Here is a 56,087-nt window from a genome sequence, read left to right as displayed (position 1 = left end):
TAAAGAATTCGTTCTCCATATTTCCCTTGAACAGACCGATGGTACAACATATGCCAAGCTTCCGATTCAATCCTTCAACATCGAAGAGGGAAATGAATTTACGATCTACCGGTTTTATATGTACCCGTCTGAGTGATTTTCCTTGCTGTTCCATAGAATGTTATAATGGTACCGATGTTTTATGGAAAGGAAGAGCGTATGGGTATGTTATATCTCGGATTTGCTGGATTTTTTCTTATCTATTTGATTCTTGGATGGTTTACAGATGTCATTGAAATGTCTACATTCAGTGCGATTTTTTCGGTCGCGTTCCTATTTTTGAATGTGTATATGTTCTGGAAAGAAAAGAAAAAGGAAAAGAGTTCATAATAAAAGTTCCGCCAAGATTGCGTTGGCGGAACTTTTTTGTGTTCTATCTGTATTATCTCTCTAACAGCATTGGAGTAAGATTATCTTCACTCGACTATTCCCACTATTGAATCCAAGAAATAGATATGGCAAGGTGCGCTGGAAACTGGGAAACCCCTGTAGGATAGAGTGCCTGATGAACCCCCGTAGGACAAAGTCCGATGAGGTTCATCGCGCTCCCGCGGAAAACGACTCGTTCCCAACTGCACCTTCACCCCCACGTAATATTCCGGTATCGATTTCAATCTATGTGAGGATGTTGAGTGTTATCGGGATGGTCACGATGCTTAGGAGTGTCGTAATCAAAGTGATGCTGGAGACGAGTTCAGGTTTAGAATCGAATTGCACAGCATACATTGTCGTCGTTGCCGCGGATGGCATCGCTGCGGAGATGATCATGACATTCGCCATCATGTCACTCATCGGCAGAATTATGGTCAATGCCCAGGCGATTAGTGGTGATCCAATCAGGCGTAATGTAGCTGCGTAAGAGATTTTATCCCAACTGAGATTTTTCACCGTAATATTCGCAAGCTGCATACCAAGAGTAATCATAACGGTCGGAATTGTGGCGTCCCCGACAAGGGTGATACTCGACATTATATTTTCTGAAACCGGAATCGATGTGTATTTAAATACAAGCGCAACCCAGACGGCGTGGGTCGGCGGCATTTTCAGGACAGTTTTAATGGCCCTGGTGATCCCTGCCGTTCCTTTAGCTGCGTAATACACGCCAAAGAAGTTCATGACAATTTGCTGCAACACCATGAAGGAGACGGAATAGACAAACCCTTGTTCACCAAAAGCGAACAGTACGATCGGTGCGCCGTAATTCCCTGCATTCATAAAGGCAGTGGAAAGAATCAACCCACTTTCTGTTGATGAACCATAACGGAACAATTTAGCAGCTACCTTGTTAATGAGCAGGATACTGAATAATAAGAGCACGGAGAAAATCACCATCATTAAATAGTCCTGGTCGAAGGTCGCCTCGTAAAATGTTTTAAAAACGAGACAAGGTAACATGATATAAAGAACAACCGTTGAAATAGACTTAATTTCGAGACGCAATATTTTTTGTAGCACAAACCCTGAGCAAAACACGAGAATGACGGGAAGCACCACCTGGAAGAAAATCGACATTGGCTACTATCCTCCTGTTTCTATATTGATTGAATGATAACTTTATCAGTTTATCAGAAAAGTAAAATCCTGTCGTTTCAAATGTGTTGTATTAAATGGAAAAATATGTATGACCTGGTACGGTAATAATTGGGTGACCTGGTGAGACAAATTTTGGAAATCAAGCAGGAGTTTGGATGGTTTTGTCGAATAAAGTTTGGTGTAAAATAATTATAGAGAGGTTGATGTTATGCGTAAGCGCCGATGGTTTCCGAAAGCGTGGTATCATATCACGGCAAGAGGAAACAGAAAAGCAGAGATATTTTATGATGATCGAGACAGGTTCAAGTACTTACAGTTACTACGAGAAGCTAAGTTCTCCCACCCCTTCCACCTCCACTCATTTTGCCTCATGTCTAACCACGTTCACCTTCTCATCGAAACCATTGATCTTCCACCAGGTACATTCATGAAAGATATCCACTCTCAATACGCGATTTATTTCAACAAAAAGTATGGATATGTAGGCCATTTATTCGAGGGTCCTTATAAAGCCAAACTTCAGGATGATGCTTCCTCCATTCTTCAGGTGAGTCGGTATATCCACTTAAATCCTTGTCGTGCTCAGCTTACTTTTGAACCTGAGGAATATAAATGGAGCAGTTACAACCACTATCTATCTCCTTCTCCCTTTTACTCCGACTTGATTACCACCTCTTCCATTCTTTCTCACTTCAGGGACACCAAACATTATGAATTCTTTGTACAAATGGCAAATAAAGTAAGACCTGGTCATCCATTAAATGGATGACCAGGTCTTACAATAAATACCATTTATGGCTGGAGGAAGTTTTCGACTTCTTGAAGGGCTTGTTCGGCGTCCGAGCCGATACATGTCACTTCAATTTCATCTCCTTCATGCAGGCGGAGATTGATCAAACCGAGGAAGCTTTTCAGGTTTGCTTCGTGGATACTTCCTTGAACATTTTTCTTCAGGATGATTTCTGAATCATAGCGTTGAATGATTTGTGAGAGTTCCATAATCGTCTGTGTTTCTTTCATATGCACTTTCACTTTTCTTGTTACTTGTTCGCTCATTTTATTTCCTCCTTATTTAAACATGCTTAATAATACCTGAATCGTATGATTCTGAATAAAGTAGTCACTAATGTAATACTTTCGTTTCCAATGGAATGGAACAGGTAAATTATCGTTGTTGACACAGAAGGCATGGCTGTTGAGTTACTACTGCGTCCACCAAGGTAATGCTGGATTCGGACACTGAGTCCCCACGCCTTCCCTCTTCTTCCTGTCCAACCCTGGAATCTTGTTTTTTAACACCTATAACCCAAAAACCCCTTGCCTAAAAGCAAGGGATTTTTGGTCGATACGCACAAAGGAGGGTCAGTCCTTTTTCATCACTCAGCGAAACTGAGTAACCAAAGTGAGATTTCCGGAATGAACGTAATCATTAATAACGAGAAGATCATCGCGAAAAAGTATGGAATAATCGCGCGTGATAGTTGTTCTATCGATAGTCCAGATATTCCTGAGCCGACGAACAAGTTAACTCCAAGTGGCGGTGTGATGAACCCAATCGCCAAGTTTACGACCATGATAATACCGAAGTGGATTGGATCGTAGCCAAGATTTACCGCAATCGGCAATAAGATTGGAGTCAAAATGATGATCGCCGCAAGCGTATCCATGAAACATCCGACGATAAGTAATAGAACGGTGATCAATAGAATAATGATAATCTCATTTTCAGAAATGGATAGCAGGAAGTTTGCTACTTGGGTCGGGATCTGTTCAATCGTCAACAGACGACCAAAGGCAGTTGCAGATCCGACGATGATCAAGACGGTTGCAGTTGTCAGTGCAGAGTCAGCAAAAATCTTCGGCATATCTTTGAAGCTGAGTTCGCGGTAAAGGAACAAACCAGCGATGACACCATATACAACGGCAATTACGGCAGCTTCTGTCGGTGTGAAGATACCACCGTAAATTCCACCTAAGATAATGACCGGAATGACTAGTGCCCATTTTGCTTCCCAGAATGTTTTTCCGATATTCTTCATAGAAGTCTTTTCGGTCAAACCTTTGTATCCTTGTTTTTTCGAATAGATGTATGCCCAGATAAGAAGTGCACCACCAACAAGAAGTCCTGGAATGATACCCGCGATGAACATGTCACCAATAGATGCACCACCAACGACACCGTAGATGACCATCGGGATACTTGGCGGGATGATGACACCAATGGAACCAGCAGCTGCGACGGTCGCTGTTGCGAACTTTTTGTCATAACCCTGTCTCACCATAGCTGGAATCATAATTCCACCAATCGCAGCAACAGTAGCTGGACCTGAACCTGAAATTGCTGCAAAGAACATACATGTGACGATGGTCGCCATCGCGAAACCACCCGTCTTATTTCCGACAAGTGCGTTAGCGAAGTTGAATAGTCTCTCGGATATACCGCCTTTCCCCATTATTTCACCAGCTAGGATGAAAAAGGGAACAGCCATCAATGGGAATGAATCGACGGATGTGACGAGTTCCTTCATTAAGAATTGAACAGGAATGGCACCTGTATAGAAAATCGTCGCAAGTGTCGAAAGTCCGAGTGCGATTCCGATCGGTACACTAAGCAGTAAGAAGAGGGCGAATGTCCCGAATAATACGATTGTTGTCATGATTCATCCTCTCCTTCCTGTTTTTGCATACGGTCACGTTCATCAGCTACATCCAGTTCTTTTTTACCGATGAGCATTTTAATTTGTACAATCAAATTTTGGACAAGACGGATTGCTGTCAATGCAAATCCTACTGGTGTCGCCATGTAAACTAACCCCATCGGTATGTTTAAGGCCGGTGATTGCTGTCCAAACGATAGAAGTTGGGAAGCAATGTCGTAACCATTGACGACGACATACAAACTGAAAAATAAGAATAGTAGATTAGCAATGATGGCTAACGTTAATTTTGCTTTTCCTTTAAGTAAAAGAAGCATGACGTCCACTTTAATGTGACGCTGTTTTTTCACGCCGTAACTAATTCCGATATAAACTAACCAAATGAAACAATAACGCCCGAGTTCCTCAGACCAGGACAGAGAATTTCCTGAAACACGCATCGCAACTTGCAGGAAAATGACACTGACCATGATGGTCGAGAAAATGAAGAGCAATACTTCTTCAAACCTACGATCTATCGCTCGAATGATGTTCATTTTCTTCACCTCAACTGACCCTGAATGGGGAAGAATACGCTGCAGACCCCCTACAGCGTACTCTTCATCATTCTATTATTTTTGCGCGTCTTCAATCGCTTGATAAACTTTATCTACTGTTTCTTCACCGATCTTGCTCTTGTACTCTTCCACGACAGGAGCTACAGCGTCAACCATTTCCTGGCGAGCTTCATCTGTAATTTCAGTGTACTCCATGCCTTCTTCTTGAAGTTCTTTCAGATATTTCTCATTTGCTTCACGGTTCAATTTACGTTCGTGTTCTCCCGCTTCGACAGCTGCATCTTTGACAATCTTCTGTTGCTCTTCTGTTAAACCATCATAGAAAGACTTACTCATCAAGAATACGAACGGGCTGTAAATGTGGTGTGTGTTAGAAACGTGTTCTTGAACTTCATAGAACTTTTGCAAGTAGATAGTTGCATAAGGGTTTTCCTGACCATCAACTGTACCTTGTTGCATAGCTGTGAACAATTCTGTAAATGCCATTGGCGTCGGGTTAGCTCCTAGCGCTTTGAAAGCATCCAGGTGCAAGTCATTTTCCATTGTACGGATTTTCAGACCATCGAAATCGTCGACTGTCGCTACCGCACGCTCACTGTTTGTAAGATCACGGAAACCATTTTCCCAGTAAGACAAACCTACAAGATTCTGTTCCTCAAGTTTTCCTAGTAATTCTTGTCCAACTTCACCATCTAATACTTCATCCGCTACTTGTTCGTTAGGGAATAGGAACGGAATATCGAAAACGCTAAATTCTGGAACAAAGTTTGCTAATGGTGCTGTGGAAGGAATAACTACTTCCTGTGTACCAAGCTGAAGTGCTTCTGTCATCGTACGGTCATCACCAAGCTGACCACTGTGGTATGTTTCAACCTTGATTGCACCGTCTGTTTCTTCTTCAACAATCTCTTTAAACTTAAGTAAACCTTTATACTGTGGGTGATCACTGTTCAGACCAATACCAGCTTTGATCGTTTTTGTTTCCCCGCTATCACCTGAAGCGCTTTCATCTCCATCACCGCTAGTGGACTCTGCATTATCGCCTCCACATGCAGCAAGTACCGTAATCAAAAGAACCATAGACAATAAACCAAATAATTTCTTCATGTTCGACCTCTCCCCTTGTATTTAAATTTTTTCACCAACTTAGGTAGGAACCCTGTAATCAGTAACCGCTTTCAATAAGCGACCAAAAAACAGGAATCGATTCCATAGAAAACAATTTTCATCGCTATTCCATCAACCAGCCCCCTCTCATTACTAGAAGCGCTTTCATAAAACTTCTAAAAAAAAAGAGAATGACAAGTTTCTTTTTTGTTTGACAACTTTGAAAATTATTTTCTGTAATTTCGATTATACAATAAATCATTTTTTGTTCAATAGTTTTTTAGAAAAAAATTTCATCGATGCCGAACTTTTATTTAAAATAAGTTTCATATACAATAATAGATAAATAGAATATAGAGGAGGAGTACCTATGATAGAAGCCCCCGCTAAGCACGTCATAAGTCGGATTCGCTCTTCTTACACTCAATTTAGTGAAAAAGAAAAGCTGATTGCTGATTATATACTGGAAAATACAGAAGAAATCGTTCACTCTACCATTAATCAGGTAGCTGATAATCTTACGGTCGCTGATGCAACCGTTTTCAGATTTTGTAAGCGCTTAGGTTTCAAAGGGTATCAGGCAATGAAAATCGCTCTTGCAGCAGAAATAGTCAATCCTATTCAAGATATACATGAAACGATTTCTGAGAACGACACGGACTTAGAAATCACTGAAAAAGTTTTCCAAGCGAATATTCGCGCTTTGGAAACATCCCGTGACGTTCAAAATCCCCTTTCCTTACAAAAAGCAATGGAGTACTTAGTAGAAGCAGACCGTGTATTCTTTTTCGGGAGTGGCGGATCGAACATTCTGGCCCTGGATGCTCAACATAAATTCATCCGGACAGGAATGGAAGCGTATGCCTATCACGATACTCACTTGCAGTTGATGTCTGCGTCGCAAATGAGGCCAACAGATGTTGCTGTCGTTATTTCTCATACAGGGTCCAACCAGGATATTTTAGATATCGTGGATGTCGTAAAAGAGAACGATGTCAAAGTGATCGGGATTACCAACTTCGCGAAATCACCACTAACGAAGATGGTCGACCTTTCCTTATATACAGTGGCTGAAGAAACAGAATTCCGGTCGGAAGCACTCGCTTCAAGAATTGCCGGATTATCATTGATTGATTCGCTTTTCGTCAATTACAGTGTCAAAATGAAAGAACAATCACAGAAAGCCACACAAAAAATGCGTGATGCCATATCAAGGAAGCGTGTGTAGAAAGGAATTTATTATGAAGTATGTCATTGGTTTAGATATTGGAACGACCAGCGCTAAGTCGGTTGTTTTTTATGAAAATGGACGAGTTGCAGCGGAATATGAAGTTGCCTACTCTCTTTCCCACCCGGAGGTCGGGTACGCAGAACAGGACCCGCTTCACATCGAACAGGCAGCTCTCGAAGCGATGAACTTAAGCACCCAAACATTAGATCGAGAGGCCATTCTAGGTGTCGGTATTTCAGCAGCTATGCATTCGATGATTTGTATGGATAAAGAAGGGGCCCCTCTTTCTCCCTCGATTATTTGGGCGGATGCACGCAGCGCAAAAGAAGCCTCTCAGATGAAAGAAAAACACCCGGATGTTTATATGCGGACAGGTACACCGCTACACCCGATGTCTCCATTGTCAAAACTGTTATGGATGAAGAACAACCACTACGAGCCATGGAAACAAGCGGATTACTTTGTGTCTGTGAAAGAATTTTTGTTATACCGGTGGTTTGGGGAAAAAGTCGTGGACTACTCTATCGCTGCTGCGACAGGGCTATTCCATATTCATGACCATAACTGGGATGAGGAGACACTTCAACTTGCGGGGGTGAGCAAAAATCAACTTTTCACCCCGGTAGAGCCGACCTATGCAATGAAAGGTATGGATGCACTAACTGCTGAAAAAGCCGGCTTGAAGCGTTCCACACCATTTGTCATCGGTGGCAGTGATGGACCACTCGCCAACCTCGGTATCGGAGCAATCGAGCCAGGAGAAACAGCAATAACGATCGGAACGAGTGGTGCAATCCGCCAATTCTCTAATCAGCCATTGCTGGATGAAAAACAGGAAGTCTTCTCCTATAGTTTTACAAATGATCTATGGATTACGGGTGGTCCTTCCAATAATGGCGGGCTTGTGCTGAAATGGGTCCAGCAATTGTTGTTAGAGGAACGGGAAATCCCGATGGAAGAATTGACAGAAATGGCAGGTCGAGTAGAGGCAGGTGCGGGGAACTTATTGTTCCTTCCTTATTTGAATGGGGAACGCGCCCCATTTTGGAAAGCAGAAGCGAAAGGATCCTTCATCGGGCTCACTCCTTCTCATGGAAAAGGACAAATTACACGCGCGGCGATGGAAGGTGTGCTGTTTTCTATTCTGCATATAGCAAGTGCCCTCGAACGTCTTGGTAACAGTCATGACAAAATCTTTGCAAGCGGCGGGTTTGCCCGATCAGAAGTTTGGGTTCAAATGCTTGCCGACCTTTTCAACAAGCGGATCGATATACCGGTCAGTCACCAAAGTTCTGCCTGGGGAGCTGCCTGGGTAGCACTTTATAGCTTAGGAAAAGTGGAAGATTTGAAATCCATCAAGTCTTCGATTCCTATGAACCAACATTACGAACCGAATGTTGAAAATCATAAAAAATACCAATCCCTTTTCGAAGTGTATCAATCGGTATCTAATAAATTGCAACCAGACTTCGAAAAACTACATCACATGTAACTATAAACGTTTAAGCGGACCAGGTCATCCAATATTTGGGTGACCTGGTCCTTTTCTTCTTAGGTATAGTCCAGCTCCAGCGCCTACCCCCTCGAGGTCTTAGGCCTCACAGGAAGTGGGGTCGTTCGGAGGTGCAACAGGACGTTGCGAACTTAACCGAACTTCTTTCTTAATTTTTGTGACAAAGGACGTCACGACGAGTCTTGGCTTAAGCTTGTCGGGGGTGATCAAGGCGCTTCCGCTTTTAATATTACTTCACATCTTCTTTCAGCCAGTATTCTCCATTTTTGTATTCGATTTGTTCTGGGTAACGGAGGTCTGTAACTTCGTCCTGGGTCTGTTTAGAAGGTGGAGCGGTTAATAAGGAAACGATGACATTCGCCAATATGGCGGCAGTTGCCCCGAAAACGCCTGCTCCTGTGTCGATAATGCCCAGTATTGTGAAGCCACCGTATTTAGCGGCAAAAATGTAGCCGAGCGTAACCGATAAACCAACAAGCATACCAGCAATAACACCAGGCCCATTGGCACGTTTCCACCATACGCCGAGAAGAAGTGCCGGGAAGAACGATCCTGATGCTAATGCAAAGGCCCATGCGACGATTTGGGTGATCGCTCCTGGTGGGTTCAATGCAATCAAACCAGCAGCAACAGTAGCTAATACGATGGACCAACGCCCGACAGATAGTCGTTTTCTCTCACTGGCATTCGGATTCATGGAACGGAAATAGATGTCGTGCGACAAAGCAGCAGATATGGCGATCATTAAACCACCAGCTGTCGATAGTGCCGCAGCCATAGCCCCGGCAGCCATCAGACCGATGACGAAGACCCCGAGATTTGCGATTTCCGGTGTCGCCATAACAACGATATCATTACTGATGACGAGCTCTGACCATTGCAGTACCCCGTCACTGTTATTATCCGCTAAAGACAGACGCCCAGTGTCTACCCAGGGCTGTGTCCATGCAGGTAAGTTATTGAGAGAAGATCCAGCCACTTCGGTCATCAAAATAAAACGGGAAAAGGCTGCGTAGGCAGGAGCAGATAAATATAGCAAACCGATAAATAATAAGGCCCATGCTCCACTCCAACGAGCAGCTTTCATTGTAGCTACAGTATAAAAACGGACGATGACGTGCGGTAAACCGGCTGTTCCTGCCATCAAAGTAAACATGAGTGCAATGAATTGCCATTTCGTACCCTCTGTAAAAGGTACGATGTATTCTGAGATTCCAAGTTCCTGATCAAGGACACGCATTTCAGAAATAACATCCCCATAAGAAAGCCATGGCAACGGATTTTGTGTCAATTGCAACGACATGAAAATAACCGGTATCAAGTAGGCAGTGATCAGCACTAAGTATTGAGCAACCTGTGTCCAGGTAATCCCTTTCATGCCACCCATTGCAGAATAGAAAGCAATCAATGCCACACCAATCAAAGTACCAATCACTGTATTGACTTCAAACAAACGCCCAATAACGACTCCTGAACCAGATAGCTGTCCGACAGAATAAGTAAAACTAATGATGATCGTGGCTACGGCAGCAATCAATCTTGCCGTATTGCTACGATAGCGGTCGCCTATGAATTCAGGGACCGTGTATCGTCCATATTTTCTCAATTGAGGAGCCAGAAGGAAGGTGAGCAATAAATAACCGCCTGTCCAACCCATGATATAAGCGAGACCATCGTATCCAAGAACCATCACCGTTCCAGCCATCCCGATGAATGAGGCTGCACTCATCCAATCAGCACCGATAGCCATGCCATTAAAGACAGGTGGTACGCCTCGGCCTGCCACGTAAAAATCTGATGTAGCCTTTGCTTTATTGTAGATAGCAATACCTATGTACAATCCAAAAGTAGCGACAATTAAAGCAAAGGAGACTATAAACTGTGTGTCCATACTTCTCCCCCTATCCTATTGGTTAACTGCTTGGTCTTGGTCGGATTGTTCTTTAGGAATTAATCCGAACTTTTTGTCAACGACATCACTGATGATCGCGTTGAAAAAAAGAAGGGCAATGAACGTGATAACCGCTCCCTGGCTTCCCATATAATACGGAAGTGGTATCCCCATTACTGTAAAGGACGAAAGGCTTTCGGCAGCAATAACTACGCCAAAGGAAACGAGTACTCCGATGATGAGGTAAATACAAATAAGCATTGTGCGTAAACGGAAATATGCCTGTGCTCTCTTCGGATCCATCTTTTTCACAATTCTTCACCTCCTTTCAAGTTTAGCCTCTCAAGTTAAAAATGAACTGGACGGTTTCCCAGAAAGGCATCGGTACCATAATGATTTTCACTAAAGCTACCGTAAAAAGAGCTGCAAATGGTACGGCCAATAAGAGTGGCCGTTTTTTCTTCAATGCTAAAATGACGGATAATACCGTAATGATGGAAAGTATTATTGGAATGAGCAACCTGGTCTCCCCCCTTTTTGTAAGCGTTAACATAAGCGCTTAAAAATTTTTGAGAATATTTTGATTTAACTGAATATTGTATTTTTTATTATTCTAAAATTCTCATTATTTGTCAACAGATACAATAAGACTACATGTTTCCACACCCTAAAAGAATTAACTGCGAAGTTTGGGACTGGCATGCTATTTGACGGATCGACTTGGCCTATGGCGCGAGGTGCATCTGTGCACACGCCCTTTTAGCGTTACCTCACCTCCTATTCACCTTTTACTCAAAACAAAATCCAGGTATCTAGTCATAAAGATACCTGGCTACACATTCGAAGAAGTTATATGTTATTGAGAGTCTTGATTTCCGAAGAGGGCCCTCCATGTGACTGGTCCGACAACGCCATCGACTTGGAGGCTGTGTTGGTGTTGAAAAGAACACACGGCAGCTTCTGTTCTTTTACCATAAATCCCATCATCCTGCACCCCGATCACTCTTTGAATTCTTTTTACCATGGACCCTCTTGCGCCAAAGTGAATAGGTGTTCCTGGATAGGTAAGGGTGTCCAGTCTTTGTTGCGTAATTGGACCGACGATGCCATCGACCTGCAAGCCTTCGTTATATTGAAAAGCTTTAACCGCACTTTTTGTCCGCGGTCCAAAAATTCCATCAATCGGGCCTGGGGAATAACCGAGTCGGCTCAATTTCGTTTGAATATTTTTCGTTTCCTTCCGTTCCTTGTTCAGTGGCAATTCGAGGTGGGCATAGTCTCTGAAGTTCGTCCAATCTCCTCCCCACTGGAAACCTAGCGATTTTGCGATATTAGCTGCTTGTATCCAGCGATCATTTACGGTCCAGAGCGCATTTTTTCCATCCTTTGTTACAAGAAAAAAATCAACCGCTCGTCCGTCATGATGGTTACTTTCACCTGGTTTGGCATAGGTAACAATTTTGCCGTTGCTGCCATACCTCTTTCCGTTCCAATAATAGTCCGGGCGGCCTTGTCCATAGAGATGAGCCTGCTCTGTGAGAGACCGATGTCCTGAAGATATTTGGACAAAGATCTCTTTTTGGTAAGACTTTTCGATCAATTGTAATGCTTTTTCCTTAACCTCCTTACGAACTGCCCCCATTTTGGTTAGGCTTCTTTTTTTCAGAGTGTCTACTGTGATCATAAAAAATCCCCCCTTACTTCTATAATCGAAGTAAGGAGGAATTTGCGTGTCAGGTGGCTTTCAGATTTTTAAAAATGTTGAATACGAATGAAAAAATGCCCAGAGATGTGATAGTTGCCCCGGTGGCAACGAGCGGCAAGAGTGCTTCCTTTTCAAGAACTAAAGCAAAGAACAAACCAATCATCATTAACGGAAGACCGACATTATGAAGCCAGAAGTGGATTTTCCCTGACAGGGTTTTGGCAAGATCCGGAAAAAGGTGATATAAGATTCCTGCCAGAGTCAGGGCCGTCCAACCAAGTAAATTGATATGAACATGGACGGGGGTGAGGGTGTAACTGTGCGCGCTTGACATGTAGTAACCGATGGCAACACCGATAGCAAAATAAGCAGCAGAAATTTTAATCAGTGTGATTCCCATGTATACAGACCTCCTTTTTACCTATATATACGCCCATAATATTGGAAACAGAATAGTGGATTTCATCACTTTCGCATCGTAAAATGAGGGATAATCCCACTAAAGAGGTGAACTCTCATGAAAATAGAAGTATGGTCAGATTTCGTCTGTCCTTTTTGTTATATTGGAAAAAGAAGATTAGAAGAAGCTTTAGCAAAGTTTCCTGATCGTCAAGTTGAAGTTGTCTATAAAAGCTTCGAGCTTGATCCTCAGGCTGAACGTAATACAGGAAGAAACATGCATGAAAAACTTGCTGCAAAATATGGGCGTTCGATTGATGAAGCACGGGAAATGACACAGAACATGACCGAGCAGGCAAAGATGGTCGGACTGGATTTCCACTTTGATACAGTGGTCCCGACCAACACGTTTGATGCCCATCGTGTTTCCCAGCTGGCAAATGAAAAAGGTCTCGGAAAAGCATTCGCCGAGCACTTCTTCCAGGCCGTTTTGACGGATGGAAAAGATATCGGGGATCATGAAACGATATCTTCTTTAGCTACTGAAGTGGGGCTGGATCGTGAAGAAGTAAACGCCGTACTTACAGGGACAGATTATACAGACGCTGTCCGCAGAGAAGAAGCAGAAGCTCAGCAAATCGGTGTCCAGGGGGTTCCATTTTTTGTAATCAATCGCAAATACGCGGTATCTGGCGCTCAACCAACAGACGTATTTGTTCAAGGTCTTGAAAAAGCATTTGCGGAAGAAGAGCAGAAACCGGTGTTTGAAGACTTATCTAGTGAGGGTGGGGCCGCTTGTACGGAAGACGGTTGTGAAGTACCCCAAAAAGATAACTAAGGGAAAAATTTTTTCGAAGTTCGAACAGTAAAACCACGGACAGACTGTCCGTGGTTTTCTTATGTGACTTTTTAACAGAGAAGCAAGAGTCGTTTCTCTGCTTATTTTTTATATGATTCCCTGGAACCTTAAAATAGCTTCTGCAATAAGTGCGGATCCAAGAAACGTACCGACCATCACACAGACGGCAACAACGATACTTTTCCAGCCGAGTTTCACAAAGTCTGTCCATGAACGGCCGATGGCGATGCCTGCGTATGCAAGAATCGGAGTAGTTAGAGCTAATAAGTTCACTTCATTCGTTGCTGAGACAATATATTCCGATCCCGGCATCCACGGCATGGATAAAATAACTCCTACAATAGCTACATAAGCGATGCTCGGGATGGAACCTGGAATGATTTCACCCAGAAGTAGACCAATGAGACAAATACCGATCAAAATCAACATTCCTGGTATTGCACCAACAACTACCACATCATACCCGATCCAGTTACCAAGAAGAGCGACAACCCCGAATATCCCCAATAATAAAATCCATTCCTGTATATTTTTCAACATCTGTTACGCCCCCTTGCTTACCTTTGTTTTCTGATTGCGTTTTTTTGTCATCAGATCGTACAGTTTTTCCGTCAATGGCAAGCCGATAAAGATACTCATATAAAGTCCAGTCGATAGGGATAAAAGGTTACTTGCCCCAGCGAAAGCAAGAATATCATTTTCCATTGCCGGATAGGCGGCTACAAGGGAACCACTGGCCGCTGCCATCATACTCCCACTTCCGATTCCAGAAGCCATAGCAAAGGAAAGCGGGTCGAGAGGTGTCCAGGTGGCGAGAAATCCTGATATCAGTCCCATGAACACAGCACCGAAGACCGTCCCGAATATGTAAATCGCCATAACTCCACGGCCTTCCGGTGAATTGAACCCATATTTGTCCATAATCAATCCAACGTTGGGTTCACGTGCGACAGAGTGGGTCATTCCGATACTTTCGCGTTTTAATCCAAGCATGATTGCGACAGGGAGTGCAATGAGGATTGTCCCAAGGTTTCCGAATTCCTGGAGCAGAAGTGCTGGACCTGCTTCAATGATTTGCGGCAAAGAGGGGCCAATGATGACACCGATTTTTGCTATAAGGATCGTCACCCCCAGAACGATTAGTGGTTCTGCATTTTTTGACTGCTTCTCTTTGATCACTGGTGTGAAAAATAGAGCAAGACCGATAATGATGGCATAAAGCATTGGTAATAAAAGTACGACACCAGGACCGACGTTGAAGGAGTGTGTGCCTATCACTTCTGTAAGTAATACAATGATGAGCACAACTGTGTGTAACCTCCAATCTTTCCATATGTTTGTCAATTGCTGCTTCATAATATGTCCTCCTTTACATAAAAGAATAATACCAATAATTATAATGTTCTGAAATCTGATTTCAAGGTCAATTTTTGACAATTTTCTACTATCCACTTTTAAGCGCTGTTTCCCTTCTATATTATAGTCAAATAGCCCATCCCACGGACTGGTCACCTCCCCTGCCTAACTCCATCCCTATCCAAATCATAATTCCCTTTTTTTACCACACCAGGTCATCCAATATTTGGATGACCTGGTGTGGTAATCTTTGGGTGTTATCTAACTAGTTCTTTTGTCTATTATTATTTTTCTAAATCTTGTATTCTATGTACTTTGCCATATACTTTTCTGATACTCAGGCAATAAGGCCTAGCTAACATATTGTTCCTTTGATTCATTTTTCAGAATATTAATGAAATAGTCTCCCTCGTATGTTATATTTTGGTAAATGTTTTCATTTATAGGGGGAATTTTGTTGAATAAGAAACACTTATTACTAAGCTCAGCAGTTGCTGGTTTGATGGTCTTTTCTGTAACCCCAACTACTTTTGCCCACGATATGCTTGATGATGCTTTTGTTGAAAAAGGACAAGAAGGTTCTCAGTCACTGAATCAGATTCCAATCCTTGAAGGTTCCAAGAATGTTGGAAACTGGCGGGAAGTGGGATCTGTACAATTGAAACAATACGACGGAGTACAAAACAACACGGCTGATGTTTATGCTCATAAAGGATATGCCTATGTGGGCACGCATACTAGCAATGGCGGGGAAGGTGGAGTTCGGGTCTTTGATATGAAAGATCCATCCAATCCTGTCGAAGTGGCCAAGTTTGCTGATGATATCCCAGGCACATGGCAAGAAAAAGTCATCGTTAAAAAAGTGAACACCAAAGAATTCAAAGGGGATTTGGCAGTTGTCAGCGTCCAACAATTAAACAGCAGCAATCCTGATTCTCAGGGCGGATTTCTTTTATATGATGTCACAAATCCAGAGTCTCCTGAAAAACTCGGTTTTTGGGAAATGGACAAACGCGTCCCAGGCACGCATGAGCTTTATTTGACGGTTAAAGAAGGGAAACCATTTGTTTTAGCTGCTAATCCTTATGCAGATTACTATACTCATGGGGAAGAAAAAGACTTCGCCCTCGTTGATGTAAGTGACCCAGCTGCGCCTGAAACGATTTATGAATTTGATCCACGTATATTACCTGAAGTAGATGAAGACTTCAATGGTTACCACTGGAATTCCCCAGATGGCAAAACACGTCCTGTTTTTAATCATAGTACGATGACCGACAATAACGGGGATACGGCCCTTCTATCCTTCTGGGATCTCGGAACAATTATTCTCGATATATCAGATCCATACAATGTGAAATTTGAAGGTAGGACAGATTATGCTCCAGATGTGCAAGGATCCGCTCACTCGGCTGCGCTTGCAAAAGGCGGCAATGTTCTTATAGAAACACGAGAGGTGTATAATCCTACGAAAGCAGGTTATGAAGAATCATATGGCTATACAAGAATTTTCGATATTAAAGATAAAAAGAACCCGAAACTGTTAAGCACATTCAAAACAGAACTTGTAGATAATGTAGAAGACGGCGTCACATTCGCTAACACTGTCCATGATCCAAAAGTTCATGGCAATACACTCTACTTATCTCACTATGCTGGTGGCATCCGCGCTGTAGATATTACCGATCCTAGTAATCCTGTCCAGATTGGAAATTACAATCCTGAGGACGGCTATTTCTGGGGAACTTTCGTAGATCGAAACTATATCCTCGGCTCTGATATGAACCAAGGATTGAAAGTCCTACAGAAAAACAGGAGCAGTAAATAAATATTAAGAAAATTAAGCCCAATGAAAAATCTCCCGTTACCTACGGGAGATTTTTATGATATTAATCATTCATAATATTGGTATCGCTTTCATTCGAGTGTAAAAAAAATCACTTGTGGTCTTTTACCTCCATATTAAATGTCCATGTGTAAACTCCTTGTGCAGGGATAAAAGACACTTGATCGCTTTTTTCAGCTGAATCGGAGTCATACACACCTGTGGAAGGTGCTAATGCTATATGTTCTCCTCGCGTTCTCTTTACAGAAAGGTACGGAACATTTTTCTGTGGGAACCGATACGTCAGCTTTCGGTTTACATTCGGTTGCACCAGGGAGCACCAACCTTCTTCCAGCGGCTCCGTGAAGCGGAATTTTTCCACCGTAGCTGATTCCACCGGTTTCCGTTGGCTGGGATTAACTGTAGCCCCTGCTCTAAGGGATGGCCTGTCAGAGTCCGTGTTGGTAGTTTCCCCTTCTTTCTGCTGCATCCCCTTTTCCATGTCCCCGGGAACTTTGATTTCTGTGTCAGCATCATCTTTTAGTAAAGCATGGGGAGACCAAATGAACGGAAAGGCTTCATCACTTTTATTCATAGCTTCATATTTGATGGTAATTCCCTCTGAGTGTAAGCAAATGTTTTTGCTCAAGCTGTATGGAAACTCCGGGCTATGAACCTGTAAGGCCACTCCTTCATATGTCGCTTTGTACTCCCATGGCAGCATCCATACTTCCCCGTGAAGGGCTTCTTCTCCATTTGTACGCGATTCGAGATGGAGACAGGAAAACAACTCATCAAAACCACTAGAATTATAGTCTGAAAAATTCGCTCCGTATGGCGGTACTTGAAGTTTGGAGTCCTGGGTTTGATATAACCATTCATACTCTACTTCTTTATCGAAGAAGCTGACCATTTTCCCTCCATACTCCGGCAAAATCACTGCCCGCACTCGTTCATTTTCCAAAACAATAGCGTCCAGACCTTTGAATTTCGATTTCTGATACGTACATACATCGACCATTGTCGCCACCTCCTTTTCTTAATTATTTCATATAATAGAGTTATAATGAAATATTAAATTAACAAAATCATTCAAAATTCAAAAAGATGAAACAAATAGTTATAAACCATAGGAAAGAAGAACCATCCGTCTTTTTGGAGGAAACGGATGGTTCTTCTTCAGTCCATTTGCAGCACCATTCCTTCTAACACGTGAATATTACGGGCATTGTAGCGGATGCCTTTATAATCGAACACGAGGATTTGGCGATCCTTCACACCGAGAATCTTTTGGTAATTTCTATCAGCAATGATTTTTTGATAACTGATGGTTGCCGTGATATTTTTCCTTGCTAAATACACTTTCATTCCGTTCAACTGTGAACGTATATTTTTCTCAGGTGGTTCATTTTCATAAAAATAAACAAAATGTAATTCATTCTCCATAGAGGAAGTAAATTGTTGGATCGATCTCTCTGCCGAATTATTTGCACACCCTGCCAACAAACCGACCACCAGCAACAACCCCAGCGTCTTTCTCAATTTACATTCCTCCAAATATATAGCTTATACCATTCTATGCAAGCCTCCCCTCGCATACGACATATGGGAATAATTAACGTACCAGGTCATCCAATATTTGGATGACCTGGTACGTCAATTTATGGAAGCAGGCCATTCTGGATTGAATTTTTACATACTTCTACAAAAATCGTATAATAGAGTAGTACTTTATAGAAAGAGGTGGGGGAATGGGACGTAGGGACCTGAAGAAAAAGAAAAGACGCAAACGTAGACGTTGGAAAATCCTCATGTTCTTTGTAGCCTTTGTGCTACTGATCGGTGGGTTTTATTTATATACGATATATAACGAAGTACGAACTACAGTAAACCAAGACTTACACCAGGATGTAACATCCATTGATACAGACGAAACAAAAGAAAAAGTCGATAATAAAGAACCTCTGAATATCCTTTTACTTGGGGTGGACGAACGTGAAGACGATGTCGGCCGTTCCGACACAATGATTGTCATGACACTCGATCCAAATAATGATCAAATGCAAATGGTGAGTATACCACGGGACACCCGTGCAGAAATCGCCGGAGATGGCCGTGTCACCCGGATCAACCATGCTTATGCCTACGGGGGCAGTGATATGGCGGTCGATACGGTTGAAAATTACCTTGATATTGATTTGGATTATTATATTCGCGTCAATATGGAAGGACTTTCGCAAGTCGTGGATGCAGTAGGCGGTGTAACAGTTAATAACGATCGCGCTTTCAGTTCTGGTAGATTTAATTTTGAAAAAGGGGAAATTGATCTCAATGGCCGCGAAGCTCTTGCCTTTGTGAGAATGCGTAAAAATGACCCACAAGGGGACCTGGGGCGGAATGAACGACAACGCCAGGTCATTCAAGGAATCATAGATAAAGGAGCAAGCCTCGATGCTATGAACAAAGTGGACAATGTCATGGACGCACTCGGCAGTAATGTGAGCACAAATATGCAGTTCAGTGATATGCGAAGGCTCGTCACTAATTACAGAAGTGCCCGGAAGAATGTAGAGACGTACCAAATGGAAGGGCAAAACATCACGGTTAATGGGATGTTCTTAATTGATATGCCACAAGAAGAAATTCAAAAAACGCATGATATGATTGTCAATTTCGGTTCTGAACAGTAAATAAATGGCTGGAAAAAATTCTGCCTGATCGAAAAAACGCGTGAATCAGATTTGCAAATCTGATTTCACGCGTTTTATTTTTTAGAAGAAATGCACAGTACATTCACAATGTTGTCCCTGGGCTCCCATTCTCCTATAAAATCTCCAGCTTAGGCGATGTTTTTGTCATCTTTATGTTTTTTATATTTTCTAACTCCACGGAACACTAAAAGGATAATAAAATAAAAGCTGCAAAACAGGAAGAACCCTAGAATACTTACAACGGCATCACCAAACTCCATATTGCCACTACCTGTAATTTTCTGCTGAATTTCCACAGCGAACACGAAAACAAGTACCATCGCAAAAGTGAATAAAAACGAAATGGCGGTAATGCTCCATTTGGCTAATGCGTGAAAAACGATATCTACAAAAATAAGTCCGATGATTCCAAGTATACCAATCACCCAAAAATGAAGATCCTTATCACTCACGTTCCATCCCATCATGTCCGCGAATTTCCAGATTAAATCATGCCAAATATTAACGACATCCGCTAACAATAATATTATTTCTCTCATTATTACACTTCATTCTCCTAACTTGTGAGCTGAAACAAACGGTAACACTCTACTAAAAATACCACACAAGAAAGAATCTGACCATCTAATTTCCATTATTAACCACACCAGGCCATCCAAATTTTGGATGACCTGGTGTGGTGTTTTTTCCCATGTTATCTATCTAGTTATACATAAACCGGAACATTACATGAGCGGCAAGGCGGCTCGTGATATCACGGAAATCTTTCGAAGGATCTACTTCTACAATATCCATTCCTTTAACTAAAGGGTTTTTGGCTGCTTTCGCTACACTGCTAAGCAATTCCCTCGCTGTCAGTCCCCCCGGGCCAATAGCCGGACAACCGGGCGCAAACGCTTGGTCCACTGCATCCATATCGACAGATAAATAAATACAATCGACTTTATTTTCCAATATTTGTATGACCTGGTCTGTAATAAAATGGATGCCGTGGTCATCGATGTCGGCCATGGTGTAGGCGTGGACACCGTGGTTTGTGGCATAGTCGGCGTAGGCTTTTGCGTTTGAGAAGTCGCGGATGCCGACTTGAAAGAGGTCCTCTCCTTTGAGCACGCCTGCTTCTATCAAACTGCGAAATGGTGTACCGTTCGTGCGTCCTCCATCATCAATGTTCCGTAAATCGTGATGGGCATCCCATTGAATGACACCAATGCGGCCGAACTTCTCCTGAAAAGCAGAAATGCTTGGAAAACTGACGCCGTGATCGCCTCCGAGCATAATGTATCGTTCACATGCTTCGGTATCTATCATTTCTTTGACACTCGTCTTCAGCCGTTCCAATGTTTCGCTTGTATCTGTTGGGTGAACCGGCACATCGCCAAAATCTAAAATACTGACATTCTGATAATCTTTATCTCTTTCTCCCGAATACGTACTATAGGAGCCGAGCGCCTTCCTGATTGCAGCAGGCGCTTCCGATGCTAAAGAGGCAGAAATAGACGTTTTGGAAAAAGGAAGTCCGACAAGTCCCACGTCTCCCTGCATCCCTTCTTCGTATGGGCTCACACATTCGTCGACTTTTGTTGTATGTCGATCCTTGAATTTAGTGCTCTTGTTCGGTTTGAGGTACTGGAAAGACACGAGCGTCGCTCCTTTCCCATATTTTCGTTCCATTTTTCCATACCATTTGTGCATGATTCGCTGCATAGTGGTATGCAATATACTGATAATTCGGCACATCCCATAAAACGATGTCTGCCTTCCATCCGACTTTCAAACGACCTGCCTCGTCGCCTTTTCCAATGGCATGGGCGGCATTGACCGTGACACTGTTCCAAATCTCTTCAGGGGTCATTCTCATTTTCAAGGCTGCAAGCGACATGATCATTTGCAAATTGTAGGTCACACAACTGCCAGGGTTGAAATCTGTAGCCAAGGCAACAGCAGCTCCTGCATCCATCATTCCGCGCGCATCTGCATAACGTTCTTTTCCTAAGTAAAAGGTCGTTCCTGGGAGTAAAACAGGGATGGTCCGCCCTTTCGCAAGTCCAGTAATTCCTTCCCTGGAGGCTGCCACCAGGTGATCCGCTGAAACGGAGTCCATTTCAACGGCTAGCTCTGTTCCACCGAGCGGATCTATTTCATCTGCGTGAATTTTCGTTTGAAATCCGAGCTCCTGGGAAGCCTTCATAAACCTCCGGGACTGCTCAATTGTAAACACACCTGTTTCACAGAAAATATCGGTGAAATCGGCAAGCTGTTGTTCACTGATCTCCGGCAACAAACGGATCATCGTATCAAGAAAAGCATCGGCATTCCCTTTATATTCTGGTGGAATCGCATGGGGGCCGAGGAAAGTCGATACGATATCGAGAGCTCCTTCGTCATTCAAACGCTTCACAACATGCAATTGCTTTAGTTCACTTTCCCTTTCCAGGCCATATCCGCTTTTAGCTTCGATCGTCGTCACACCGTAGGAAGCGATTTTCTCCAGGTTCTTTCTCGCTTTAAGAAAAAGTGTTTCCTCTGACTCCTCCCTAGTCGCCTTGACCGTCGATAGGATGCCTCCCCCTTGCTTTAATATTTCCAAATAAGGAACGCCCGCTTGCTTTAAAGCGAGCTCGCCTTCCCGCGACCCACCAAAAACGAGGTGGGTGTGCGGATCGACGAGACCAGGTGATACAGTTTTTTCCAGTGCATCCACTCGGGTTGTTGTTTTCAGTTTTTTGCTTTCTTCATGCGTGCCGATCCAGGCGATTTCTTCCCCTTTAATCGCTATCGCCATGTTTTCTTTCACTTCCAGCTCGTTCATTGCTTTCCCTTTTATCGGACCATCTGCAGGTAAAATAAGCTGCCCGATATTTTCAATTACTGTATCATACATCCCTATTGCTCCCTCCTCTTCATGGGTAGATCGACTCCATGTTCTTCCGCTTTCTCTATCGCTTTTTCGTACCCAGCATCCGCGTGACGGAGAATGCCCATTCCAGGATCTGTTGTGAGCACGCGTGTGAGTCGTTCTTTCGCTAAATCCGTACCATCGGCGACAGCGACCATTCCGGCATGAAGGGAGTAACCCATTCCGACACCGCCACCGTGATGGAAAGAAATCCACGAGCCACCCGCCGCTGTATTGATGAGTGCGTTCAAAATCGCCCAGTCGCCTACTGCATCACTGCCGTCTTTCATCGCCTCGGTTTCCCTGTTGGGAGATGCGACAGATCCACAGTCGAGGTGATCTCTGCCAATCACAATGGGAGCGCTCAGTTCTCCTTTTTTGACTAATTCATTAATGGCGAGTCCCATCTTCTGTCTTTCTCCATATCCTAGCCAGCAGATCCTCGACGGAAGACCCTGGAATTGCACTTTTTCCTGAGCCATATCGATCCAGCGGAGCAACTTTTCATTGTCTGGAAAAAGCTCTCTTATCAGCTGGTCTGTCCGGTGAATGTCTTTCGGATCTCCTGACAATGCCGCCCAACGGAACGGCCCTTTTCCTTCACAAAAAAGCGGTCGGATATAGGCCGGCACAAATCCAGGAAAATCGAACGTGTCTTGCACCCCTTCTTCGTAGGCCACCTGGCGGATGTTGTTCCCATAATCGAAGACGATGCTCCCTTTTTTCTGAAACTGGAGCATAAGATCGACATGTTTGGCCATCGATGCCGAAGCGAGACGTACGTAGTGATCAGGGTCCTGGTTCCTCAGCTGTTCCGCTTCCTGGATAGAATAACCTTCAGGAATGTAGCCATTAAGCGGGTCATGAGCAGATGTCTGGTCTGTCACGATGTCGATGTCCAGACCCCGTGCTAAAATCTCTTCATGCACCTCGGCCGCATTGCCTAAAAGAGCGATGGAGAGCGCTTCGCCTTTCTTTTTTGCTTCACTTGCCCACAGGAAGGCTTCATCGATCGAGGAAGTCATGGTATCACAATAGCCGGACTGGATCCGCTTTGTAATCCGGTCCTGATCGACTTCCACCGCAATGACGACACCCTCATTCATCGTCACAGCTAACGGCTGCGCACCTCCCATACCGCCAAGACCGGCAGTCAATGTAATCGTCCCTTTCAATGACCCTCCATAATGCTGATCCGCTAAAGAAGCGAAGGTCTCATACGTACCTTGCAAAATTCCTTGCGTGCCAATATAGATCCAGCTTCCTGCCGTCATCTGGCCATACATCATCAACCCTTTTCGATCGAGCTCATGGAAATGCTGCCAATCCGCCCATTTCGGGACAAGCACAGAATTGGACAACAACACTCTCGGTGCCGCTTCATGCGTTCGGAACACCCCTACAGGTTTCCCTGACTGCACAAGCATCGTTTCATCTTTTTCGAGGCGTTTTAACGTGGAGACAATCGCATCAAATGCTTCCCAGTTCCTTGCTGCTTTGCCGATTCCTCCATAAACGACGAGCTCTTCCGGCTTTTCTGCAACATCCGGGTCAAGGTTGTTGCAGAGCATCCTTAATACCGCTTCCTGTTCCCACCCTTTACATTCGAGGACTGAACCAGTTTTTGCTTTCACCTTACGAGTTGTCGACATAAGAACTTCCTCCTCCTTCTTTCACGGAACTCCATTTTCCCCAGTCAAAAGAACCATCCTTCAGCCATGAGGTCATATTTTCTATATCTTTCGAGAAAACCCGGTCTTCCGTTATTACCGGAACTATTGTCCGGGCAGACTTCCATAACTGTTGAGCTAACGGGGAAGCACGCTCCTCTCCCCTCATTTCCAGCGCCTGCAAGCTGCAAATCAATTCAATGGCAAGGACTTTTCTTACGTGATCGATGACCACAGAGGCATGACGAGCCGCCGTCGTACCCATGCTCACATGATCTTCCTGATTGGCAGAGGACGGAATCGAATCGACACTTGCAGGATGGGCGAGAGTTTTATTTTCGGAAACTAATGAAGCCGCGACATATTGAAGGATCATCAGCCCTGATTGCAATCCTGGATTAGGACTCAAGAAAGGCGGCAGGTCATTCAATTGCGGGTTGACCAGCCTTTCAATCCGCCGCTCGGAAATATTGGCAAGCTCGCTCATGGCAATTTTTAAAAAGTCCATCGCAAAGGCAATCGGCTGACCATGGAAGTTGCCACCGGATACCACTACTTTCCCTCCTTCTAAGAGGAGAGGATTGTCTGTTGCCGCATTCATTTCGATCGTCAATTTCTCCCGCACATAGTTCAATGTCTGCCACGTCGCGCCGTGCACTTGAGGGATACACCGAAGTGAATAAGCATCCTGTACTCTTTTTTCCCCTTGAAAAGTGACAAGGTGGCTGCCTTGAATAAGGTTACGAATCCGTGCTGCAACAGCGCTCTGTTCCGGGTAACCACGGGCCTCATGGATGCTTGGGTGAAAAGCATCACGTATACCTTCTAATGCTTGTAATGTCAGACTTGCCACCCAGTCACATTGCAAAGCGTTTTTTTCTGCTTCTATATAGTTGATCACACCGACAGCGGTCATCGCCTGGGTGCCGTTGATCAACGCTAATCCTTCCTTCGCTTTTAAGTGGATGGGTTGGATCCCCAGCTCTTGATACACGTCGTCCGTTGTTCGCAGTTCCCCACGATAATAAACCGCTCCTTCTCCCATTAAAACAAGGGCTAAATGGGCAAGTGGCGCTAAATCACCCGAAGCACCAAGGGATCCCTGGGACGGTATTACGGGGTGAATTTCTTCATTAATCAGGTAACGCAACCTTTGGACGACGATTTCGCGGACACCGGAAACACCTTTCATAAGAGCATTCAATCTTAATGTCATCATGGCCCGACTGACGATCTCGGGAAATGGCTCCCCAACTCCACAGGCGTGCGAACGGATCAAGTGGCGTTGCAGGTCATCGACATCTTCAGAAGCAATCCGAACGTCGCTCAATTTCCCGAACCCCGTATTAATCCCGTACACCGTATGACCTTTGGCGACGATTTCTTCGACAGTCTCTCTGCTTGCCCTTACGTCAATTAAACTCGCTTTTGATAAGACAATTGTTTCTCGTTCGTAACAAATCTTCTCCATTTGCTCGACCGACAAGTCACTTCCATTCAATTCAATCATCCACATCCCCCTTTCTAATTGGAAAGATTGTGGTGGAAATTCTAAAAAAAGAGACGACAATGGCATGGGAAATACCATTGTCGCCTCCTCATAACTTATGACTATAGGCCACCTATTCTTTATATATGATTGATACCCAGTCCAAATGTCTCGTGTTCTAAACCTTTTACAGGTGCACCGATGGTTCCGTAAAAAGCGACGGCCAGCCATTCCCCTTCTTCAGGCCGGCTGTAGGGCTTTCCCCGGACGACGGCAAATCTCAGTCCAACCGTCCTCATCATATTGCCGACGCCGATCTGTCCTCGTGTCACGCCCTGTAATGACTCCAGGATCGCATGATAAAGGGCATGCGTTTCCCGGTAAACATCTTCTGAAATGATTCCATTACGTTTCGCTGCCGTTTCTACAGCGGCAATCACTTTTTGGACTTCCATGGAGCCAGCCTTGCCCTGGCAAAACTCGATATTCTCGAAACCACCCGAAAACATCGCCAGCTCCTCTTCGCTCAAAGTCGCCAACAACATGGCCTGTTTCCCGATTTTGATCGTTTGTGACATACACTCCCCACACTTCCCTAGCCTTGCTAACTAATCACTACTTAAATTGTAACCGCTTTCTTAATTGTTCGCAATATTCTTCTTATATATGGGTATGTAAATTGTGACGACTTCTGGTTACATTAACGTTAAGAAGCTGGTAAACTTATGTGGTGGATAATTTTAGTTACTTTATTTTGAAGGAGAGTTATAAAGTGAGAATCGCCGTTCTTTTGCCCTGCTACAATGAAGAACAAACGATCGGGGCAGTAATCGAAGAATTCAGAGCAGAATTACCTGATGCTGACATTTATGTGTATGATAATAATTCCAAAGACCGCACCTATGAAATCGCAAAAGAACATGGGGCATTTGTAAAGAAAGAGTTTCGCCAAGGTAAAGGTAATGTAGTCCGTTCCATGTTCAGAGACATTGATGCTGACTACTATGTAATGGCAGACGGGGACAGGACTTATCCTGCTCGTTTTGTCCATCAATTATTGGAGCCGTTGAAACAAGGGGAAGCCAATATTGTTATAGGGGACCGTCTTTCCAACGGTACTTATGTAGAAGAAAACAAACGACAATTCCACAACTTCGGTAACAATCTAGTACGTGGCCTGATCAACTTCTTATATAAAAGCGATCTAAAAGACATAATGACAGGTTACCGTGCATTTGACCGCCTTTTCGTTAAATCTATGCCCGTCATGAGCCCAGGTTTTGAAATTGAAACAGAAATGACGATCCATACATTAGATAAAAGGTTCGTTATCAAGGAAATTCCCATTGAATATAAAGACAGGCCTGAAGGCAGTGAATCCAAGTTGAACACGTTCAGTGATGGATTCAAGGTTTTGAACAAAATCTTCACTCTTTTTAAAGAGTACAAGCCAATGATGTTCTTTTCCATTTGGTCTGTGCTTTTCCTAGTTCTTGGGTTAGCTTCCGGGATTCCTGTCATTGTTGAATTTTTTGATACAGGATTCATCACTAAAATCCCTTCCGCGATACTTGCTGTAGGTCTAGTCATTCTTTCCGTATTATCTTTTGGTTGCGGGCTTATACTGGATACCGTTGCAGCTAATTTCAAAAAACAATTTGAATGGGAATTAAATAATATTAAACAAGATATGAAGGAATTTTAAAATGAACCGCTATTTAGCACCTTTAATCGTTAGTATTCTTTTTGGTGCCTTGAGTACTATATCTCTTATATCATGGTATCAGAAGCTTGACCATACCTTATGGATTGTCATTGTTTTTACTTTTGTTGTCTTTTCTCTCCTGGGATTCCGAATGTTTATATCAATCAGGAATAATCCAGCAGTATTTTTACGGAATTTCAAACGTCTTCCAATATTAATGTTCGGAACCATTTTTTCTTTTATCCTGCTGTGGAGCCTTAAAGACCCAAGCGCCGCTCCCATACAAGGCTCCTTTTTCATTGGAAGTGTTGTCCTTGTCATATCGTATTTGACGTTATTTTTAATCGTCTGCTGGCTGTTGATTTCCCTTTCGAATATTTCCATAGTAAGAAAATACACGAAAGTGCCGAAATGGAAGATAGTTGCTTATGCTCTCTTACCGATCATTTGTTGGTCGATTTATTTAGTTGCTTATTTTCCAGGGACCATGACACCAGACTCCCTTTTACATTGGGAACAAATCCATACCCTCGATTTTAGTAATTGGCACCCTGTCGTATACACTTGGTATATCATGTTCCTTACGTCCATATGGAAATCGCCAGCCATCGTTGCCTTTTCGCAAATTGTTATTCTTGCTCTTTTTGGAGGGTATGCGGCGTATAGTATCGAAAAAAGTGGCATCTCGACAAAATGGGTATGGATGGGTGTTGTCCTTTTTTCCATATATCCGCTTAATGGAATTTTCCCGATCGCCATTTGGAAGGACATCTTCTTTAGTGGTCTGCTCTTCTTATTTACGGTGATGACTTATAACATTGTCGCATCTAATGGGAAGTGGCTGAATTCGAATGTGCATTTGATTCTATTAGGGTTAACTGCTTTAGCCACAAGTTTAATGAGGACAAATGGTTTGCCAATTACGTTAGTGACGGCTATATTATTACTCGTTGCGTACCGTAAACAATTCCTAAAGATTGTTATTACCACCGTTTCTGTCCTTATTCTATACTTTGTGATAACCGGACCATTCTACACGTATATGGATGTAAGGCCTTCCAGCCCAAACGAGGCTTTAAGCATTCCGACCCAGCAATTCGCTCACATCATTTCTGAAGATGGAGATCTCACTGCAGAAGAGCGCCAGTATCTTGGGGAAATACTTCCATTGGAAATATGGAAAGAAAATTACAATCCCTATTTGACGAATCCTATTAAATTTGACGGTCACTACGACCAGGAAGTCATTTTTGATGATTTTGGTTATTACTTATCGACCTGGGCTTCTGTTGTGTCCAAAAACTTCAGTCTTGCTGTTGAAGCCTATTTACACCAGACATCGATCTTATGGCAAATCAACCAACCTGAAGATGGTTATACAAGCACATATGCAAGAAACGTTTATTTATACAACGACTACGACTTGAAGACGGATCCCCTTAGTAAGCCTGTTTATAATTTTGTTAACAGGGGGCTTGAATCACTTCAAAACAACCTATTAGAACCATTATTAAGGCCCGCTTTTTATACTGCGATTATACTTCTCTCAGGGGTTGTTCTCGCATTAAGAAATGGCGCAAAATCATTACTGGTCATCACCCCCTTACTCATTAATACTGGGGTAATGCTGCTCGCCACTCCAGCTCAGGATTTCAGGTATCAGTTTGCGAATGTCTTAGTCACCTTTTTCGTCGTTGGGATATTATTCATAAAATTTGAAAGCAAGGAAAAGAAGGTTCGTCATGAATGATTTTTTCGCATCCATTAAGAAAAATAGATTAGGAATCGCGCTTATGGTAATAGCCTCTTTACAAACTGCACTAGGTCAAATGTTTTGGAAAATGTCGAATGGTGAGCTGAATCTATACTTGTTCGTCGGTTTTCTGCTTTATTCCTTGGGAGCCGTTTTAATGATTGTTTCTTTCCGGTTTGGAAGCTTGTCGGTTTTACATCCCTTATTGAGTATCGGCTACGTTTTTGCTCTATTCTTTGGAGCAATTATTTTGCAGGAAATCATAACGACAAGTAATGTCATTGGTACATCCTTTATTATCATTGGTGCTGCTTTAATTGGTGGTGGTGATCATTAAGTGGGTCGTCTTAGTAGCCATTTTTACATTATGTGGAGCCATTGGAGGTTATTTTTTCAAACAAGCCACAAATGACGGATTTCAAGTTAATAAGTATTTTATCAAACACTTGACCATTGGAGCTTTCTTTTATGGAATAGGAGCGATTTTGAACATTGTAACGCTAATGTTTTTACCTTATACTATCGTCTTTCCTCTGACTTCCATTACGTACGTATGGACATTGTTGATTTCCTATTACTTTTTGAATGAAATCATTACAGTTAAAAAAGTCATAGGGGTCACTTTCATCATAGCTGGCTCTTTTCTACTCATCTTGTGAGCATGAGATTTCAGTCATCTTACGAAAGAGAGGCTGGTTCTCAAAGGAATGCTATTATTCCTAAACAAAGACACCTTCCAACGATGGAAGGTGTCTTTGTTATGTCGACAATTTCAAATAAAGTCTATAAAAAGCGGAAAATGCGAGAAAAGCGATGATAGATGCTGTGAAAATCGGGATAATCAAAGGAAAGATATAGAGACTGATCGCAAGGATGAATCCAGAGCTGATCGCAACAGTTATAAATAGCACGGGACTCACGAAGGTGATCAGAAAAGATTTTTTTACTACACTTCTCACGTTCATATCAAAATGCACAAGGACGCTGAAAGTATTAATGGTATACACAAACAGTAAGATTCCCAGTATGAGAAAGATGTTCATGAACAGGGAATTCGCTGTAGAAAAGTAATACAGATCAAGGGCCAATACAACCCACAATACCGTGAGGACGATCCCAGCTTTCCAACTGTTTTGATAGTTTTCTTTATAATAACTGATGTATGAACGGTCCGCTGTTTCTTTGTGATCTTTCCTCACCCAATCACGTGCTTTTGCAAACAAGGCTGTAGTAGCTGGGAAGAAAATGAATGGCAAGAGTAGGACGAGCGGTGGGAGCAAATACCAGAGCTCTTGTCTATCTCCTATATTCAATACACTCAACAGAAGCAGCGCGACTGGCAAATTGAACAGCGCCCATTGTAAGTTTGTGAGTGAAAACTTCGAAATCCACTCGCTGACGGTATAAAGTCCACCTTTAATTCCTGATGTCTGACTCATAATCTTCCCCTTCCTATAGAAGAAAACCCCCTCCATAGTAGAGAAGGTTTCCCTTGTTTCTGTTAGGCCCACCACATCTCTGCTGCAGGTTCCTCTATTAATACAGATTTCAAATTCTTGACTGCCTGGTTGAAGCCTTCATTGATCGACATGATCGGATCTTCGTGTTCAATACTTACGACATAGTCATAGCCGTAGGTTCTTAATGCACTAATAATATTAGACCATTCTTCAACGCCGTGTCCATACCCGACCGAACGGAAAGTCCATGCACGTGTTTGGACGTTGCCGTAATTTTGCATGTCTGTCAGTCCATACATGTTGACATTATCCTGATCTATATACGTATCCTTCGCATGGAAGTGATGGATGGCATTTGCTTTACCCAAAATTTTGATTGCAGCAACAGGATCGATGCCCTGCCACCAGAGATGACTCGGGTCAAGGTTCGCACCGATAGCGTCACTCGTCGCTTCACGCAGCTTCAGCATTGTGTAAGGCGTGTGGACAAGAAAACCAGCGTGCAGTTCCAGACCTACTTTTACGTTATGCTCTTCCGCGAATTTCCCTTGCTCTTTCCAATATGGAATCAACTTTTCATTCCATTGCCATTCTAGTACATCCGAATATTCCGGCGGCCATGGAGTTACAGGCCAGTTCGGTGCTGTGTCATTTTCGTGTCCACCCGGTGTACCAGAAAAAGTATTCACGACTGGGACGTCCATCAGACTGGCAAGCTTTACTGTTTTCACAAAAGCTTCATGAGATTCTTCCGCAAACGCTTTGTCTGGGGAAATTGGATTGCCATGACAGCTGAATGCACTGATGGTAAGGCCACGCTCATGAACTTTTTCTAAATATTCATTCCGTTTCTCTTCACTCTCAAGCAGCTCATCGACGTTACAGTGGGCATTTCCCGGATAGCCGCCTGTACCGATTTCTACAGCTTTCAAACCTGCTTCTTTCGCATGATCCAGCATTTCTTCAAAGGATTGATCGGAAAATAAAACAGTGAATACACCCAGTTTCATTATGAATCTCCTCCACTCATCATTATAGTTTTATACTCGTTCCTTTTTCACTACTTTGATAGATTGCTTCAATAAGCTTCGTCACTTTTAGTGCCTGCTCTGGCTTAACGATAAGTTCATCTTCCCCTAAACAACTGTCAACAAAATTCGTAGCCTGGCTAAGGCCTGGCGTCGGTTCCCCATCACGAATTTTAGCTGTACTATCAAGCAATGCTCCATACTTCGCCTGATAAAGTTCAAATGGATAAACACTGATGCCGCCATCGGCCCCTGAAATCGTCAATGTTGTGGAATCTTCTTTAATATTCGCAGCCCAGGAGCATTCGAACTGCATCGATTCTCCATTTTTAAAAGTGATATAGCTCGTCACATGGTCATCGACATTGAATGTCTCATGATCGAATACACCCCAGTCGTTCACTAGACCAGGCGTTTTACTTAATCGATCATAGGTACGTCCCATTACTTCGACAGGTTCGGGGTCGTCAAGGAGCCATAAAGCAAGATCAAGCAGGTGACATCCGAAATCAATTAAACTGCCGCCGCCTTGTAAGTCTTTATTTGTAAAGACGCCCCATCCTGGTACTTTACGGCGCCTCATCGCTTGAACTCTTGTCACTAGAGGATCACCGATTTCATTATGGACGATTGCTTTTTTCGCAAGCTTTGCTTCAGGGGTGTACCTGTAATGATAAGCAATGGATAACAAGCGTTCATTCTTTTCTGCCGCTGCTATCATCGCTTCACATTCTTCCACCGTAATAGCCATCGGTTTTTCACATAGTACGTGGACGCCTGCTTCCAATGCAGCTATCGATATTTCCGCATGGAATTTGTTTGGCGTACATATCGTGACCGCGTCCACTTTTTCGAACATATCTTGATAATCTTTGAAAACGTGTGGGATGTTATATTTTTCGGCTACTTCTTCCGCTCGAACCTCGTTTACGTCCTGTACAGCAATCAAATCGACTTTGTCTTGCAATTCAAGGAAAGAGGGAATATGCCGCCCCTGGGCAATTCCCCCTACTCCGATGATTCCCATTTTCAAACGAGTCATTTTGTAACTGTTTCCAAACTGCTGATTTGTCTCGTTTCGCCTGAGCGGACGGCACCGAGAATCACTTCCAGCGATTTCATACCTTCTTCACCCGTAATTAGAGGTTGTGTATCATTCAGGATACTTTCGACAAAATGATTGATGACATGTGAATCACTTTGCCCGCCCTCTTCATTGGATTGGATTTTCCCAAGTTGGTAATTCACGATATCCCCATTCGTATATTGGGCTACAAGCGAATATTCGGGATCATCTTCCAAACGCAGCGTTCCTTTTTCTCCGTAGATGACAGTGGAGTTATCTTCATTCGGGTTGTACGCCCAGCTTGCAGCCATTGTTCCTACAATGCCGGATTGGGAACGTAGAATGCAGACAGCGTTATCATCCACTGTAATATTTTCTTTTGCATTGTTCTCGACAAAACCAGCTACATCGACAAATTCTTCCCCGAGGATGTAACGGAGCAAATCAGCTTTATGTACTCCCAAATCCCCCATTGCACCGATGAATGCCTGGTCTTTCTTGAAGAACCAGCTATCTTCCCCTTCTGCGCTCCAGCCTTCTGGTCCGCCATGTCCAAAGGCAGTACGGAAGCTGTACACTTTCCCTAAAGCTCCTGATTCGATCAGTTCTTTTGCTTTCACATGAGACGGCACGAAACGTTGGTTGTGGCCGATCATCAGCTTCTTGCCATTCTTTTCAGCAGCAGCAATCATATCTTCCGCTTCCTCTTTGGAAGTGGCCATCGGTTTTTCGCAAAGAACGTGTGCTCCTGCATTCAGTGCGGCTATAGAAACCGGGGCATGCAAGTAGTTTGGAGTGCAGACACTGACCGCATCCACATTTTCTTCTTTCAATAATTGTTCATAACTGGTATATGCTGTTGCACCATATTTTCTGGCGATTTCTTGTGCTCGCTCTTCGACGATGTCACATACAGCCGTGATTTCGACTTGCTCGTTTGCGTCATACTCAAGCAAATGACGGTTTTGCGCAATACTTCCACATCCGATTACAGCAATTTTCAATGTAGTCATGGTACAAGCTCCTTTATGATTTGTTTGAAATTTCTTCTAAAGGCTGAGCGTTTCCGTAAACAGGTGTCGGGGTTTCTGTGTTATTCACCCATTTGACGCCATTACGGATGACTTTCTGTACTTCCTTGTTGTAATAAGTCGGGTACGTTTCGTGGCCTGGACGGAAATAAAAGACTTTTCCTCTGCCACGGCGGAAAGTTGCTCCACTACGGAACACTTCGCCACCTTCGAACCAGCTGACGAAAATCAATTCTTCCGGTGTCGGGATATCAAAGTGCTCGCCATACATTTCTTCTTTTTCAATCTCGATGAATTCCCCGATTCCTTCTGTGATCGGGTGGCTCGGATCCACAACCCAAATGCGTTCTTTTTCATCCGCTTCGCGCCATTTCAGATCACAGGATGTGCCCATCAACTTTTTGAACGGTTTAGAGAAGTGGGCGGAGTGAAGGACAACCAGCCCCATGCCTTCCAGGACACGCTGTTTCACTTTCTCTGCAATTTCATCCCGAACTTCTTCATGCGCTTTGTGACCCCACCAGACGAGGACATCTGTTTCTGCTAAAACTTCATCCGTCAAGCCGTGTTCTTCTTCGTCCAAAGTTGCTGTTTTTACATTTTCATGATCTTCTCCAAGGAAGTCGGCAATAGCTCCGTGAATTCCTTCCGGATAGACATCTGCTACCACCTGGCTTTCTTTTTCGTGACGGTTTTCATTCCATACAAGTACGTTCATCTTCATTCCTCTTTTCTCTTTATTTTTGTGTGAATTGCGCTTACTGAACTTTATAAAATTGTTCAATTGTTAGCTGGAATTATGGAGTGACACGAGTCTCTCTCAATAATGATCGTTGGGATAATCACACTTTTCTTGATCATATCCGGACGGTTCAATAATTCAATTAAATTTCTAGCTGATTCATGCCCCAACTGAAAGGACTGTGTATCGACCGTTGTCAGTGCGGGGTTGGATAAACGAGCGATCATCGTGTTGTTGAATCCGATAATGCTCATATCTTCAGGAAGTTTTATGCCCTTTGCTGTCAAAGATCTCATGACTGTCAAAGCGTTATAGTCATCAGTGATTACAAGGCCTGTAGGCGGTTCCTGCTCCCTGAGCAATTCCTCAACAACCTGGTCTGCATCTGCGAAACCAGACTGGATATTTTTTTGTAATCGTTCATCTTCCACTAAATTACCATTCGTCAAAGCTTGTCGAAATCCTTCTAAACGGTCCCTGGCGACTTCAAAATGTGAATCTCCTCCGATGAAACCAATTCTCTGATGACCGAGATTCATCAAATATTCGGTCGCTTCCTTGCTTGCCTGGATGTTGTCATTATCGACAAACATCGTTTCACCAGTCTGGCTGACAGGCTTTCCAATCATGACGAATGGAAACTGGCATTCTCTTAAATATGGTACAACTTTATCGTCTTCTCTTGAGTAAAGGACAATGACTCCGTCGACTCTCTTTCCCTGTACCATTTTGACGACCTCATTATAAATAGCTTCTTCTGTATTGCCAGTAGTCAGATAGATGCTATAATCCTCTTCATGACAAGCATCACTGATCCCTCTTAACAGTTCTGAGAAAAATGGGTTATCGAACGAGTGAACAGAAGAAACTTTGGTCACAATTCCGATGGTCTGTGTCGACTGACTGACGAGGACGCGTGCATTATAGTTGAGGTGATACCCTAGTTCCTCCATCACTTTTCTGACTTTACACTTTGTCTGTTCGCTTATTCTTGGGCTGTCGGAGATGACTCTGGATACCGTTGAAGGAGCGACATTCGCTTCTCTGGCCACATCTTTTATTGTGACAGACACGTTCATCCACTCCTTTTCTATTTCTACATTAGTATTTATTCATTTGTTCCTCCCCCACAAACGCTCCCTATATTGTGTAAGACTCAGTTTCGAGATTTTTGTTTGATAGTATGGTGTCTGGGCAAACGACTCGCTTTCCGTGGGCATGTGGTGAGCTTCCTCAGACTTCGTCTTCGGGGATCTCACCTATCATGTTCATCCCACAGGAGTCTCGCCGTTTGCCCTGACACCATATAAAAAATGGACGCTCGAAACCCCAACACAAGTAAAGAACTTTTGCGGATGAAAATGCTATAGGCAGTGTTCAAGCATAATTCTCCTTCAATATATGGCAAGTTTTTACTTAGCTGATTTCGAGAAATATTTTTGGCAAGGGGCGGAGGGGAATGGGGAGACTCCTGCGGGAAAAGAGTGCTTGGTGAGACCCCACAAGGCGTCAGCCTGAGGAGGCTCACCGCGCTCCCGCGGAAAGCGAGTCATTCCCCGCAGCCCCATCCACTTACACAAACAGCTCGAAATCAAGCCTTCAAGGATACTGCCAAATAGTAGAATGATTAACATGAAAATTACTTAACAGCGCCTTCGGATACTCCGTTGATGATTTGCTTTTGGGCGAAGAAATATCCAACAATCACTGGAATGATCGCGATCGTCAATCCGGCCAGTGCCAGGTGCCATTGCTTCGTATATTGACCGAAGAAATAGAACATCTTCAACGGAATCGTCGCATTGGACTCACTCAAAACAAGTGAAGGAAGAAGGTAGTCGTTCCAGATCCATATGACATTCAAAATACCGACCGTTACAGAAATCGGTTTAAGAAGTGGGAAAATGATGTACCAGAAAGTTTGGAAACGGTTGGCTCCATCAATGATAGCTGCTTCATCCATCGATTTTGAAATTCCTGTCATCGCGCCATGATATAGGAAGATAGATAAGCTACATCCAAACCCGAGATACATGAAGATCAATCCGCCCGCATTGAGCATGTCCGCCTGTCCAAAAATGGAAACGAGCGGAATCATGACCGACTGGAAAGGAATCAGCATGGCAGCGACGAAAATGAAGAAAATGATGCCACTTAGTTTGCTTTTATTACGAGCTAGTGCATATCCGGCCATCGAAGAAAACAGAATGATGATGGCGATACTCAAACCAGTAATCAAAACAGAGTTGAACAAGGACTTTAAAAATTCCAAGTCAATAAAGGCTTCTACAAAGTTTGCGAATACAATTTCCTCCGGGAAACCGAGCACGCCTGAAAAGATATCACGCTTTGATTTAAAAGCATTAACGATCATCAAGTAGAAAGGAGCAATCCAGATCAGACCGAGCAGAAGGCCGAGAATTTCAATCGAAAGGAGATTTCTTTTTTCGTTATTCTTTTTCATTACATCTCAACCTCCCGCTTCTTGTTGTAATACACTTGTGTCATTGCAATTACTGCGACAATTAAGAAGAAAATTACAGCTTTGGCCTGAGCATATGCCATTTGATTATCGGAGAATGCTGTTCGAACGATTTCCATTGCTACCATTTGCGTCGAGTTGAACGGTCCACCGTTTGTCAGTGACAAGTTCTGATCGTAAATCTTGAAAGCCATGGATAATGTCAGGAACATGCTGACAGTAAAAGCTGGTGCTACTAGTGGAAACGTAATGTTCTTAAAGCGTTGGAAGCTGCTTTCCCCATCAATTTTGGCTGCTTCAATCAATTCTTTAGGAATGTTTTCAAGATAAGCGATATAAATGATCATGATATAACCGGCCATTTGCCATGCAGTCAGGATGACAAGACCCCAGAAGCCTGTATTCGTCGTAGATAACCAACCGTTCAAGCCTTCAATCCCTGTAAGACCTGCTATATCACCGAAAACACTGATAAAGATGAACTGCCAGATGAATCCAAGAATCAAACCACCAATCAAGTTCGGCATAAAGAATACCGTACGCAATAGATTGCTTGACTTGATATTACGGGTTACCAATAACGCTAGACCAAGACCCATAATGTTCAATAAAATGACAGTGACGACTGCGAATTTCACCGTAAACCAGATCGAACTCATGAATTCATTTTCCTGAAAAAGCTTGATGTAATTCTCAAATCCTAAAAACTCATTCGCTGTAATCCCGTTCCAATCAGTAAAGGAATAAAAAAGACCATAGAAGAACGGAATGACGACAACAATTCCTAAACCGAGAATGACTGGTGTAAGAAATAGCCAGAAAGCTAAACTTCGATTCTGCATGTACAACTCCTCCAATGCGTTATGCGGAATTTTCCGCCGTTATGATATCGATTTCATACAATCGGAATAAAACATCCCATCTATTAAAATACTTATGGTTCGACCTCTGTTTTTTCTTTATGCACAGAGGGATTCCAAGCTTGAATGCATCTAGATTTCAAAGAGCATTATTTAAATATCCTAATAGAGGGGATTTTTTATAGTACCGGTAAGGGCTTTCGCCCTCACCGGCTTCATGAACTGATTGTGACTTATTGACGAGAACTTTCCCAATCTTCTGTAGCTCTTTGCTCTACTTCTTCCCAACTGATGTCACCAGCCAAGTACTCTTGCACGGCAACTCCGAATGCATCTTCTGTCCACCCTGTTGGTGCTCCAAGGAAGACCCATCCAAGTGTATTGCCTTCATTGGCATATTCATAGATTTCCTGTGAAATCGGGTCAGCGATTTCTTGATCTTCATAACCTTCATAAGCTGGGATGAATTTGAATTGTTCTGTTACGAATTTCTTCCCTTGTTCAGAAGTGTACATCCAATCCAGGAAGTCTTTACTTGCTTGTACCACTTCGTCTCCAGATTCTTTGTTGACTACCCAGTAGTTTGGTACGCCGACTGGGATGCTGTCTTCGTATCCTTCTACAGGAATTGGAAGAAGGCCTACATTATTTTCTGCGAATTCAGGATCCATAGATTCAATCGTGTTGTATACCCAGTTTCCTTGCTGAATCAATGCTACTTTTCCAAGAGAGAAGTTTTCTTCTACTTGTTGAGAGTAATCAAGGCTCAGTGTCGGTTGTACAGAGTATTCATTTTGTATATCGATGTAACGTTTCAACTGCTCACCCATAGTGAACTCCACAGTATCCGCTTCGTACGCTTCCATAACATCGTGGTTGAACTCATCGGCAAGGTAAGCATTTGCAGCATGGTTACCAATGACCCATTTTTCTTTTGCAGGGAATGCGAATGGTGCATCGATACCAAGCTCATCTTTTTGTTCTTCCAACGTTTGAGCTGCTTCTTCCAGTGCGTCTAAGCTGGTAATTTCCTCTGGATTGATTCCTGCTTCTTCAAACACTTTTTTGTTATAGAGAAGTCCATAACCCTCTTGGTTGAATGGAAGTCCAAGAATTTGATCATCTCGGGAAACTCCTGATAGTGTACCTTCAAGAGCGGCTCCTGCTGCTTCCGTATCTGATAGATCAGCTAAATATTTCTCGTATTCATCTACATCCGTCGGACCGCCTACGTTGAAAATGTCAGGTTCTTCACCGGAAGAGAAAGATGTTTTCAGGGAAGCTCCATAATCGTTACCGCCACCGACTGTCTTGACATTGATATTGACGTCTGGATTTTCTTCTTCATACATAGAAACAAGCTCTTCGAACTGATCTTTGAATTCTACTTTAAATTGAAAGACATCAACTGTGACACCATCTCCAGAAGCCTCGCCTGAATCCGAACTGCTGCTATCGTCAGACCCAAACGAACATCCTGTAAGAGCTACAGTGGAAGCCAATAAAGCTGTGGCAATACCTGAGTAAAATTTGTTTCTTTTCATCTCATCCACCCCTATTTTATCTATCAATCAATGAATCCGCTTACATACCACTTGTAAAAAACGAGTTTTCTAACTTGGTGCAATTCATGCGCATACGTTTGCGCATAAGGCAGTTAAAAAACTCATCAGCTTGTCTACAAATGAGTTATAAAAGTCCTGTGATTTCCAGTGAATACGTTTGCATAAATTTCATTGATTAATGAAGTTGAGTAAATCATAACACGGGGGTTATCCAAAGACAACACTTTTTTTCAAATAATTCTACAAATAGACAGCGCTTACATAACAGATTCTATGTTTCATTGCTCTTCTGTCATGAAGCTCCTACTTTTTTCATATTTTAAAACGTGAGGTGAAAATCCATGAAAAGAAAAAAAGGTCAGCTCAATTGGGAAGCTTTTTCCGATAATGTCGAAAAAGTGTTGGGAGAGGACTTTTGGAACGAAATGCACCACGTCATTCCAAAACGCGGCCCGGCCTATGACTTTTTTCAAACCGAGAAGCAAGGGGTATTGATCATCGAGTTGCCTGGATTAACGAAGGACGATCCGCTCCAATTAGTTCAAGAAGGAACATTCCTCGTCCTCAAAGGGGAAATCACTCCTCCTTACCCTGTACCAACAGATGAATTACTTCACAATGAACGAATGAAGGGCAAATTCAAAAGAGTCATCCCGATTCCATTTCACTTTTCCTCGGATGATATCGTCACTTCCTACAACGACGGTTTACTTGTCGTTACGATTTTTAAAAGACACGATAATAATGAAATCCCTGTCGAGCTCGATCATCAGTAGTGCAAAAAAATCTCTTTCTCATCAGAGTTTTTCTTCGGGAGACGGACTTCAATTATTCCGTCACTATATTGAGCATAAATATTCCTTCGACTCGTATGAGCAGGTAAAGGGATGGTCATCCTTCCGTAATGGATCCCATCAACAAAAAGTTTCCCATTCCCTACACTAAGCCTAATCGACTCGACATCTACTTCGATTGGTTTTTGAATGGTCACCACTATTTCCCTCATCAATTCTACCACTTTATAATCTCCTTCCCTTTCTTGAAACGGTGGAGAGTGTCCTTCCCCCTGCTGTGAAGGGTTCAAAGCTTCTTCTATTGATTTTTGAACAAATTCATTCATCTTTGTCATATCCATGAGGGGATCCGGGAGCATTGACCCTTTTTGTCCCAAAGGATTGAACCAATTCATAAAGTCCTTCATGCTTATCTTTTCCTTTCATACATTTAATGATAGGAGGTGAAGTGATGGCCCAGATCATTTTCAAACATTTAACGGTAGACCAGATTCGCGACGCTTCCGGTATTTATTCAGGAACGAACATCCAATCCAAATACAAAGCAAACGAACGACGCTTTGAGGGAAATGGGAAAATTGTCGGCGACCAGAACCTCCTTCAACATAATAAACACTTGATTATCAAAAGACCTGATTGCCGAGGGAAATAAAGATTATGTTTTTCTTTAAAAAACGCCGTATTTCCGAAAGTCAGGTTGAAGAATTATATAAAGAAATCAAAGAACTTAAACAGACGATCCAAAACTTACAGGGGAAGCATGTGGAATATCACATCCACTTAGATCAAGTGGATATCCATGACCCGAACCTTGAACAGCTTACCTTCCAATTGGATCATTTAGATATCGATGAATTGAGTGGTGCATTGAACCTCGGGAATAACTTCGGCGTTCATGTGAAACCTAAAGGATCATCAAAACCAGAGTTAAGCAAGACAGATCAGGGATTAAAGTTCACCTTCCAATCAAAGGAGGACTAGTATGTCTTTGTTATCCCCTAATTTTTTCATTGGAAATATCCGTATTGGCACCATTGAAAATGCCTCTTGTCTGAATATGGGTAATAATCTTCCCACAGGTTTTGAAAGTCATCAAAAGCTGAATCAAGGTTTCGGCACGGTACATGGAGACGGAAACACTCTAGAGGGCTTGCGATCGGTTTTGAGTGATGCAGCGATTCTCGATTTAATGACAAGGGAGAAAGAGCATGAAATTCCTGAGTGGGTAGAAAAAATGATGGAAAAGAGAATGGATGATCAATCCACAGAGTGATTGTCTCCATTCTCTTTTTTCTTAGTTTCTGCTCCAGCATGCTTGGTGACCGGCATATCGATAAGATCATTGTCATGGACGATATTGATGTTATAGGAAATAATATTCCCATCGCCGACCACAGTGCCAAGTGCAGTGTTTTGTTTTTCTTGTGACTCCCAGTGTGTCTGCGTGTTAGGGCCGATGAAAATGCCAGAATTGGTAGTCATTTGCTGGACATTTATCGAATCAAATTGAATATGGATACGACCCCTCCTAATACTGGACGTTCGGCTGAGGGTTATTAACCGTAGGGTTTACTATTGGTGTGTCGGTCACATCATTATCAATAATAGTATTCACATTGTTCGTGGCAATGAAAAATCCGACCGTAATTCCTGCAGCATTATTATTCTTCCCTTGCCACGACCAGTCAGGCTGGTTGTTTTGACCTGTGGAGATGACTCCATTTTCATTGACAGAGTTGACGGCGATCTGGTTAAAAACGACAGATACAGGCATACCCATTCACCTCACCTTTTATTGTGATATCCTATTCCGGATTTTTTGGAATGTGCCTTTTCCACAAAGCCCCCTATCCGACCTTTGATGCCATAACAATCAAAGCAGACGTCTACATAGAGGGATTGCCCATCTGTCACTTTACATACTTCTTCTTCTCTAAGCTCCGTTTTACAAATCCAACATACGGTATGGATTTCCTTCATCATCCGCAAATTATCTTCTATTTTCATTTGAAGCACTCCTCTCTTCTTAATGATTAGATTTTAAAGGAAGAATTTATTTCAGGGTAATCAGCAAATATCTACTTTTCTCTCTTCACCTACCTTACTATTTATGTTTCTCTCGACAATTTTTATATTTTGGAAGGAGATTCGACACGAAAGGTCTAAATTGTGTATGGTGAAGCATTAAAAAGAGAAAGGGAGAATCCTTATGAAAACTCCAATACCATTTGCCGTGCAACTCTATACACTAAGAAACGAAACAGCGGCCGATTTTGCTGGCACGTTGAAAAAGGTGGCTGATCTTGGATTTGATGCTGTCGAATTTGCAGGTTTTGGTGATTTGAAAGCAGAGGAAGTGAAAAGCCTTCTTGATGAATTGGGCCTGAAGGCAGCCTCCAGTCATATCCCGTTAGAAGAGTTGAAGCATAACCTTCCACAAACCATCCAAGACCAAAAAACGATCGGAAGCTCTTATATTGTTTGTCCTTACATTGAGAACCGAAGCGAAGAGGATTACCTTGCTTTAATTGAAGACTTGAAAGAAATCGGGGATGCATGCAGGAAAGAAGGACTGACGCTTTGCTATCACAACCATGATTTTGAACTGGAACCTTTATCTGATGGAAGAAAAGCTCTCGATGTCATCCTTGAGGAAACAGATGAAAATCAAGTGAAAGCGGAGTTTGATATTTACTGGTTACAAAAAGCAGGCGAACAGCCTTCGACATGGATCGATCGCTACAAAGGACGAACCCCATTGGTTCACTTGAAAGATATGACACTGGATGAGGAGCAATTTTTTGCCGAATTAGGTACTGGTGGAGTCGATTTGGATACTATTTTTGTCTTAGGAGAGCAGGCAGGCGTGGAATATTGGGTTGTGGAACAAGATGAAAGTCGTCGTACGCCTTTAGAAAGTTTAGAAATCAGCATGAATTATTTGAAAGAAAAGTTTCCTCAATAAATGGCAGGATTATGGAAGAATTGATTCCGATATAATTAGGGTTCGCTACCGTATTAAGAGTCAGGGGTGGTTGGGAAGCTACTCGCTTTCCTGTGGGGGAACTGGCGAGCTTCCTCGGGCTATCGCCCTGTGGGATCTCGCCTACCTCCTTCTCCCACGGGAGTCTCCCAGCTTCCCCACCACCCCATTCGAAAGTAAGGTAGAAACGAACCCCTTTACCAAAAAGGAGCATCTTCTCCCCTCCCTTTCCTAAGAGAATAAAACTTGCTATAGCAAAATTTACGGCAGGGACGTATATTTTGAAACGCATACTGACATCTATTTTCACTTTTCTTAAAGCGGTGTCGAGTCACTTATATAGAAAAGGCGGAGGGGATATGGTGAGGCCCCGTAGTGTGAAGCTCGGGGAGGTAAAAGTTCTTATTAAAGAATTTATAGGACTTGTATGTTAGGGGATTGGGAAAATGGATGAAGTTTTATTACGCTGGATTTATGATTTTTCGGAAGTCGATTTGGTAGACCAGATCATGATTTTCTTTTCTTCCTGGGGATATAAAGGGATGATTATTGCATTTTTATTGATGGCCATCATGAAGAGGACTAGAAAAGCAGGACTAGCTGTTATTGCAGGCACTGTCGTTGGCCTTATCATTACCCGGACGATTCGATATTTGATGCCAAGAGAACGGCCTTTTGTTGTATTTGAAGATATTCCTGCCCTCATTGCGAAAGAGGCAAGTGCCTCTTTTCCAAGTGAACAAGGATTGATTGCGGGGGGGATTTATCGCTCTTTTGTGGTTTTTCGGAGGGGCACTGAAATGGCCAGGAGTTGTGATCGCCCTTCTTGTACTTGTCTCTCGAGTTTACCTTGGTCACCATTTCGTTTCCGATGTTGTTACCGGTGCCTTGATAGGTTCTTGTTCCTTTTTAATAATAAACAATGTCATCTCTAGAAATAGCAGAACAAATAGAGAAACAAAAGAAATCCTGACTCTTTGATTGAGTCAGGATTTTTATTTATTCTTATGGATTCTCCATTTGTTAAACTCTAAATACTCCCGGAATTGTTCTTTGGAAATTCCTGAGTTCATCGCTTCCTGGACAAGATTCATCCAATCCTCATCTAGCGTTTCATCCTTCGGCTCGTTCTCTCCATGTAACAAGAAGTTTATCGAGACATCCAGCTCCTGGGAGATCTTTGTTAAAAACTGAATGGAAGGGTTCGTCTGGATATTTCGCTCGATCGAGCTCAAATACGACTTAGCCACTCCTGCTCTTTCAGCTAACTCGGATAGCGACATATGACGGTCCTTACGGATTTTTTGTATGCGTTCACCGATCATAATCTCACCTACTTTCATCATAATTCGAGTATAGCACATATCATCATTCCGTTCTATTTAAAGCACAAAATTCATTATGGAGTCCTACAAAATCAATAACATCCACTTTATGCATAATCCCTATGCCCCACACTTTATTATCGTCCACTGATTCGAATTCTTTAGCTATCCAGAGGATTTTTGTGAAAATGAGTGAGAAATGACTAGAAAAGATATACTAGTCATAAACGATGAAGAAGGTGAACAACATGAATGACATTGTGGAACAGTTTGAAATTACATTCAACCAGATCCATCAACATTTGAAGGAACTGAACGGCTATCCCAAAAATGATAACTTCGTAGAACTTCTACAGCGTTCCAAATTGAAGCATAGCGTCATCCGCGTCCACTTCGATCAGCTTAAACAGTATGCGAAGTTGAGAAACGCCATCGTCCACGAACGGATCAGTGGAGACTACTTTATTGCAACTCCTCACACAGACGTCGTCGAACAGTTGAAACGTATTAAACGAACGCTTGATCAACCGCCAAAAGCCTTGGAATTCGCAACTCGTCCTGTGCTTTTCTTCAAAGAACACACGGAACTCATTCATATAATAGAAGCATTTGAAGAACACGGGATTTCCCAATTTCCCATCTATAACCAGGATCATTCATTTGCAGGTTTGCTTACTAATGATGGGGTTGTTCGCTGGTTATCCCAGAACACCCATAACGGAAAAGCAGAGCTTGAAAAAGTGAACGCCTCGCACATCCTTACTTCTGAAAAAAATAAAAGCGTGGAGTTTTTACAATCATCCGCCACTGTTTTTGAGTTAGAAGAACGTTTTGAAAGAAGCTTAGATGAAAACAGAAAGCTGAAGGCAGTCATACTTACGGAATCGGGGAATTCTGACGACATTCCTGCAGGTATCGTTACTACTTGGGATTTAATTAAAGTAGATCGGCGCGAAGATGAGGAAGACTGACTATTTTTTAGATTTATATGTGAAAATGTTGAACCTAACGATATGAAAGGATATGATTGAACCATCAATGCTTGAAAAGGGGTGTGTACATGAACGAACGCAGAAATGAGCCTTTCCGCTATCCATTCGAAACACCCCTCCCCGGATTTTACAATAGAAAATCCAGTAAAAACGTCTCTGGTCCGTTGAAAGTCAAAGACATCAGTTTGAACGGGTTACGTTTTTCGTGTGCTGTTCAACCCGGTTTGTCTATGAAAGATGAATTATTAATTTCGTTCATTTATGAACATGAAACATTCACAGCTGAAGGACGTTTAATTTGGATGAAAGTCGAAGAGAATGAAATGACATGTGGAATCCATGTGTTCGAATTCCCTGATCGCTTGAAAACCATTATCCAGGAGCTTGGCGAATCGATGCAAGCAGATAAAAATGAGCAAACCACCCGGTCTCCGTAATGGAGGCTTTTTTATTTGTCATCTATAGCATTTACGTAATGCAAAAAAATGGTGTACCAGGTCATCCAATATTTGGATGACCTGGTACACCAAAAAATGTAAATGATTAGGTTTTGTCAGCTCTTCTGCGGAAGAAACTTGTGATTTTGTTGGATAGGTCGTCCAGGTATGTGTACACGACCGGGATCAGGACGAGTGTGAAGAAGCTTGAAACTGTTAACCCGAAGATGATCGTAACAGCTAACGGTTGCTGCGCTTCTGCTCCGCGGCCTATCCCGAGTGCTAGTGGGACCATACCTAGTACTGTAGTTAACGTCGTCATCAAAATAGGACGTAAGCGATTTGGTCCCGCTTCTAAAATCGCTTCATACCGATCATATGATTTTCGACGTAATATATTGATGTAGTCGACGAGCACGATGGCATTGTTGACGACAATTCCCGCGAGCATGATAATACCTACAAAAGCAGGTAAGCTGAATGGTAACCCTGTCACAAACAGTCCACCAGATATCCCGATAATCGTTGCTGGTAAGGAGAACATGATGATGAATGGGAACAAGAAATTCTCAAATTGAATCGCCATGACCGCATACACGAGGAAAATCGAGAAAATCAATGCCAGTGATAAGTCTCCGAAAGCCTCCTGCATATCTTGAGCCTGCCCTCCGATACTGTAAGAATAGCCATCGGGGAAATTCAACCGTTCGAGCTCAGCCCTCACCTCTTCTGTTGCTGTACCTAAATCAACATCTGATATTTCCGCTTCTACATTCACTTGCGGCTGCTGATTTTGTCTCAATAGAGAGACAGGACCCTGGACTTGATTCAACTCTGCGATGGTCGCAAGAGGGATCAGGGCACCATTCGGAGTCTGAATCGGCATCCCCTCAAGGTCAGCAATCGTCTGTCGTTCGTCTTCCGGTAAAATGAACCGTACATCGATTTCGTCGGATCCGTCCCGGTAGCGTGTACCGATCTGCCCATTAAAACCGAGCTGAACTTGCCCGATCACTTGCTGATCGGTCAAGCCGTATTGAGCCGCTTTATCCTGGTTGACTTCGATCTGCATTTCCGGTCGTCCTTCGTCTGTAGATGACGCAGCATTCTCCACACCATCAATTTCGTTCATCAAGTAGGCGACTTGTCCCGCCAACTCGTCTAAAACTTCGTATTCCGTCCCATTGATTTGAACTTGTAATGGCGCCCCTGTTCCTAGTCCTGCATCCAGTTCACTCACTTCTATTTCTGCGCCTGGAATATCTGAGAGAGCTTCATCGATTTCTTTCATTACTGTTTGGGTTGTTTTTTCCCGTTCTCCAGGTTCTATCAGTTGGATCGTATAGGAAGCAAAATCAGAAGAACCATTGCCGACACTCCCCATGCTACCCCCACCGATAGACAAGTAACTGACATCCATCCATTCCTCGAATTCTTCAAGTCTTGAATCGATTTGCCCGGTAAGATTCTCCGTCTCATCCAATGATGTACCCTCAGGCATATTCACTCGAACTTCGACTTGTCCCTGATCAGACGGTGGAATGAATTCTGTACCGATTAACGGAATGAGCGCAAAACTTCCAGCGATTAAGGCGATCGTAATTGCCATGGTCGTCTTCCTGAACTTCAGAACCCATCTTAATATCGAGCGATAGATATCATTCACTTTTTCTAAAAAGCGGTTAAACCAATAGCGTCTTCCCTCTTCCTTCAGAGACTTTGTCAAAAGTTTCGATGACAGCATTGGGATCAAGGTGACAGAAACGGCTAAGGAAGCGATGAGTGCGAACATAATCGTCAATGCTAGAGGGGTAAATAATTCAGACGCGATACCCTCAACGAAAATGATCGGCAAGAAGACGACTAAGGTTGTCGTAGCAGATGCAACCACGGCAGGCGCAAGTTCCGATGCCCCTTCCTTTGCGGCTTCGACCATAGAGTATCCCCGCTGCCGGTAACTTACAATATTTTCTAATATGACGATCGAACTGTCGACCATCATACCGATTCCAAGGGCAAGACCACCCATTGTCAGAACATTTAACGTTTCTCCAGTGAAATACATCAGGGTGAACGTGGAGATGATCGCGATTGGAATCGACAATCCGATGACGAGTGTCGCCCGAATGCTTTTCAAAAATAACAACAAGACAACGACAGAGAAAATACCACCAAGGATGATGTTCAACACGACACTATTGATGGATATTTTAATGAATTCTGAAGTATCCAGAACAATGCTTGTGCCGATTCCCTCGGGTAAATCTTCTTCTAGCTCATCCATTGCGTCACGGACATTATTCGACGTTTCCACGGTGTTCGCATCCGTTTTTTTCAAAATGGACAGAACGACAGCGGACGAGCCGTCGACTTTGCTGACTGTGTTGGAATTCGTCAATTTTTCTTCTACGTCTGCAATTTGCTCGAGTGTTACCTGTGCTCCTGACGGGGACTGGATGATCGTGTTCCTGACATCTTCTATCGAGCCGAACTCCCCATCAATACGAATCTGCAAATCTTTCTGCCCTTTTTCTATCTTCCCGGCAGATGCGGATTGATTCGACGCATTCAAAGACTGCATCACTGTTTGGGAATCCAAACCATATGTAGCCATTTGGGCACGGTCGACAAGGACCTGGACTTCTTTCGATTGGCCACCTTCCACACTTACAGAAGCTACTCCCTCTTGTCTTTCCAAAAATGGAACAAGACGGTCCTCTGCCACTTGCTGGAGTTCTTCCGGTGTATCTCCGGATAAACCTACTGTCATAATCGGTAACTGTTGAGGGTCAAATCGTAAAACACTCGGATCTGATGCTCCTTCTGGCAAGAGGTCTCTTATTTGATCGACATTTTCCCGGACCTGGAGAAGTGTACTGTCTAAGTTCACTCCTGTATTGAACTGAAGCAAAACAAGAGACGCTCCAGCCTGGGATTGAGACTGAAGCACCTCTAAGCCTTCGATACTACTGACCGATGACTCCACCGGCCGGCTGACGAGTTTTTCCACTTCCTGTGGAGCCGCTCCCTCATAGGATGTGGAAACGACCGCTATCGGCAAATCGATTTCTGGATATAAATCAATGGTTAAACTGCGCAAAGACACAAAACCCAGAGCCAAAATGGCGGCAACCACCATGATTACTCCAACAGGTCTTTTGACAGACAGATTTACGAGCTTCATCAGGAATCCTCCTCCATGATGGTGACCTTATCTCCATCAGATAATGTCAGCTGTCCTGTTGTGATCACATCGGCCCCTTCGGGAAGATCTCCTGAAACAGCAGTGAATTCTGTTTGGGATTCAAGAATGGATACATCCACACGCACTGCTTTTTCATCGACGACCTGATAGACATATGCTTCCTCATTTTCTTCGACAAGACTATCTGTCGGCACAATCAGTGTGTTTTCTACTATGTTTTCAGGAAGCAAAAATGTCGCCATCATGCCTGGTTTGATTTTTTCATCACTGTTACTGACTGTTGCTTCTACAGGGTAAAGCCCCGTATCATCAGGAACGGAAGAAACATAATCTACGGTAGAAGTCACTTGTTCTTCCAATGAAGGAAGCTCAATTTCCAGTTCATCCCCTTTATTGAATAGAGAAAGTTGCTCGCTTGTGACCGATGCTGTGATCGTCATCGGGTCTAAACTTACAATGGTTGCAAAGGGTTGCTGGTTTGTGACAAGATCTCCTTCTCCAGCGTCCAATGTCGAAACTTCCCCTGTCGACGGAGCAGGAATCGCTTCGTTTGCTGCCTGGTTCTGTGCCTGGTTCAATTGGACATTTGCCTGCTCCACTTGAAGTTCTGCTTGGTCCACGGCTACCTGCGCCTGTTCTAGTTGTTGTTGTGCTTGATCGACCTGCGCTTCTGCCTGGGCTACTGCTGAAGATGATTGAGGCTGCTGTCCTTTTAATTGTTGATACTGGGCATAGGCTTGGTCAGCTCTATTTTGCGCTTGTTGGAAAAGGGCGTCAGGGATTGTACCTTCATCGGCCAGCTTTTTTGTCTGATCCGCCAGTTGCTTTGCTTGTTCATATTGTTGTTTGGCCGCTTCAGATGCCTGGGCCGTTTGGCTTTCTTCTGATTGAGAAGCTTGCTTCGCTAACTCCACCTGCTCTTTGGCACTTTCTACGCCTTGTGCTGCCTGATCTTCAGATATTTGGGCATTTTCAAGCTGTTTTTCCGCCTGACGTACTGCAATTTGCTGAAGTTCGATTTGATCTTCCGCATTTCCTCCTGGACTGACAACAGCAAGAGTTTCACCTTCTTCGACCCGGTCGCCTTTCGCTACATTCAATGTAATTAATTCGCCTGGTGTTTCTGAAATGACCGGAGAAGCTTCTGCTGATGTCGCACGAGCCACAATTTTCCGTTCAATGACAAAATCCTCTTTCTTTACAGATTCCACATTCACGGGTGTGATTCGTTCCTCTACTTCTTCACTTGCTTCGTCCTGCATACAAGCGGTTACAAAGAAGAGTAAAAACACTAATATGGACAACCGTTTCATTCAATACTTCCTCTCCATATAAGACTCTCTCATTTCCTCCACGTGTCTCTATTCCTTGCTCTATTTTTTCCTATAATCAGGATGAAATACGGATAATAGTATGGCTTTCTCTTCGTTCTGACTATGTAGTCACAATTATGATTAATGTTACTAAACTGCAAAATGTAATGCAACTTGTTGTATTCAGATGAAAACGACAAAATTATGACATTTTATGTAAGATGACGGACTTCCTATACAGAAAAATATAGAACCACACCGGCACAAAACCTATAAATTGTCTTGATTTTCCTTTAGTGCCGGCGAGGATTCACATAATTCACGCAGGGGAAAGTCGGCATTCTTAGCAACAAAAAAACTGAACCTCAACGAGAGGTTCAGTTATCTCTATTATTGCAAATTATTTCCCAACTGCGCGACAATTAAGTCCAGCTTTTTGACTTTAGGGAGCTCATAGCCTGGGAATCGTTCATCAAAATGATTGAAAACCGGCTCTAGCGCCTCATCTTCCAATAGCTCTTCATAAGTTTTGAACGTATGCTGATATTGTCCAATATACCGTTTCATCTTCTTATCAAAACCGGATAAGTGATAAGTAGATGAATAATCAAACGCTTTAACAATATCACTATCATACGAAGGAAAGCTTGGATTCATTGTATGCAGCATCGCAGCTGCAAGAGGGAATTGCATCGTATGATTTCCCTTATGGTTCTTCACTTCGTACAAATTCTTTGTGATTTGTACTATGTTTGGACGATCATATCCACGCTGCTCTTCCATTACCTTGAAGTAATAAGTTTCAAATTCCTTCGTCAGACTCGGGTTATCCAAACGGAAAAAGTGACGGAAAATGAATTGATACAACGTGTCATCGGGAACATAAGTGTCTTGAAAGACCGTATGAAGATATAAATACACGTCCAATTTTTCGAGTGGTATACTATTGACCACTTTTTCATAATCTTCCAGAATCAAATCTTTCAAGTCGTTCGACGTCCTGTATTTCATCATTAATCACCTCTATTCGCTTATTCCACACAATCGAAACCGGAAAACTTCTGTTTTACCAAGTTTGCATGAATATTACTAATTCCATTTTACATAACATTCGTGCGTTTTCCAAAGGATTTCAAAGATACGGACTAAGAAAAAGCGAGTCCGTATTCTTGCTTGAGTTTTTACGGACCTGATCCGATGGTATAAGGGAAGGAGGGATAGGATGGATATTGCTGCAATCTCCATGGCTATGAGTACCACACAACTGAAACAACAGTCCAGATTAGCAATGATGGACAAAGTGAAAGGGGAAGCGGAACAACAAGGAAACCAAATGGTGGAAATGCTTGAACAATCTGCACCTCACCCAAACCTCGGGAACCGAATCGATGTAAAAGGGTAAACTTTTGTTAACAACGAGACAGTGGCTACCTTACCACTGTCTCTCTCATTGGAGAGGAATGATATGATGGGTAGCGAAAAGCTATTAGCGTTCACCGGCTTTACTATGTTCATGACAGGAATAGGGCTTTTTCTCATCCCATTTCCTCGTGCCGACTTTTACTATTGGCGGCATATGTATGCTGGTCATTTCCACGTTTCTGTCCATGAAAAAAAGCCGCTGAAGGAGCGGCTTTTATTTATTGATTACCTTCTTCGTCTTCTGTGGCACCGTCATCTGTCATGCCGTCTCCATTACCACCGTTCTCACCATTTTCACCATCAGTCATATCGTCTTGTTCTTTTTCTTCCTTATTTTCATTTGTTTCTCCGTTTCCTTCATCAGGGTTACCTTCGTCCATTTGATCCTGTTCTCCTGTGTTTTCCTGTTCTTCCGTATTGTTTTCTTCTTCCGCTGGCTCTTCTTCACCAGCACATGCTCCTAGCAATGACACAGCAAAGAATGCGACCAACAGTTTCAATAGTAATGCTTTCATTGGTGATTCCTCCTTTTTTGATGATTACGAAATCTAGTTTGTCCATTTTGAGGAAATTCATCCATATTATCATCATTTTCTTTTTTACTTTCTTTTTATCCCATCCTCCACTAATGTTCCCTATTCTTGAAGACACATTTTCGAGACTTTTGTGTGGTGCGGATGGGGGCTTGGAAGCTACTCGCTTTCCGCGGGGATGGCGGCAAGCCTCCTCGAGCTAAAAGCTCTGCGGGGTCTCGCTAGCCAAACCATTCCCGCGGGAGTCTCCCTGTTTCCCAGGCACCATACGGTAAAATACTCTCGAAACTATCTTTTAAAAATAGGAACTTTGACGACTGGAAATTCTATAGCAAAGGCATGAAGTCCTGATTCTCCACCCAAATAGGACAGGTTCTCACGGAAATGATTTCGAGAAACTCTTAAGGCAAGGGTCGTGGGGGAAGGGGGAGACTCCCGCGGGAGAAGGAGCGAGGCGAGACCCCGGAAGGCATAGCCTGAAGAGGCTTGCCAGTTCCCCCGCAGGAAAGCGAGCCCTTCCCCCACGACCCTAAACCCCCCCAATATCTCGAAATCAAGTCTTCAGGAATACTGGCAGGTAGGTGAAGAAAATAGTATAAAAAGAACCCGGCGGTTGGCCGGGTTCTTTTTATACTATTTTAGGGCGAACATAATTTCTGCTTCACACGCGACTTCGCCATCTACAGATGCAGTCGCTTTCCCTTTTCCAACAGGCCCTTTCAGGCGAACGATTTCTACTTCGAGTTTCAATCGATCTCCTGGTTTCACCTGACGTTTGAAGCGGCACTTATCAATTCCTGTAAAGAAGGCAAGTTTCCCCTGGTTCTCTTCTTTTTTCAACATAGCAACGGCTCCCATCTGGGCCATCGCTTCCGTAATCAAAACTCCTGGCATAACTGGATAATCCGGAAAGTGCCCTTGGAAAAATGGTTCATTCGCTGTCACGTTTTTATATCCAACAGCACGCTCCCCTTCTACAATTTCTTCTACTTGGTCAATCAATAAAAATGGGTAACGGTGTGGAATAATTTCTTTGATTTGTTGTATGTCTAGCATGATTAAGCTCCTTTCGTGTTTCATGGTCTTATTATAAAAGAACCAGAGCAGTTGGACAAAGTTTTTCCTGTATCTTTGTTTTGAAAAACAGAAAAACGGAAATTATACCATTACATCCATTTATTATACGGACGAAGGAGGGAAAATTCATGCTTTGGACTATTTTAATTGTTCTACTTGTTTTATGGTTGCTCGGTCTCCTTGGAGGGATTGCCGGTAACTTGATTCACATTCTATTGGTAGTTGCGCTTGTCGTATTGATTGTACGCCTGGTGCAAGGCCGGGGTCGATTATAACTACTTTCAACAGGAAAACCGCTACGGATCATTCCGTAGCGTTTTTTTACTTTAAGAGAGTTTCAGGAGCTGCGCGTGAGTTCTGTTGTCTGATTAGCAGCAAGTGTTTGCTCCGAACTGCCTGCCATTTTTGTGTGACTCATTTCTTTGACAGGACTGGAAGGACTCAACCAACAGGTGTACCAGGAACCTTCTTTGATGATTGGATCCAAATCAAATAGTTCATACCTGCAATTTTGCGAGACCTCACTCAATTCATTTTTATTAGGCAATGCAAAAAGATTAGAGTGTGCAACGAAAAAGCTGTTGAACGCTGAAGAAAATGCTTCTCCGTGTTCTGTTTCATTGATTGGGGTTATGACTGAAATCAGCCCCTGGTTATGAACATAGGTATGAAGATGACTCAACAATTCCCCTCGATCGGCCGGATGGATATAGTGGAAAATATTGTGAAGGAGCACGACATCCACTTTCTCCTCCTGTTCAGGCTTCCAACTATTGATATCTCCTACTTGAAAGCTTATATTCGGAAATTGGGAAGATAACTCTCTCGCACGCTCTACTACTTTTGGGTTGATGTCCACACCAATCATTTCAACGTGAGGGAATTCAAAGGCTAGTTTTCTTAAATAGCCTCCATGGCCACAGCCAAGATCGACGATCGACCCAACTTTTTTATCTTTGATCATTCGTTTGATTTTTTTGATAGCGAAATGCTCAAGGAGTGCTGATGTCTCTGCGACCACTTCTCCATGACGATCATGATTGAATTCCGCTCGTTCCTGTGATTTCATAATATCAGGATACATTAATAATGTCGGGAGGTGGAGCTCCATCATTTCTTTCAACAATGCTTTTACCCCTGGAGATTGGTTGTCTCCCATTAAGCTTGCACACTTCTTTTTCGAGGTACGATACCGGTTATTCGGGCGCTTTTTCAAATGCTTGACAGCCACCCCTACTTTCACCCAGGAAGCTAGGAGGTCGTAAGGGTACCCTGTCTTTTCACTAATCGCTTCTACTGTTCTAGCTGTTTTGAATTCATCAAACAGGCCGAGTTCTGAACCTACATAGGCATGCCAGCTCGGCAAAAACGATTCATTTTTCTTCATCCATTTCCTCGCCTGCATGGCCGTGATCCATTCATTCATGTGATCCATCCTTTCTATCTTTTTTCCAGGGGTAGTCTTCTTCATCAGAGAATAGGTATTGCTGCTGTTTTTGGTCAGGAACTTTTTTGCTTCGAGATGGTAGTATGCTTCCTTGAATGGCGCGGTCGATTAAATGGAAATCCCACCTCCCAAGGCCTGATATATTCAACATCTGTTTGACGTGAAGGTAATCATCATCATATATTCGTTGAACTGCCCGCATACGGAACCTGCGCCACCAATCGTACGGAAGTGAATAGACGAGGGCCGATAAATGACTCAATTTCAGTAAAAATTCCACGCGTGGTTTTCTAATATCTTCATAGTAGTGCAAGTAGTCGGTGTAACTTTCCCCTTCCTCTTTACACCACGCTAATAGTTCACCAAGAATGTCTGCATCCTGGATAGCGAGATTCATCCCTTCTCCTGCCATTGGGTGAACGGTATGGGCAGCGTCTCCTATGATGGCTAAGTTTCCAGAGTAATAACGATCTACATGATACGTGAAAGGAATCATCAGTTGGACAGACTTCCAATCTTCAATTGTTCTTACCCCTTCAGAGAGCGCTGGTTCAAGCTCACTATATGCCTGATAAAAGGACTCCAGCCCTTTTTCCTGAATTCTTTTATATTCCCCTGCTTTAATCAGGAAAACGGTGCGAACTTCCTTGTTAGGCAATGGAAAAAGTCCAAGAAAACAACTGGACGTTGTAATGATTTTCCCTTTTGTATAATCTTCTGGTCTGGGGATCGTTACCGTGAGAAAATGGTGATTGTAATCTTTTCTGTCGACCGTTACATTCATAGCATCTCTTGTAGGTGAGCTACGCCCTTCCGCTCCTATGTATACTTGAGCATGGACGTAAGACGTTTCTTTCTTCCGCTTCAACTTTGCCATACCATTTTCAAAACCTACAAATCGGGTACCAGGTAAATAATGAAAATATTCCTCGTACGATTTCCCTTTGTTTCTGAGTATTTCTTTCGTCTTCTCATGGGGAACCATCAAAGCATGATCATATACACTCGCTACTCGCCCATAATCAAGTTCTGTGAGATTGATTTCATCAGGGGCTGCTCCCCTGTTACGTTGTACTTCTTGAAAACGGAGCTGGTCGATGACATGTCCATTCTCTTCAACTTCACCCAGAACACCCAACCGCTCCAATATGGCTAGTGTCTTCGGTTGCAATAACTCTCCTTTATATACAGGAGATTCCCGCTTCAATTGCTCGGCGATGACAACGTGCACCCCCCGGCTCGCAAGCTTGGCAGCTAAAGCCAGTCCTCCTACTCCGCCTCCTGCAATGAATACATCTGTCTTCAAAATTTTGATCCCTCCCTGTCACTTAGTTCTCTGTACGGTGTTCATTCCCTAATTCACAGAGTGGAAACATTCGGATGTCCCTGTGATGCGGGAGAATGTTAGTTTTCCCGGCATTATGTC

At 43.1% G+C, this 56,087-nt stretch carries 64 protein-coding genes (1 of these 64 only partly in view); 22 read left to right on the top strand and 42 right to left on the bottom strand.

Annotation, left to right across the window (positions count from 1 at the left end; genetic code table 11):
• Together BMZ58_RS14430 and BMZ58_RS21195 are read left to right on the top strand one after the other, a co-directional pair.
• Nucleotides 1-136: the final stretch of a hypothetical protein gene (locus BMZ58_RS14430; protein WP_075037267.1), read on the top strand. Its footprint begins 149 nt before the window's first position; the window shows 136 of its 285 coding nt (coding positions 150-285); the start codon falls outside the window, past its left edge; it ends in the stop codon at nt 134-136.
• Nucleotides 137-165: 29 nt separating this feature from the next.
• Nucleotides 166-369: a hypothetical protein gene (locus BMZ58_RS21195; RefSeq protein ID WP_083412796.1), complete on the top strand. Its 204-nt coding sequence runs from the start codon at nt 166-168 to the stop codon at nt 367-369.
• A gap of 285 nt (nt 370-654) precedes the next feature.
• On the opposite strand, the gene BMZ58_RS14425 is transcribed toward BMZ58_RS21195, so the two are convergent.
• The gene (locus BMZ58_RS14425) at nt 655-1,551 is read right to left on the bottom strand and encodes an AEC family transporter (RefSeq protein WP_075037266.1); all 897 of its coding nucleotides are present in this window, start codon (nt 1,549-1,551) and stop codon (nt 655-657) included.
• 229 nt (nt 1,552-1,780) lie between these two features.
• Between BMZ58_RS14425 and BMZ58_RS14420 the strand changes: the two genes are divergently transcribed.
• The gene (locus BMZ58_RS14420) at nt 1,781-2,341 is read left to right on the top strand and encodes a transposase (protein ID WP_075037265.1); all 561 of its coding nucleotides are present in this window, start codon (nt 1,781-1,783) and stop codon (nt 2,339-2,341) included.
• A 23-nt stretch (nt 2,342-2,364) separates the two neighbouring features.
• Here BMZ58_RS14420 and BMZ58_RS14415 read toward each other — a convergent pair whose 3' ends face one another.
• The 4 genes from BMZ58_RS14415 to BMZ58_RS14400 all read right to left on the bottom strand — a co-directional run bounded on the left by BMZ58_RS14415 (nt 2,365) and on the right by BMZ58_RS14400 (nt 5,893).
• Complete coding sequence (locus BMZ58_RS14415; protein WP_075037264.1) at nt 2,365-2,628, bottom strand: HPr family phosphocarrier protein; 264 nt, start codon at nt 2,626-2,628, stop codon at nt 2,365-2,367.
• Between the two features lie 320 nt (nt 2,629-2,948).
• Complete coding sequence (locus BMZ58_RS14410; RefSeq protein WP_075037263.1) at nt 2,949-4,229, bottom strand: TRAP transporter large permease; 1,281 nt, start codon at nt 4,227-4,229, stop codon at nt 2,949-2,951.
• The gene (locus BMZ58_RS14405) at nt 4,226-4,765 is read right to left on the bottom strand and encodes a TRAP transporter small permease (RefSeq protein WP_075037262.1); all 540 of its coding nucleotides are present in this window, start codon (nt 4,763-4,765) and stop codon (nt 4,226-4,228) included. The genes BMZ58_RS14410 and BMZ58_RS14405 overlap by 4 nt, the downstream gene beginning before the upstream one ends.
• 75 nt (nt 4,766-4,840) lie before the next feature.
• Nucleotides 4,841-5,893 carry a TRAP transporter substrate-binding protein gene (locus BMZ58_RS14400; protein WP_075037261.1) on the bottom strand — a complete coding sequence of 351 codons (1,053 nt, stop codon included), beginning with the start codon at nt 5,891-5,893 and terminating at the stop codon, nt 4,841-4,843.
• A gap of 370 nt (nt 5,894-6,263) precedes the next feature.
• Here BMZ58_RS14400 and BMZ58_RS14395 point away from each other — a divergent pair, with 370 nt between their 5' ends.
• On the top strand, nt 6,264-7,121 hold the full coding sequence (locus tag BMZ58_RS14395) for a MurR/RpiR family transcriptional regulator (RefSeq protein ID WP_075037260.1): 858 nt from the start codon (nt 6,264-6,266) through the stop codon (nt 7,119-7,121).
• A gap of 13 nt (nt 7,122-7,134) precedes the next feature.
• On the top strand, nt 7,135-8,616 hold the full coding sequence (locus BMZ58_RS14390; RefSeq protein ID WP_075037259.1) for a gluconokinase: 1,482 nt from the start codon (nt 7,135-7,137) through the stop codon (nt 8,614-8,616).
• Between the two features lie 250 nt (nt 8,617-8,866).
• Here BMZ58_RS14390 and BMZ58_RS14385 read toward each other — a convergent pair whose 3' ends face one another.
• The 5 genes from BMZ58_RS14385 to BMZ58_RS14365 form a co-directional block, all read right to left on the bottom strand.
• Nucleotides 8,867-10,528, bottom strand: coding sequence for a sodium:solute symporter family protein (locus BMZ58_RS14385; RefSeq protein ID WP_075037258.1), 1,662 nt, complete (start codon nt 10,526-10,528; stop codon nt 8,867-8,869).
• 15 nt (nt 10,529-10,543) lie between these two features.
• The gene (locus tag BMZ58_RS14380) at nt 10,544-10,831 is read right to left on the bottom strand and encodes a DUF4212 domain-containing protein (protein ID WP_425268663.1); all 288 of its coding nucleotides are present in this window, start codon (nt 10,829-10,831) and stop codon (nt 10,544-10,546) included.
• 31 nt (nt 10,832-10,862) lie between these two features.
• Nucleotides 10,863-11,048: a hypothetical protein gene (locus BMZ58_RS14375; RefSeq protein WP_075037256.1), complete on the bottom strand. Its 186-nt coding sequence runs from the start codon at nt 11,046-11,048 to the stop codon at nt 10,863-10,865.
• 336 nt (nt 11,049-11,384) lie between these two features.
• Nucleotides 11,385-12,212, bottom strand: coding sequence for a peptidoglycan-binding protein (locus tag BMZ58_RS14370; RefSeq protein ID WP_075037255.1), 828 nt, complete (start codon nt 12,210-12,212; stop codon nt 11,385-11,387).
• Nucleotides 12,213-12,261: 49 nt separating this feature from the next.
• On the bottom strand, nt 12,262-12,633 hold the full coding sequence (locus BMZ58_RS14365) for a cytochrome-c oxidase (RefSeq protein WP_075037254.1): 372 nt from the start codon (nt 12,631-12,633) through the stop codon (nt 12,262-12,264).
• A gap of 117 nt (nt 12,634-12,750) precedes the next feature.
• Here BMZ58_RS14365 and BMZ58_RS14360 point away from each other — a divergent pair, with 117 nt between their 5' ends.
• The gene (locus BMZ58_RS14360; protein ID WP_075037253.1) at nt 12,751-13,470 is read left to right on the top strand and encodes a DsbA family oxidoreductase; all 720 of its coding nucleotides are present in this window, start codon (nt 12,751-12,753) and stop codon (nt 13,468-13,470) included.
• A gap of 108 nt (nt 13,471-13,578) precedes the next feature.
• Here the strand turns inward: BMZ58_RS14360 and BMZ58_RS14355 are convergent, their stop codons facing one another.
• Both BMZ58_RS14355 and BMZ58_RS14350 read right to left on the bottom strand, forming a co-directional pair.
• A complete protein-coding gene (locus BMZ58_RS14355; RefSeq protein WP_075037252.1) occupies nt 13,579-14,031 on the bottom strand; it encodes a hypothetical protein in 453 nt (150 codons plus the stop codon).
• 3 nt (nt 14,032-14,034) lie between these two features.
• Nucleotides 14,035-14,847, bottom strand: coding sequence for a DUF3100 domain-containing protein (locus BMZ58_RS14350; protein ID WP_075037251.1), 813 nt, complete (start codon nt 14,845-14,847; stop codon nt 14,035-14,037).
• A gap of 430 nt (nt 14,848-15,277) precedes the next feature.
• Between BMZ58_RS14350 and BMZ58_RS14345 the strand changes: the two genes are divergently transcribed.
• Nucleotides 15,278-16,675 carry an LVIVD repeat-containing protein gene (locus tag BMZ58_RS14345; protein WP_075037250.1) on the top strand — a complete coding sequence of 466 codons (1,398 nt, stop codon included), beginning with the start codon at nt 15,278-15,280 and terminating at the stop codon, nt 16,673-16,675.
• Between the two features lie 109 nt (nt 16,676-16,784).
• Here the strand turns inward: BMZ58_RS14345 and BMZ58_RS14340 are convergent, their stop codons facing one another.
• Together BMZ58_RS14340 and BMZ58_RS14335 are read right to left on the bottom strand one after the other, a co-directional pair.
• Nucleotides 16,785-17,693 carry an aldose epimerase family protein gene (locus BMZ58_RS14340; protein ID WP_075037249.1) on the bottom strand — a complete coding sequence of 303 codons (909 nt, stop codon included), beginning with the start codon at nt 17,691-17,693 and terminating at the stop codon, nt 16,785-16,787.
• Nucleotides 17,694-17,851: 158 nt separating this feature from the next.
• Nucleotides 17,852-18,214, bottom strand: coding sequence for a hypothetical protein (locus BMZ58_RS14335; RefSeq protein WP_075037248.1), 363 nt, complete (start codon nt 18,212-18,214; stop codon nt 17,852-17,854).
• Nucleotides 18,215-18,423: 209 nt separating this feature from the next.
• Here BMZ58_RS14335 and BMZ58_RS14330 point away from each other — a divergent pair, with 209 nt between their 5' ends.
• Nucleotides 18,424-19,362 (top strand): LCP family glycopolymer transferase, encoded by a 939-nt coding sequence (locus tag BMZ58_RS14330; RefSeq protein ID WP_075037247.1) that lies wholly within the window; start codon nt 18,424-18,426, stop codon nt 19,360-19,362.
• A gap of 149 nt (nt 19,363-19,511) precedes the next feature.
• Here the strand turns inward: BMZ58_RS14330 and BMZ58_RS14325 are convergent, their stop codons facing one another.
• The 6 genes from BMZ58_RS14325 to hutP form a co-directional block, all read right to left on the bottom strand.
• Nucleotides 19,512-19,922, bottom strand: coding sequence for a hypothetical protein (locus tag BMZ58_RS14325; RefSeq protein ID WP_075037246.1), 411 nt, complete (start codon nt 19,920-19,922; stop codon nt 19,512-19,514).
• A 163-nt stretch (nt 19,923-20,085) separates the two neighbouring features.
• Nucleotides 20,086-21,024 (bottom strand): formimidoylglutamase, encoded by a 939-nt coding sequence (gene hutG, locus BMZ58_RS14320; protein WP_075037245.1) that lies wholly within the window; start codon nt 21,022-21,024, stop codon nt 20,086-20,088.
• Nucleotides 20,987-22,267, bottom strand: coding sequence for an imidazolonepropionase (gene hutI, locus BMZ58_RS14315; protein WP_075037244.1), 1,281 nt, complete (start codon nt 22,265-22,267; stop codon nt 20,987-20,989). Before hutI ends, hutG begins: the two co-directional genes overlap by 38 nt.
• Before the next feature lie 2 nt (nt 22,268-22,269).
• Nucleotides 22,270-23,934 (bottom strand): urocanate hydratase, encoded by a 1,665-nt coding sequence (hutU, locus tag BMZ58_RS14310; protein WP_075037243.1) that lies wholly within the window; start codon nt 23,932-23,934, stop codon nt 22,270-22,272.
• Entirely contained in the window at nt 23,918-25,462 is a 1,545-nt protein-coding gene (gene hutH, locus BMZ58_RS14305) for a histidine ammonia-lyase (RefSeq protein ID WP_075037320.1), read from the bottom strand. Before hutH ends, hutU begins: the two co-directional genes overlap by 17 nt.
• A 119-nt stretch (nt 25,463-25,581) precedes the next feature.
• Complete coding sequence (hutP, locus tag BMZ58_RS14300; protein WP_075037242.1) at nt 25,582-26,019, bottom strand: hut operon transcriptional regulator HutP; 438 nt, start codon at nt 26,017-26,019, stop codon at nt 25,582-25,584.
• Nucleotides 26,020-26,213: 194 nt separating this feature from the next.
• On the opposite strand from hutP, the gene BMZ58_RS14295 reads away from it, so the two are divergent.
• From BMZ58_RS14295 to BMZ58_RS14280, 4 genes are read left to right on the top strand one after another with little or no spacing between them, the layout of a single operon-like run.
• Nucleotides 26,214-27,146: a glycosyltransferase family 2 protein gene (locus tag BMZ58_RS14295; RefSeq protein ID WP_075037241.1), complete on the top strand. Its 933-nt coding sequence runs from the start codon at nt 26,214-26,216 to the stop codon at nt 27,144-27,146.
• A gap of 1 nt (nt 27,147) precedes the next feature.
• On the top strand, nt 27,148-28,896 hold the full coding sequence (locus BMZ58_RS14290; protein ID WP_075037240.1) for a DUF6020 family protein: 1,749 nt from the start codon (nt 27,148-27,150) through the stop codon (nt 28,894-28,896).
• Nucleotides 28,889-29,236 carry an EamA family transporter gene (locus tag BMZ58_RS14285; RefSeq protein WP_075037239.1) on the top strand — a complete coding sequence of 116 codons (348 nt, stop codon included), beginning with the start codon at nt 28,889-28,891 and terminating at the stop codon, nt 29,234-29,236. Before BMZ58_RS14290 ends, BMZ58_RS14285 begins: the two co-directional genes overlap by 8 nt.
• Entirely contained in the window at nt 29,226-29,558 is a 333-nt protein-coding gene (locus BMZ58_RS14280) for an EamA family transporter (RefSeq protein ID WP_075037238.1), read from the top strand. Before BMZ58_RS14285 ends, BMZ58_RS14280 begins: the two co-directional genes overlap by 11 nt.
• 99 nt (nt 29,559-29,657) lie before the next feature.
• Here BMZ58_RS14280 and BMZ58_RS14275 read toward each other — a convergent pair whose 3' ends face one another.
• The 9 genes from BMZ58_RS14275 to BMZ58_RS14235 all read right to left on the bottom strand — a co-directional run bounded on the left by BMZ58_RS14275 (nt 29,658) and on the right by BMZ58_RS14235 (nt 39,112).
• Entirely contained in the window at nt 29,658-30,338 is a 681-nt protein-coding gene (locus tag BMZ58_RS14275) for a YesL family protein (RefSeq protein ID WP_075037237.1), read from the bottom strand.
• A 62-nt stretch (nt 30,339-30,400) separates the two neighbouring features.
• Nucleotides 30,401-31,369 (bottom strand): sugar phosphate isomerase/epimerase family protein, encoded by a 969-nt coding sequence (locus BMZ58_RS14270; RefSeq protein ID WP_075037236.1) that lies wholly within the window; start codon nt 31,367-31,369, stop codon nt 30,401-30,403.
• Between the two features lie 22 nt (nt 31,370-31,391).
• Nucleotides 31,392-32,429: a Gfo/Idh/MocA family protein gene (locus BMZ58_RS14265; protein ID WP_075037235.1), complete on the bottom strand. Its 1,038-nt coding sequence runs from the start codon at nt 32,427-32,429 to the stop codon at nt 31,392-31,394.
• Nucleotides 32,426-33,466, bottom strand: coding sequence for a Gfo/Idh/MocA family protein (locus BMZ58_RS14260; protein ID WP_075037234.1), 1,041 nt, complete (start codon nt 33,464-33,466; stop codon nt 32,426-32,428). Before BMZ58_RS14260 ends, BMZ58_RS14265 begins: the two co-directional genes overlap by 4 nt.
• 13 nt (nt 33,467-33,479) lie before the next feature.
• Nucleotides 33,480-34,202 (bottom strand): ThuA domain-containing protein, encoded by a 723-nt coding sequence (locus BMZ58_RS14255; RefSeq protein ID WP_075037233.1) that lies wholly within the window; start codon nt 34,200-34,202, stop codon nt 33,480-33,482.
• A gap of 62 nt (nt 34,203-34,264) precedes the next feature.
• On the bottom strand, nt 34,265-35,299 hold the full coding sequence (locus BMZ58_RS14250; protein ID WP_075037232.1) for a LacI family DNA-binding transcriptional regulator: 1,035 nt from the start codon (nt 35,297-35,299) through the stop codon (nt 34,265-34,267).
• 566 nt (nt 35,300-35,865) lie between these two features.
• Nucleotides 35,866-36,690 (bottom strand): carbohydrate ABC transporter permease, encoded by an 825-nt coding sequence (locus tag BMZ58_RS14245; RefSeq protein ID WP_075037231.1) that lies wholly within the window; start codon nt 36,688-36,690, stop codon nt 35,866-35,868.
• The gene (locus tag BMZ58_RS14240; protein WP_075037230.1) at nt 36,690-37,550 is read right to left on the bottom strand and encodes a carbohydrate ABC transporter permease; all 861 of its coding nucleotides are present in this window, start codon (nt 37,548-37,550) and stop codon (nt 36,690-36,692) included. Before BMZ58_RS14240 ends, BMZ58_RS14245 begins: the two co-directional genes overlap by 1 nt.
• A 251-nt stretch (nt 37,551-37,801) precedes the next feature.
• Nucleotides 37,802-39,112: an ABC transporter substrate-binding protein gene (locus BMZ58_RS14235; protein ID WP_075037229.1), complete on the bottom strand. Its 1,311-nt coding sequence runs from the start codon at nt 39,110-39,112 to the stop codon at nt 37,802-37,804.
• 362 nt (nt 39,113-39,474) lie between these two features.
• Between BMZ58_RS14235 and BMZ58_RS14230 the strand changes: the two genes are divergently transcribed.
• Nucleotides 39,475-39,909: an Hsp20/alpha crystallin family protein gene (locus BMZ58_RS14230; protein WP_075037228.1), complete on the top strand. Its 435-nt coding sequence runs from the start codon at nt 39,475-39,477 to the stop codon at nt 39,907-39,909.
• Here BMZ58_RS14230 and BMZ58_RS14225 read toward each other — a convergent pair.
• On the bottom strand, nt 39,903-40,262 hold the full coding sequence (locus BMZ58_RS14225; RefSeq protein WP_167360089.1) for an Hsp20/alpha crystallin family protein: 360 nt from the start codon (nt 40,260-40,262) through the stop codon (nt 39,903-39,905). The two genes, BMZ58_RS14230 and BMZ58_RS14225, sit on opposite strands and share 7 nt — an antisense overlap.
• Before the next feature lie 116 nt (nt 40,263-40,378).
• Between BMZ58_RS14225 and BMZ58_RS14220 the strand changes: the two genes are divergently transcribed.
• Genes BMZ58_RS14220 through BMZ58_RS14210 form a run of 3 tightly spaced genes read left to right on the top strand, consistent with a single transcriptional unit; the run spans nt 40,379 to nt 41,200 of the window.
• Nucleotides 40,379-40,579 (top strand): hypothetical protein, encoded by a 201-nt coding sequence (locus BMZ58_RS14220; protein WP_075037226.1) that lies wholly within the window; start codon nt 40,379-40,381, stop codon nt 40,577-40,579.
• Nucleotides 40,580-40,584: 5 nt separating this feature from the next.
• Entirely contained in the window at nt 40,585-40,908 is a 324-nt protein-coding gene (locus BMZ58_RS14215; RefSeq protein WP_075037225.1) for a hypothetical protein, read from the top strand.
• Between the two features lies 1 nt (nt 40,909).
• Entirely contained in the window at nt 40,910-41,200 is a 291-nt protein-coding gene (locus BMZ58_RS14210) for a hypothetical protein (RefSeq protein ID WP_075037224.1), read from the top strand.
• Here the strand turns inward: BMZ58_RS14210 and BMZ58_RS14205 are convergent.
• From BMZ58_RS14205 to BMZ58_RS14195, 3 genes are read right to left on the bottom strand one after another with little or no spacing between them, the layout of a single operon-like run.
• Entirely contained in the window at nt 41,185-41,409 is a 225-nt protein-coding gene (locus BMZ58_RS14205; RefSeq protein WP_075037223.1) for a hypothetical protein, read from the bottom strand. The two genes, BMZ58_RS14210 and BMZ58_RS14205, sit on opposite strands and share 16 nt — an antisense overlap.
• A 46-nt stretch (nt 41,410-41,455) precedes the next feature.
• A complete protein-coding gene (locus BMZ58_RS14200; protein WP_075037319.1) occupies nt 41,456-41,701 on the bottom strand; it encodes a hypothetical protein in 246 nt (81 codons plus the stop codon).
• 11 nt (nt 41,702-41,712) lie between these two features.
• Nucleotides 41,713-41,934, bottom strand: a complete 222-nt coding sequence (locus BMZ58_RS14195; RefSeq protein WP_075037222.1) for a hypothetical protein — start codon at nt 41,932-41,934, stop codon at nt 41,713-41,715.
• Between the two features lie 202 nt (nt 41,935-42,136).
• On the opposite strand from BMZ58_RS14195, the gene BMZ58_RS14190 reads away from it, so the two are divergent.
• A complete protein-coding gene (locus BMZ58_RS14190) occupies nt 42,137-42,892 on the top strand; it encodes a sugar phosphate isomerase/epimerase family protein (RefSeq protein ID WP_075037221.1) in 756 nt (251 codons plus the stop codon).
• 490 nt (nt 42,893-43,382) lie between these two features.
• Here BMZ58_RS14190 and BMZ58_RS21765 read toward each other — a convergent pair whose 3' ends face one another.
• A complete protein-coding gene (locus BMZ58_RS21765; RefSeq protein WP_075037219.1) occupies nt 43,383-43,616 on the bottom strand; it encodes a hypothetical protein in 234 nt (77 codons plus the stop codon).
• A gap of 107 nt (nt 43,617-43,723) precedes the next feature.
• On the opposite strand from BMZ58_RS21765, the gene BMZ58_RS21760 reads away from it, so the two are divergent.
• A complete protein-coding gene (locus BMZ58_RS21760) occupies nt 43,724-43,891 on the top strand; it encodes a phosphatase PAP2 family protein (RefSeq protein ID WP_425268662.1) in 168 nt (55 codons plus the stop codon).
• A gap of 14 nt (nt 43,892-43,905) precedes the next feature.
• Here the strand turns inward: BMZ58_RS21760 and BMZ58_RS14170 are convergent, their stop codons facing one another.
• Complete coding sequence (locus BMZ58_RS14170; protein ID WP_075037217.1) at nt 43,906-44,235, bottom strand: helix-turn-helix domain-containing protein; 330 nt, start codon at nt 44,233-44,235, stop codon at nt 43,906-43,908.
• A gap of 248 nt (nt 44,236-44,483) precedes the next feature.
• Between BMZ58_RS14170 and BMZ58_RS14165 the strand changes: the two genes are divergently transcribed.
• On the top strand, nt 44,484-45,206 hold the full coding sequence (locus tag BMZ58_RS14165; RefSeq protein ID WP_075037216.1) for a CBS domain-containing protein: 723 nt from the start codon (nt 44,484-44,486) through the stop codon (nt 45,204-45,206).
• An 89-nt stretch (nt 45,207-45,295) separates the two neighbouring features.
• Complete coding sequence (locus tag BMZ58_RS14160; RefSeq protein WP_075037215.1) at nt 45,296-45,664, top strand: PilZ domain-containing protein; 369 nt, start codon at nt 45,296-45,298, stop codon at nt 45,662-45,664.
• A 106-nt stretch (nt 45,665-45,770) separates the two neighbouring features.
• Here the strand turns inward: BMZ58_RS14160 and BMZ58_RS14155 are convergent, their stop codons facing one another.
• The 3 genes from BMZ58_RS14155 to BMZ58_RS14145 form a co-directional block, all read right to left on the bottom strand.
• Complete coding sequence (locus BMZ58_RS14155) at nt 45,771-48,848, bottom strand: efflux RND transporter permease subunit (protein ID WP_075037214.1); 3,078 nt, start codon at nt 48,846-48,848, stop codon at nt 45,771-45,773.
• Nucleotides 48,848-50,182 carry an efflux RND transporter periplasmic adaptor subunit gene (locus BMZ58_RS14150; RefSeq protein WP_075037213.1) on the bottom strand — a complete coding sequence of 445 codons (1,335 nt, stop codon included), beginning with the start codon at nt 50,180-50,182 and terminating at the stop codon, nt 48,848-48,850. Before BMZ58_RS14150 ends, BMZ58_RS14155 begins: the two co-directional genes overlap by 1 nt.
• 390 nt (nt 50,183-50,572) lie before the next feature.
• Nucleotides 50,573-51,193, bottom strand: coding sequence for a hypothetical protein (locus tag BMZ58_RS14145; RefSeq protein WP_075037212.1), 621 nt, complete (start codon nt 51,191-51,193; stop codon nt 50,573-50,575).
• 211 nt (nt 51,194-51,404) lie between these two features.
• On the opposite strand from BMZ58_RS14145, the gene BMZ58_RS14140 reads away from it, so the two are divergent.
• Nucleotides 51,405-51,584 (top strand): YjfB family protein, encoded by a 180-nt coding sequence (locus BMZ58_RS14140; protein ID WP_075037211.1) that lies wholly within the window; start codon nt 51,405-51,407, stop codon nt 51,582-51,584.
• A gap of 238 nt (nt 51,585-51,822) precedes the next feature.
• Here the strand turns inward: BMZ58_RS14140 and BMZ58_RS14135 are convergent, their stop codons facing one another.
• Entirely contained in the window at nt 51,823-52,119 is a 297-nt protein-coding gene (locus tag BMZ58_RS14135; protein WP_075037210.1) for a hypothetical protein, read from the bottom strand.
• Nucleotides 52,120-52,770: 651 nt separating this feature from the next.
• Nucleotides 52,771-53,193, bottom strand: coding sequence for a 3-hydroxyacyl-ACP dehydratase FabZ (fabZ, locus tag BMZ58_RS14125; protein ID WP_075037208.1), 423 nt, complete (start codon nt 53,191-53,193; stop codon nt 52,771-52,773).
• Nucleotides 53,194-53,342: 149 nt separating this feature from the next.
• Between fabZ and BMZ58_RS20820 the strand changes: the two genes are divergently transcribed.
• Nucleotides 53,343-53,489, top strand: a complete 147-nt coding sequence (locus BMZ58_RS20820) for a lmo0937 family membrane protein (protein ID WP_139207348.1) — start codon at nt 53,343-53,345, stop codon at nt 53,487-53,489.
• Nucleotides 53,490-53,551: 62 nt separating this feature from the next.
• Here BMZ58_RS20820 and BMZ58_RS14120 read toward each other — a convergent pair whose 3' ends face one another.
• A complete protein-coding gene (locus BMZ58_RS14120) occupies nt 53,552-54,640 on the bottom strand; it encodes a class I SAM-dependent methyltransferase (protein ID WP_075037207.1) in 1,089 nt (362 codons plus the stop codon).
• Nucleotides 54,633-55,967, bottom strand: coding sequence for an FAD-dependent oxidoreductase (locus BMZ58_RS14115; RefSeq protein WP_075037206.1), 1,335 nt, complete (start codon nt 55,965-55,967; stop codon nt 54,633-54,635). Before BMZ58_RS14115 ends, BMZ58_RS14120 begins: the two co-directional genes overlap by 8 nt.
• Between the last annotated feature and the right edge of the window lie 120 nt (nt 55,968-56,087).

Source organism: Halobacillus dabanensis (assembly GCF_900114165.1).
GTDB classification, from domain to species: domain Bacteria; phylum Bacillota; class Bacilli; order Bacillales; family Halobacillaceae; genus Halobacillus; species Halobacillus dabanensis.
The sequence above is the reverse complement of the archived record's forward strand: the minus strand, read 5'-3'. Positions and strand labels throughout refer to the sequence as shown.

Coding starts and splice junctions, on each gene's coding strand:
- BMZ58_RS14160 (WP_075037215.1), top strand. CDS start 45,296: ATGAACGAACGCAGAAATGAGCCTTTCCGCTATCCATTCGAAACACCC.
- BMZ58_RS14405 (WP_075037262.1), bottom strand. CDS start 4,765: ATGAACATCATTCGAGCGATAGATCGTAGGTTTGAAGAAGTATTGCTC.
- BMZ58_RS14370 (WP_075037255.1), bottom strand. CDS start 12,212: ATGATCACAGTAGACACTCTGAAAAAAAGAAGCCTAACCAAAATGGGG.
- BMZ58_RS14245 (WP_075037231.1), bottom strand. CDS start 36,690: ATGAAAAAGAATAACGAAAAAAGAAATCTCCTTTCGATTGAAATTCTC.
- hutI (WP_075037244.1), bottom strand. CDS start 22,267: ATGTATGATACAGTAATTGAAAATATCGGGCAGCTTATTTTACCTGCA.
- BMZ58_RS14420 (WP_075037265.1), top strand. CDS start 1,781: ATGCGTAAGCGCCGATGGTTTCCGAAAGCGTGGTATCATATCACGGCA.
- BMZ58_RS14270 (WP_075037236.1), bottom strand. CDS start 31,369: ATGAAACTGGGTGTATTCACTGTTTTATTTTCCGATCAATCCTTTGAA.
- BMZ58_RS14415 (WP_075037264.1), bottom strand. CDS start 2,628: ATGAGCGAACAAGTAACAAGAAAAGTGAAAGTGCATATGAAAGAAACA.
- BMZ58_RS20820 (WP_139207348.1), top strand. CDS start 53,343: ATGCTTTGGACTATTTTAATTGTTCTACTTGTTTTATGGTTGCTCGGT.
- BMZ58_RS14425 (WP_075037266.1), bottom strand. CDS start 1,551: ATGTCGATTTTCTTCCAGGTGGTGCTTCCCGTCATTCTCGTGTTTTGC.
- BMZ58_RS14355 (WP_075037252.1), bottom strand. CDS start 14,031: ATGTTGAAAAATATACAGGAATGGATTTTATTATTGGGGATATTCGGG.
- BMZ58_RS14395 (WP_075037260.1), top strand. CDS start 6,264: ATGATAGAAGCCCCCGCTAAGCACGTCATAAGTCGGATTCGCTCTTCT.
- BMZ58_RS14165 (WP_075037216.1), top strand. CDS start 44,484: ATGAATGACATTGTGGAACAGTTTGAAATTACATTCAACCAGATCCAT.
- hutH (WP_075037320.1), bottom strand. CDS start 25,462: ATGATTGAATTGAATGGAAGTGACTTGTCGGTCGAGCAAATGGAGAAG.
- BMZ58_RS14365 (WP_075037254.1), bottom strand. CDS start 12,633: ATGGGAATCACACTGATTAAAATTTCTGCTGCTTATTTTGCTATCGGT.
- BMZ58_RS14325 (WP_075037246.1), bottom strand. CDS start 19,922: ATGAGAGAAATAATATTATTGTTAGCGGATGTCGTTAATATTTGGCAT.
- BMZ58_RS14220 (WP_075037226.1), top strand. CDS start 40,379: ATGGCCCAGATCATTTTCAAACATTTAACGGTAGACCAGATTCGCGAC.
- BMZ58_RS14385 (WP_075037258.1), bottom strand. CDS start 10,528: ATGGACACACAGTTTATAGTCTCCTTTGCTTTAATTGTCGCTACTTTT.
- BMZ58_RS14265 (WP_075037235.1), bottom strand. CDS start 32,429: ATGACTCGTTTGAAAATGGGAATCATCGGAGTAGGGGGAATTGCCCAG.
- BMZ58_RS14120 (WP_075037207.1), bottom strand. CDS start 54,640: ATGAATGAATGGATCACGGCCATGCAGGCGAGGAAATGGATGAAGAAA.
- BMZ58_RS14330 (WP_075037247.1), top strand. CDS start 18,424: ATGGGACGTAGGGACCTGAAGAAAAAGAAAAGACGCAAACGTAGACGT.
- BMZ58_RS14380 (WP_425268663.1), bottom strand. CDS start 10,831: ATGGATCCGAAGAGAGCACAGGCATATTTCCGTTTACGCACAATGCTT.
- BMZ58_RS14400 (WP_075037261.1), bottom strand. CDS start 5,893: ATGAAGAAATTATTTGGTTTATTGTCTATGGTTCTTTTGATTACGGTA.
- BMZ58_RS14195 (WP_075037222.1), bottom strand. CDS start 41,934: ATGAAAATAGAAGATAATTTGCGGATGATGAAGGAAATCCATACCGTA.
- BMZ58_RS14135 (WP_075037210.1), bottom strand. CDS start 52,119: ATGAAAGCATTACTATTGAAACTGTTGGTCGCATTCTTTGCTGTGTCA.
- BMZ58_RS14150 (WP_075037213.1), bottom strand. CDS start 50,182: ATGAAACGGTTGTCCATATTAGTGTTTTTACTCTTCTTTGTAACCGCT.
- BMZ58_RS14225 (WP_167360089.1), bottom strand. CDS start 40,262: ATGACAAAGATGAATGAATTTGTTCAAAAATCAATAGAAGAAGCTTTG.
- BMZ58_RS14275 (WP_075037237.1), bottom strand. CDS start 30,338: ATGAGTCAGACATCAGGAATTAAAGGTGGACTTTATACCGTCAGCGAG.
- BMZ58_RS14235 (WP_075037229.1), bottom strand. CDS start 39,112: ATGAAAAGAAACAAATTTTACTCAGGTATTGCCACAGCTTTATTGGCT.
- BMZ58_RS14260 (WP_075037234.1), bottom strand. CDS start 33,466: ATGACTACATTGAAAATTGCTGTAATCGGATGTGGAAGTATTGCGCAA.
- BMZ58_RS14215 (WP_075037225.1), top strand. CDS start 40,585: ATGTTTTTCTTTAAAAAACGCCGTATTTCCGAAAGTCAGGTTGAAGAA.
- BMZ58_RS14210 (WP_075037224.1), top strand. CDS start 40,910: ATGTCTTTGTTATCCCCTAATTTTTTCATTGGAAATATCCGTATTGGC.
- BMZ58_RS21195 (WP_083412796.1), top strand. CDS start 166: ATGGTACCGATGTTTTATGGAAAGGAAGAGCGTATGGGTATGTTATAT.
- hutU (WP_075037243.1), bottom strand. CDS start 23,934: ATGTCGACAACTCGTAAGGTGAAAGCAAAAACTGGTTCAGTCCTCGAA.
- BMZ58_RS14190 (WP_075037221.1), top strand. CDS start 42,137: ATGAAAACTCCAATACCATTTGCCGTGCAACTCTATACACTAAGAAAC.
- BMZ58_RS14255 (WP_075037233.1), bottom strand. CDS start 34,202: ATGAACGTACTTGTATGGAATGAAAACCGTCACGAAAAAGAAAGCCAG.
- BMZ58_RS14390 (WP_075037259.1), top strand. CDS start 7,135: ATGAAGTATGTCATTGGTTTAGATATTGGAACGACCAGCGCTAAGTCG.
- BMZ58_RS14170 (WP_075037217.1), bottom strand. CDS start 44,235: ATGATCGGTGAACGCATACAAAAAATCCGTAAGGACCGTCATATGTCG.
- BMZ58_RS14145 (WP_075037212.1), bottom strand. CDS start 51,193: ATGAAATACAGGACGTCGAACGACTTGAAAGATTTGATTCTGGAAGAT.
- BMZ58_RS14230 (WP_075037228.1), top strand. CDS start 39,475: ATGAAAAGAAAAAAAGGTCAGCTCAATTGGGAAGCTTTTTCCGATAAT.
- BMZ58_RS14345 (WP_075037250.1), top strand. CDS start 15,278: ATGTTTTCATTTATAGGGGGAATTTTGTTGAATAAGAAACACTTATTA.
- fabZ (WP_075037208.1), bottom strand. CDS start 53,193: ATGCTAGACATACAACAAATCAAAGAAATTATTCCACACCGTTACCCA.
- BMZ58_RS14410 (WP_075037263.1), bottom strand. CDS start 4,229: ATGACAACAATCGTATTATTCGGGACATTCGCCCTCTTCTTACTGCTT.
- BMZ58_RS21765 (WP_075037219.1), bottom strand. CDS start 43,616: ATGAGGGCAGGAATATCTTCAAATACAACAAAAGGCCGTTCTCTTGGC.
- BMZ58_RS14140 (WP_075037211.1), top strand. CDS start 51,405: ATGGATATTGCTGCAATCTCCATGGCTATGAGTACCACACAACTGAAA.
- BMZ58_RS14200 (WP_075037319.1), bottom strand. CDS start 41,701: ATGCCTGTATCTGTCGTTTTTAACCAGATCGCCGTCAACTCTGTCAAT.
- hutP (WP_075037242.1), bottom strand. CDS start 26,019: ATGTCACAAACGATCAAAATCGGGAAACAGGCCATGTTGTTGGCGACT.
- BMZ58_RS14155 (WP_075037214.1), bottom strand. CDS start 48,848: ATGAAGCTCGTAAATCTGTCTGTCAAAAGACCTGTTGGAGTAATCATG.
- BMZ58_RS14285 (WP_075037239.1), top strand. CDS start 28,889: ATGAATGATTTTTTCGCATCCATTAAGAAAAATAGATTAGGAATCGCG.
- BMZ58_RS14360 (WP_075037253.1), top strand. CDS start 12,751: ATGAAAATAGAAGTATGGTCAGATTTCGTCTGTCCTTTTTGTTATATT.
- BMZ58_RS14205 (WP_075037223.1), bottom strand. CDS start 41,409: ATGACTACCAATTCTGGCATTTTCATCGGCCCTAACACGCAGACACAC.
- BMZ58_RS14340 (WP_075037249.1), bottom strand. CDS start 17,693: ATGGTCGATGTATGTACGTATCAGAAATCGAAATTCAAAGGTCTGGAC.
- BMZ58_RS14240 (WP_075037230.1), bottom strand. CDS start 37,550: ATGCAGAATCGAAGTTTAGCTTTCTGGCTATTTCTTACACCAGTCATT.
- BMZ58_RS14290 (WP_075037240.1), top strand. CDS start 27,148: ATGAACCGCTATTTAGCACCTTTAATCGTTAGTATTCTTTTTGGTGCC.
- BMZ58_RS14350 (WP_075037251.1), bottom strand. CDS start 14,847: ATGAAGCAGCAATTGACAAACATATGGAAAGATTGGAGGTTACACACA.